53 protein-coding genes (2 of these 53 only partly in view) are annotated in these 56009 nt (G+C 63.3%); 17 read left to right on the plus strand and 36 right to left on the minus strand.

Annotation, left to right across the window (positions count from 1 at the left end):
- A protein-coding gene (locus tag KI612_RS04945; protein ID WP_226442717.1) for a bacteriohemerythrin crosses the window boundary here: on the plus strand, positions 1–63 show its end. It extends 324 nt beyond the left edge of the window; 63 of the gene's 387 nt are visible here — the last part of the coding sequence; the start codon falls outside the window, past its left edge; it ends in the stop codon at positions 61–63.
- Here KI612_RS04945 and KI612_RS04950 read toward each other — a convergent pair whose 3' ends face one another.
- On the minus strand, positions 64–495 hold the full coding sequence (locus tag KI612_RS04950) for a DUF6691 family protein (protein ID WP_226442718.1): 432 nt from the start codon (positions 493–495) through the stop codon (positions 64–66).
- Positions 492–959, minus strand: coding sequence for a YeeE/YedE family protein (locus KI612_RS04955; protein ID WP_226442719.1), 468 nt, complete (start codon positions 957–959; stop codon positions 492–494). The genes KI612_RS04950 and KI612_RS04955 overlap by 4 nt, the downstream gene beginning before the upstream one ends.
- Before the next feature lie 161 nt (positions 960–1120).
- Here KI612_RS04955 and KI612_RS04960 point away from each other — a divergent pair, with 161 nt between their 5' ends.
- A complete protein-coding gene (locus KI612_RS04960) occupies positions 1121–4093 on the plus strand; it encodes a bifunctional diguanylate cyclase/phosphodiesterase (RefSeq protein ID WP_226442720.1) in 2973 nt (990 codons plus the stop codon).
- Between the two features lie 4 nt (positions 4094–4097).
- On the opposite strand, the gene draG is transcribed toward KI612_RS04960, so the two are convergent.
- The 8 genes from draG to nifB form a co-directional block, all read right to left on the minus strand.
- Entirely contained in the window at positions 4098–5066 is a 969-nt protein-coding gene (draG, locus tag KI612_RS04965; RefSeq protein ID WP_226442721.1) for an ADP-ribosyl-[dinitrogen reductase] hydrolase, read from the minus strand.
- The gene (locus KI612_RS04970) at positions 5045–5617 is read right to left on the minus strand and encodes a nitrogen fixation protein NifQ (RefSeq protein ID WP_226442722.1); all 573 of its coding nucleotides are present in this window, start codon (positions 5615–5617) and stop codon (positions 5045–5047) included. The genes draG and KI612_RS04970 overlap by 22 nt, the downstream gene beginning before the upstream one ends.
- Positions 5618–5627: 10 nt before the next feature.
- Complete coding sequence (locus KI612_RS04975) at positions 5628–5990, minus strand: 2Fe-2S iron-sulfur cluster-binding protein (RefSeq protein ID WP_226442723.1); 363 nt, start codon at positions 5988–5990, stop codon at positions 5628–5630.
- Between the two features lie 183 nt (positions 5991–6173).
- A complete protein-coding gene (locus KI612_RS04980) occupies positions 6174–6461 on the minus strand; it encodes a 2Fe-2S iron-sulfur cluster-binding protein (protein ID WP_226442724.1) in 288 nt (95 codons plus the stop codon).
- Between the two features lie 16 nt (positions 6462–6477).
- Positions 6478–7764, minus strand: coding sequence for an FprA family A-type flavoprotein (locus KI612_RS04985; RefSeq protein WP_226442725.1), 1287 nt, complete (start codon positions 7762–7764; stop codon positions 6478–6480).
- 61 nt (positions 7765–7825) lie between these two features.
- The gene (locus KI612_RS04990) at positions 7826–8296 is read right to left on the minus strand and encodes a thioredoxin domain-containing protein (protein ID WP_226442726.1); all 471 of its coding nucleotides are present in this window, start codon (positions 8294–8296) and stop codon (positions 7826–7828) included.
- A 4-nt stretch (positions 8297–8300) separates the two neighbouring features.
- Positions 8301–8579 carry a 4Fe-4S binding protein gene (locus KI612_RS04995; protein WP_226442727.1) on the minus strand — a complete coding sequence of 93 codons (279 nt, stop codon included), beginning with the start codon at positions 8577–8579 and terminating at the stop codon, positions 8301–8303.
- Positions 8580–10088: a nitrogenase cofactor biosynthesis protein NifB gene (nifB, locus tag KI612_RS05000; RefSeq protein WP_226442728.1), complete on the minus strand. Its 1509-nt coding sequence runs from the start codon at positions 10086–10088 to the stop codon at positions 8580–8582. It abuts the gene before it with no gap.
- A 324-nt stretch (positions 10089–10412) separates the two neighbouring features.
- Here nifB and KI612_RS05005 point away from each other — a divergent pair, with 324 nt between their 5' ends.
- Entirely contained in the window at positions 10413–11564 is a 1152-nt protein-coding gene (locus tag KI612_RS05005; RefSeq protein ID WP_226442729.1) for an alpha/beta hydrolase, read from the plus strand.
- On the plus strand, positions 11561–12475 hold the full coding sequence (locus KI612_RS05010) for a hypothetical protein (protein WP_226442730.1): 915 nt from the start codon (positions 11561–11563) through the stop codon (positions 12473–12475). Before KI612_RS05005 ends, KI612_RS05010 begins: the two co-directional genes overlap by 4 nt.
- Before the next feature lie 103 nt (positions 12476–12578).
- On the opposite strand, the gene KI612_RS05015 is transcribed toward KI612_RS05010, so the two are convergent.
- Together KI612_RS05015 and KI612_RS05020 are read right to left on the minus strand one after the other, a co-directional pair.
- Positions 12579–14873, minus strand: a complete 2295-nt coding sequence (locus tag KI612_RS05015) for a hybrid sensor histidine kinase/response regulator (protein WP_226442731.1) — start codon at positions 14871–14873, stop codon at positions 12579–12581.
- Positions 14870–15985, minus strand: a complete 1116-nt coding sequence (locus KI612_RS05020) for an ABC transporter substrate-binding protein (protein ID WP_226442732.1) — start codon at positions 15983–15985, stop codon at positions 14870–14872. The genes KI612_RS05015 and KI612_RS05020 overlap by 4 nt, the downstream gene beginning before the upstream one ends.
- 302 nt (positions 15986–16287) lie before the next feature.
- Here KI612_RS05020 and KI612_RS05025 point away from each other — a divergent pair, with 302 nt between their 5' ends.
- Together KI612_RS05025 and KI612_RS05030 are read left to right on the plus strand one after the other, a co-directional pair.
- Entirely contained in the window at positions 16288–17628 is a 1341-nt protein-coding gene (locus KI612_RS05025; protein ID WP_226442733.1) for a (Fe-S)-binding protein, read from the plus strand.
- A gap of 243 nt (positions 17629–17871) precedes the next feature.
- On the plus strand, positions 17872–19083 hold the full coding sequence (locus KI612_RS05030; protein ID WP_226441412.1) for an ISL3 family transposase: 1212 nt from the start codon (positions 17872–17874) through the stop codon (positions 19081–19083).
- Between the two features lie 183 nt (positions 19084–19266).
- On the opposite strand, the gene KI612_RS05035 is transcribed toward KI612_RS05030, so the two are convergent.
- Complete coding sequence (locus tag KI612_RS05035; RefSeq protein WP_226442734.1) at positions 19267–19473, minus strand: hypothetical protein; 207 nt, start codon at positions 19471–19473, stop codon at positions 19267–19269.
- On the opposite strand from KI612_RS05035, the gene nirB reads away from it, so the two are divergent.
- Genes nirB through KI612_RS05055 form a run of 4 tightly spaced genes read left to right on the plus strand, consistent with a single transcriptional unit; the run spans position 19472 to position 24961 of the window.
- Entirely contained in the window at positions 19472–22003 is a 2532-nt protein-coding gene (nirB, locus tag KI612_RS05040; RefSeq protein ID WP_226442735.1) for a nitrite reductase large subunit NirB, read from the plus strand. The two genes, KI612_RS05035 and nirB, sit on opposite strands and share 2 nt — an antisense overlap.
- Before the next feature lie 18 nt (positions 22004–22021).
- Positions 22022–22360, plus strand: coding sequence for a nitrite reductase small subunit NirD (nirD, locus tag KI612_RS05045; protein ID WP_226442736.1), 339 nt, complete (start codon positions 22022–22024; stop codon positions 22358–22360).
- 28 nt (positions 22361–22388) lie between these two features.
- Positions 22389–23201, plus strand: a complete 813-nt coding sequence (locus KI612_RS05050) for a formate/nitrite transporter family protein (RefSeq protein WP_226442737.1) — start codon at positions 22389–22391, stop codon at positions 23199–23201.
- A gap of 23 nt (positions 23202–23224) precedes the next feature.
- The gene (locus KI612_RS05055) at positions 23225–24961 is read left to right on the plus strand and encodes a bifunctional protein-serine/threonine kinase/phosphatase (RefSeq protein ID WP_226442738.1); all 1737 of its coding nucleotides are present in this window, start codon (positions 23225–23227) and stop codon (positions 24959–24961) included.
- A 25-nt stretch (positions 24962–24986) separates the two neighbouring features.
- Here KI612_RS05055 and KI612_RS05060 read toward each other — a convergent pair whose 3' ends face one another.
- From KI612_RS05060 to KI612_RS05090, 7 genes are all read right to left on the minus strand, one after another.
- Positions 24987–25949: a hypothetical protein gene (locus KI612_RS05060; RefSeq protein ID WP_226442739.1), complete on the minus strand. Its 963-nt coding sequence runs from the start codon at positions 25947–25949 to the stop codon at positions 24987–24989.
- Between the two features lie 165 nt (positions 25950–26114).
- On the minus strand, positions 26115–27194 hold the full coding sequence (gene modC / locus KI612_RS05065; RefSeq protein WP_226442740.1) for a molybdenum ABC transporter ATP-binding protein: 1080 nt from the start codon (positions 27192–27194) through the stop codon (positions 26115–26117).
- Entirely contained in the window at positions 27191–27865 is a 675-nt protein-coding gene (gene modB / locus KI612_RS05070; protein WP_226442741.1) for a molybdate ABC transporter permease subunit, read from the minus strand. Before modB ends, modC begins: the two co-directional genes overlap by 4 nt.
- Positions 27866–27877: 12 nt before the next feature.
- The gene (locus KI612_RS05075) at positions 27878–28270 is read right to left on the minus strand and encodes a NifB/NifX family molybdenum-iron cluster-binding protein (RefSeq protein WP_226442742.1); all 393 of its coding nucleotides are present in this window, start codon (positions 28268–28270) and stop codon (positions 27878–27880) included.
- 143 nt (positions 28271–28413) lie between these two features.
- Positions 28414–29256, minus strand: a complete 843-nt coding sequence (gene modD, locus KI612_RS05080) for a ModD protein (RefSeq protein ID WP_226442743.1) — start codon at positions 29254–29256, stop codon at positions 28414–28416.
- A gap of 14 nt (positions 29257–29270) precedes the next feature.
- A complete protein-coding gene (gene modA, locus KI612_RS05085; RefSeq protein ID WP_226442744.1) occupies positions 29271–30017 on the minus strand; it encodes a molybdate ABC transporter substrate-binding protein in 747 nt (248 codons plus the stop codon).
- Positions 30018–30251: 234 nt separating this feature from the next.
- Positions 30252–31070 carry a TOBE domain-containing protein gene (locus KI612_RS05090; RefSeq protein ID WP_226442745.1) on the minus strand — a complete coding sequence of 273 codons (819 nt, stop codon included), beginning with the start codon at positions 31068–31070 and terminating at the stop codon, positions 30252–30254.
- Positions 31071–31261: 191 nt separating this feature from the next.
- On the opposite strand from KI612_RS05090, the gene KI612_RS05095 reads away from it, so the two are divergent.
- From KI612_RS05095 to KI612_RS05105, 3 genes are all read left to right on the plus strand, one after another.
- Positions 31262–31690, plus strand: a complete 429-nt coding sequence (locus KI612_RS05095) for a TOBE domain-containing protein (RefSeq protein ID WP_226442746.1) — start codon at positions 31262–31264, stop codon at positions 31688–31690.
- Between the two features lie 167 nt (positions 31691–31857).
- Positions 31858–32718 carry a phosphate/phosphite/phosphonate ABC transporter substrate-binding protein gene (locus KI612_RS05100; protein WP_226442747.1) on the plus strand — a complete coding sequence of 287 codons (861 nt, stop codon included), beginning with the start codon at positions 31858–31860 and terminating at the stop codon, positions 32716–32718.
- Between the two features lie 5 nt (positions 32719–32723).
- Positions 32724–35363, plus strand: a complete 2640-nt coding sequence (locus tag KI612_RS05105; RefSeq protein WP_226442748.1) for an ATP-binding protein — start codon at positions 32724–32726, stop codon at positions 35361–35363.
- A 34-nt stretch (positions 35364–35397) separates the two neighbouring features.
- On the opposite strand, the gene KI612_RS05110 is transcribed toward KI612_RS05105, so the two are convergent.
- The 10 genes from KI612_RS05110 to KI612_RS05155 form a co-directional block, all read right to left on the minus strand.
- Positions 35398–35664, minus strand: a complete 267-nt coding sequence (locus tag KI612_RS05110; protein WP_226442749.1) for a hypothetical protein — start codon at positions 35662–35664, stop codon at positions 35398–35400.
- A 17-nt stretch (positions 35665–35681) separates the two neighbouring features.
- Positions 35682–36272, minus strand: coding sequence for a globin domain-containing protein (locus tag KI612_RS05115; RefSeq protein WP_226442750.1), 591 nt, complete (start codon positions 36270–36272; stop codon positions 35682–35684).
- A 111-nt stretch (positions 36273–36383) separates the two neighbouring features.
- Positions 36384–37166: an ABC transporter ATP-binding protein gene (locus tag KI612_RS05120; RefSeq protein WP_226442751.1), complete on the minus strand. Its 783-nt coding sequence runs from the start codon at positions 37164–37166 to the stop codon at positions 36384–36386.
- On the minus strand, positions 37166–38194 hold the full coding sequence (locus KI612_RS05125; RefSeq protein WP_226442752.1) for a FecCD family ABC transporter permease: 1029 nt from the start codon (positions 38192–38194) through the stop codon (positions 37166–37168). Before KI612_RS05125 ends, KI612_RS05120 begins: the two co-directional genes overlap by 1 nt.
- A complete protein-coding gene (locus KI612_RS05130; protein ID WP_226442753.1) occupies positions 38194–39219 on the minus strand; it encodes an ABC transporter substrate-binding protein in 1026 nt (341 codons plus the stop codon). Before KI612_RS05130 ends, KI612_RS05125 begins: the two co-directional genes overlap by 1 nt.
- A 10-nt stretch (positions 39220–39229) precedes the next feature.
- Positions 39230–41467: a TonB-dependent receptor gene (locus KI612_RS05135; RefSeq protein ID WP_226442754.1), complete on the minus strand. Its 2238-nt coding sequence runs from the start codon at positions 41465–41467 to the stop codon at positions 39230–39232.
- Between the two features lie 20 nt (positions 41468–41487).
- Positions 41488–42831 (minus strand): di-heme oxidoreductase family protein, encoded by a 1344-nt coding sequence (locus KI612_RS05140; protein WP_226444151.1) that lies wholly within the window; start codon positions 42829–42831, stop codon positions 41488–41490.
- A gap of 2 nt (positions 42832–42833) precedes the next feature.
- Positions 42834–44156: an ABC transporter substrate-binding protein gene (locus tag KI612_RS05145; protein WP_226442755.1), complete on the minus strand. Its 1323-nt coding sequence runs from the start codon at positions 44154–44156 to the stop codon at positions 42834–42836.
- Positions 44157–44165: 9 nt separating this feature from the next.
- A complete protein-coding gene (locus tag KI612_RS05150; RefSeq protein ID WP_226442756.1) occupies positions 44166–46172 on the minus strand; it encodes a TonB-dependent receptor plug domain-containing protein in 2007 nt (668 codons plus the stop codon).
- A 34-nt stretch (positions 46173–46206) separates the two neighbouring features.
- Entirely contained in the window at positions 46207–46548 is a 342-nt protein-coding gene (locus KI612_RS05155; protein WP_226442757.1) for a hypothetical protein, read from the minus strand.
- 378 nt (positions 46549–46926) lie between these two features.
- On the opposite strand from KI612_RS05155, the gene KI612_RS05160 reads away from it, so the two are divergent.
- Both KI612_RS05160 and KI612_RS05165 read left to right on the plus strand, forming a co-directional pair.
- Complete coding sequence (locus KI612_RS05160; protein WP_226442758.1) at positions 46927–47766, plus strand: phosphate/phosphite/phosphonate ABC transporter substrate-binding protein; 840 nt, start codon at positions 46927–46929, stop codon at positions 47764–47766.
- A gap of 9 nt (positions 47767–47775) precedes the next feature.
- Positions 47776–49821, plus strand: a complete 2046-nt coding sequence (locus KI612_RS05165; RefSeq protein ID WP_226442759.1) for an ATP-binding protein — start codon at positions 47776–47778, stop codon at positions 49819–49821.
- A 27-nt stretch (positions 49822–49848) separates the two neighbouring features.
- On the opposite strand, the gene KI612_RS05170 is transcribed toward KI612_RS05165, so the two are convergent.
- The 5 genes from KI612_RS05170 to KI612_RS05190 all read right to left on the minus strand — a co-directional run bounded on the left by KI612_RS05170 (position 49849) and on the right by KI612_RS05190 (position 52097).
- Positions 49849–50154 (minus strand): hypothetical protein, encoded by a 306-nt coding sequence (locus KI612_RS05170; protein WP_226442760.1) that lies wholly within the window; start codon positions 50152–50154, stop codon positions 49849–49851.
- Complete coding sequence (locus tag KI612_RS05175) at positions 50151–50684, minus strand: flavodoxin (protein WP_226442761.1); 534 nt, start codon at positions 50682–50684, stop codon at positions 50151–50153. Before KI612_RS05175 ends, KI612_RS05170 begins: the two co-directional genes overlap by 4 nt.
- 6 nt (positions 50685–50690) lie before the next feature.
- Positions 50691–50960: a nitrogen fixation protein NifZ gene (locus KI612_RS05180; protein ID WP_226442762.1), complete on the minus strand. Its 270-nt coding sequence runs from the start codon at positions 50958–50960 to the stop codon at positions 50691–50693.
- A 4-nt stretch (positions 50961–50964) separates the two neighbouring features.
- Positions 50965–51297 carry a (2Fe-2S) ferredoxin domain-containing protein gene (locus KI612_RS05185; RefSeq protein ID WP_226442763.1) on the minus strand — a complete coding sequence of 111 codons (333 nt, stop codon included), beginning with the start codon at positions 51295–51297 and terminating at the stop codon, positions 50965–50967.
- A gap of 119 nt (positions 51298–51416) precedes the next feature.
- Positions 51417–52097: an alpha/beta hydrolase gene (locus tag KI612_RS05190; protein WP_226442764.1), complete on the minus strand. Its 681-nt coding sequence runs from the start codon at positions 52095–52097 to the stop codon at positions 51417–51419.
- A gap of 136 nt (positions 52098–52233) precedes the next feature.
- On the opposite strand from KI612_RS05190, the gene KI612_RS05195 reads away from it, so the two are divergent.
- Positions 52234–54213 (plus strand): response regulator, encoded by a 1980-nt coding sequence (locus KI612_RS05195; protein ID WP_226442765.1) that lies wholly within the window; start codon positions 52234–52236, stop codon positions 54211–54213.
- 21 nt (positions 54214–54234) lie between these two features.
- Positions 54235–55005, plus strand: coding sequence for an NAD-dependent deacylase (locus tag KI612_RS05200; RefSeq protein WP_226442766.1), 771 nt, complete (start codon positions 54235–54237; stop codon positions 55003–55005).
- Between the two features lie 17 nt (positions 55006–55022).
- Here KI612_RS05200 and KI612_RS05205 read toward each other — a convergent pair whose 3' ends face one another.
- On the minus strand, positions 55023–56009 hold the 3' portion of the coding sequence (locus KI612_RS05205) for a methyl-accepting chemotaxis protein (protein WP_226442767.1). The gene runs 492 nt beyond the window's last position; only the last 987 of its 1479 coding nucleotides appear in the window; the start codon falls outside the window, past its right edge; the stop codon is at positions 55023–55025.

A 56009-nucleotide genomic window follows, 5' to 3' on the forward strand; every position in this document is an offset into this window, starting at 1 on the left:
CACCTGGCGACGATGGATGCCGCCCTGGCCGGCTGTATCAAGCAGAAGGCGGCAACGCAGTAATCAGGGGGCTGGCGTGCCGCTGCGGCTGGCCCAAAGACCTTGCAGCCAGGCGCCGGCAAGAATGCCGGCCAGCGCGATCAGCAGATCGCCGTTGCCGGCGCCGAGTCCGGCCAGTGCCGGTCCCGGGCAGACGCCGCACAGGCCCCAGCCCAGTCCGAACAGGACGCCGCCGCTCAGGGTCTGGCGGTTCAGTGTGAATGGGCGTTGCTGGAAGGCGTCGCCGAGCAGGGCGCGTTGGCGCAGGCGCGGCGCGAGCTGGAAGACGAGCAGGTTGAGACCGACAGCGCTGCCGAGTACGAGGAGCAGGCCGAGGTCCTGGAAGTTGAGGAAGGCGAGTACCGACTCCGGCCGGATCATCGTCGACCAGGCGAGGCCGAAGCCGAACAGGGTGCCGCTGGCCAGGGTGACGATCTGGTTCAGGCGCTGCTTCATGGCGCAACTCCGAAGTGACTCAGGGTTTGCGCGGTGATGATGGCGGTGCCGAGGAAGGTGAGCACCATGAGCAGGGAACCGGCTGACAGTGAGGCCATGCCGCAGATACCGTGGCCGGAGGTGCAGCCGCCGCCCTGGCGGGCGCCGAAACCGATCAGCAGGCCGCCGACGGCGAATTTCCAGGCTGGCAGCTGGCTGGCAGCGAGCGGCAGGCCAAGTTCGGCGTAGAGGGCGCCGCCGAGCACCAGACCGAGCGCGTAGAGCAGGCGCCACTGGCGGCTGTCGCGCAGACTGGCTTGCTGGAAGAAGGGATGTCGACTGAACCAGGACCAGACGGCGCTGAAAAAGGTACTGACGCCGCCCTGGCGGCCGGTGCCGAGAAACAGCAGCGCGACGCCGCTACCGATCAGCAGGCCGCCGATCAGGTAAGGCGCCAGGCCGTTCGGGAAATAGTGTGCAATCATTAAGAGAAACTTGCGGTGGAAAAAGCGCGAAATTGTCGCACTAGTTGGCCTTGGCGGGTGGGCTTGCATACCGGTTTGCCGGTATTCCGCATGCTAAACTGTGACGAACAATTAAATTAAACAAATACAGATCAGGGGGTGGGGTGGCGGCGAAATGGTCTTTGCGTTTCGGTGCATTGCTGGTAACGGCCCTGTGCCTGGGCCTGTTCGGCTGGGTCGGTCTCGACCTGCAGCAATCGCGCGAGCGCGAGTTGCATGCAGCCGAGCATGTCGGCCACACCCTGACCAAGTTGCTCGAAAGCCATCTGCAGGGCACGGCTGGCAAGGTCGACCATCAACTCTCTGATTTCGTGCAGCGCTTTCAGTATGAGGTTGTGGAGCGTGTGCCGCGCGCACGCATCGAAGATGGAATGCGGGACTATCTGGCGCGTATCCCTGAAGTGCACAGTTTTCGCGTTGCCGATACCAACGGGAGTTATATCTACGATGCGAGCGGTGTGCTGAGTGGTATCAATATCGCTGACCGTCCCTATTTCATTCGCCTGCGTGACGATCCGGCGGCCAATCTGGTCATTTCGCCACCCCTGGTTTCCCGCAGTACGCATGATGTCGTGATCGTTTTTGCCCGGCGTCTGCAGGACCGGGCAGGCAATTTTGCTGGCGTCGTATTTGCAACCTTGCGTGCCGATTATTTCGAACATTATTACCGTGGGCTGGATGTCGGTCGGCATGGCGTCATCGCCTTGTGGAGTCGCGACATGACCTTGTTCGCCCGCGCCCCGAAACTGCCGGATCGACAGGGCGGAAAATTGACCGATAGTTCGATTCCGGCCGCCCTGCAGGCGGGTGAAACGAGCGGCAGTTTCCGGCGGGCCGGCGGCCTGGATGGCGTGCAACGTGTCTTTATCTTTCGGGCGGTCGAGGGCTTCCCGTTTGTGGTCACGGTTGGCCTCGCCGAAGCCGAGATTCTTGCCGAATGGAAGCGCCGGGCATTGATTTACGGCGTCCTCGCTATTGTGTTGCTCGGTGCTTTGCTCGCACTGGTGCGCTCCTGGGGCATGGGCTACCGTCAGGCCGAGGCGCTGGCGGAAAAGCTGGCAGCCGATTTTGCCGACAAGTCACGCGAGAGTCGCGCCCTGCTCGATTCGATTCCCGATCCGGCTTGGTTGCTCGACAACGATGGCCACTATCTGGCGGTCAACGAGGCTTTTTGCCGTTATTTGGGGCGGCCGATGGATGCGATCATCGGTCATACGGTCGATGAACTTTTCCCGGCAGAAGAGGCCAGGGTGCTGCGCGCCGGACAATTGGAGGTTTATCGTCAGGGCGGACCGGTCCGCCAGCTGCTCTGGTTGCATCTGTGCGGCAAACTGACCCCTTTCGAATTCCTGCGCGTACCGGTTTATCGCGACGATGGTCAGCCGCGCGGGCTGGCCGGTGTGGCCTGGGACATGAGTGAACGTTTTGAGGCTGAAGAGCGGCAGCGCCTGATCACCCACTTTTTCGACAACGCCAACGATGCCGTCCTGATTCTTGACGAGGAGCGACGCGTCCTGACCCTGAACAAGGCGGTGACAGCGATCAGCGGTTACACGCTGGAGGACCTGCAGGGCCGTTTGCCGCGCTTCATGGTGGAAGGTTGTCAGGACCCGGCGGCACTCGACGCTGTGGTGCAGGTGCTGGATGAACAGGGCTGCTGGCGCGGCGAAATGCAGGCGGTACGCAAGGATGGCAGCCAGTTGCCGATTCATTGCAATGTCAGTTCTATCCGCAATGATGAAGGACAGGTCGTCAACTGGGCGGTGTTTGTTACCGATCTGAGCGAACGCAAGGCGGCCGAGGCGCGCATCGAGTCGCTGACCCACGTCGATCAGCTGACCGAATTGCCGAACCGCCAGGCATTTGCCCGTGTCCTTGGCGAATGGCTGGCTGCGGCGCAGCGGGGCGTGTTGATCGTTATTGACCTGAATCAGCTCAGTCGCGTCAATGATGCATTTGGTCATGCCGCAGGTGACACCCTGTTGCGGCGGATGAGCGTGCGTTTGCGCAAGATGCTGCGCGAAGGTGATGTCGTCGGCCGACTGGGCGGCGACCAGTTTGGTGTGCTGCTTGCCGAGGGTACCCGCCCGGTGGCTGCCGAAATCGTCGCGCGGAAATTGCTTCAGGTGATCGGTCGACCGGTGACAATCGAAGGTAGTGATGTCGTAACCACGGCTTCGGCCGGTATTTGCCTGCTGCATGACGATGGCAGTGATGTTGCGACCCTGCTGCGCAATGCCGACAACGCTTTGCACCACGCCAAGGATTCCGGGCCGAACAGTTTCCGGTTTTTCTCGGCCGACATGAATGTACGGATGGAGGAACGCCTGCGTCTGGAAAGTGATCTGCGCTGGGCGCTGCCACGCGGCGAATTGCTGTTGCATTATCAGCCGCAAGTCGATATCCAGAGTGGCGCGGTGATCGGCTTCGAATGTCTGTTGCGCTGGCAGCACCCGGAACTCGGCATGGTCTCGCCGGTCCGTTTCATTCCGCTCGCCGAGGAAAGCCGCTTGATCCTGCCGATCGGTGCCTGGGTACTGGAAGAAGCCTGTCGCCAGAACAAGGCCTGGCAGGATGCCGGCATGCTGCCGCTGGTGGTTGCTGTCAATCTGTCGGCAGTGCAGTTTCATGGTGCCGATGTTGTCGCTGCCGTCGCGCAGGCCCTGCAGAAGACAGGGCTGGAGGCGCGTTATCTCGAACTGGAAATTACCGAAAGCGTCATCGTCGAGGATCCGGAGCGGGTGGTGCGCATCATGGAAGAACTCAAGGCGCTCGGGGTCAGCCTGTCGATCGACGATTTTGGTACCGGTTATTCCAGTTTGTCGTATCTGAAGCGCTTTCCGATCGACAAGATCAAGATCGACCGCTCCTTCGTGCGCGATCTCGAGCGTAATTCCAATGATGCGGCAATCGTGCGCATGGTGATCGGCATTGCGACGGAGCTTGAGCGCAAGGTGATCGCGGAAGGCGTTGAAACCATCGAGCAGCTTGAGTTCCTGCATCGTCACGGCTGTGACGAATACCAGGGCTTCTATTGCAGTCCGGGCATCCCGGCCGGGCAGATTCCGGCCTTGGTGAGCAAGCAGTCGATCTGAGCGATCAGGCCGCGGCCGGGATTTTTTCGTCGGCGAGCTTGATCAGCCCGGTCGCCTGCCGTTCGCAGGCTTCCCTGGTTTTGCCATCGAGCACCTTGAGCCAGCGTTTCGGAATGCCTTCCAGTCCATAGCGGGCGCCGGCCAGCATGCCGGCGATGGCACCGGTGGTGTCGGCATCGCCGCCACGATTGACGATGTCGATCAGGCAGTCCTCGAAATTGTCGGTGGCAAAGAAAGCCTGGAAGACGGCTTGCATGGTTTCCACGACATAGCCGCTCGGGTTCTCGCGCGGTTTGCCGTCGAAGGCGTAAAGCGGGTGCAGGCGGGCCAGGGCATCGGCCCGCGCGCGGACTTCGCTCGGCTCGCGGCCGGCGAGCAGATCCTGGACCATGAAGACCAGGGTTTCGCCGGCGGCATCGGAGAGTTCGTTGTTGTGCGTGACGTGCGCCTGGGCGCGGCAGGCAAAAATGGTGTTTTCCGGCGGTTGACCGCTACAGGCCAGCGCAACCGGCAGGACGCGCATGATTGCGCCGTTGCCGGCATCGTGTTCGCTGGCGACCGCTTCCGGCCGGCCCGTTTTCCTGAACTGGATCAGGTTGCGGCGCACCGTGTTGCCAATGTCCACCGGCTTGGCGCGCATCCAGGCATCGAAAGCCTGCGCCGCGGCAAGGGCATCGACGCCGCCGCTGGCCAGGATGGCTTCACCCAGCGCCAGCGCCATCGTCGTGTCGTCGGTGACCGTGCCGGGTTTGAGGCGCAGCCAGCCACCGCCGGTGATGTCACGGTGTACGCCGTGGGTGTGGCGAATTTCGTTGGGCGTCATGAATTCGACGCTGGCCCCCAGTGCGTCGCCAATCGCCAGGCCGAGATAGGCAGCGCTTGCCTTGTCGAGCCGGAGCGAGGCCCAGGGGGGCGGTGCGGCGCGCCGGCGAACCGGTGCGGTGCGGGCGATCAGTTCTCCGGTCCAAAACATTTGGCGTATTCCTGACATTGACCACAGGAGGGCGCGGGGCAGACGTAGATGCCTTCACGCGAGCAGAATTGCCGGTAGAGAAATTTCTTCCATTTCATGTCGCCGGTGTTGGCGGCGGCGAGGGCAGGGAAGTTCGCCCACATCAGTGTGCTCAGTTCGGCCCGGTTGAGCAGGCCGAGGTCCTGCCAGAGATGGTCGCGGCCGGCACAGGCGGTGGCGACGATATTGGCAAGCAGCAGTTCGGACGGGTGCCGGCGGGCGCGATGCTCAAGCAGCAGCTTTTGCAGGTCGCTCCATTCGGGAATCGCTTCAACCTGGCGGGTTTGGCCAGAAATGTCGGCACCGGGGAAGTACTCGCCAAGCAGATGGCGAAATACTTCTTCTCCCAGTCCGAGATCGGGCGGCAGGCAACCTTCGCCCATGCCCTGACCGGCCAGCATGCTGGCCAGCAATGAACGGTTCGGATCGCCGGCTGCCTTGCTGCTGCACGGGGCAAGCAGGAGTTCCGCGAAGACGACTTCGCGGGCGAGGCGGCGGTCCGGGCCGTTCATGATGGGTGACTCACTTGCTCGGGTATTCGATCAGCACGTCTTCGTCGCGCAGCACGACCTGGCAGGCCAGACGCCATTGGGTCGGGCAGAGGTCGTCGACGCGCATCTGGTCGATCTGGGCCTGGGTGATGTGACCCATTTCCTTGAGCACGCCGACTTCGTGATCGGTCAGCGGGGCGCCCATCGGCGAGCGCTTGGCATCGACCGAGGAAACCTTGACCAGGCAGGTGCCGCATTCGCCATCGCCGCAACCGAAGTCGATCGGAATGTGGTGTTCCTTGGCCAGTTCCAGAACGGTCTGGCGGTGGCTGCCGGCAACGGCATAGACCGTCTTGTCCTTGTGCATGTGACTGCTGAATGTAATGAGGGCCATCATATTTCTCCTGAGCGGTTTTAGAGGTTTCTCTGTTGCGGTTGGTTTTGTTTATTCTTTGCCTGAAGGCGCATTGCACCCAGGACGCGAAGACGAGCCGAAGATGACCAACGGAAATCCCCGTGGGACAGTGCAAATTGCACGGCAAGGCGAAGTCGACAAAGTCATGGGGGCAACGCGCCTTCAGGCCGGTTTGACGACGATGTCGCCGCCGATGATCTGCGCCTGGCAGGCCAGGCGGTGACCGCGCGGCGCGAGGTTGTCCTTGAGCACCTGGTCTTCGAGGATGCTCGGCGGCGCGAGGTTTTCACCGCCGGAGATGACCTTGGTCAGGCAGGTGCAGCATTCGCCCTCACGACAGCCGTAGACGATGCCGGCGCCGACTTTTTCCGAGACTTCGATGAGGCGGGTGCCGGCCGGAACGGTGACGGTGACGCCGATGTCTTCGAAGGTGACTTTTGCTTTTGGCATTGTTTTCTCCCCTGTTTTAAGCGAGCGACGCCATGTCGATCTCGCGGTGTTCGACCTGGCCGGTCAGGTGACGGGCCAGGCTTTCGCCCAGACTGCGGCAGTGTTCAAGTTCGTCGGCAGCCGGCACCAGCTTGACGCGCAGTCCATCCACCGGCAGGCGCAGCTTGAGGCCGCGCAGGCGGTCCTCGATCAGGCGCACGGCTTCGCCGCTCCAGCCGTAGGAGCCGAAGGCGGCGCCGAGCTTGCCCTTGATGTTGACGGTGGTCAGCGAGGAGAGCAGGTCCCAGATCGGGCGTACGGCGTCGCCGTTGATGGTCGGGCTGCCGATGGCGATGCCGTCGGCCTCCTCGATCAGGTCGGTAAAGATGCCGGATTCGCCGCCTTCGAGGTCGTACAGCGAGACACGTACGCCGTCTATGCGTTCGGCACCGGCGGCCAGCGCTTCGGCCATGCGCCGGGTGTTGCCGTAGGCCGAGATGTAGAAGACGACCAGGGTCTTTTCGCTGCGCGCTTCGTTGAACAGGCGGGGCGAGGCGAGTTCGCGGTAGCGCAGCACGTAGTCGCGCGGCTGGTGGCGCAGGATGGGGCCGTGCGCCGGCGCGATCAGTTGCAGGGCTAGCGGCTCGATCAGCGCCATCGCGTCGAGCACGTACTCGCGGAAGGGGCGCATGATGTGGGCGTAGTAGTACTCGAAGGAAAAGCGGAAATCGCCGACCCGGTCATTGAACAGCCGACCGTCGCAGAAATGGCAGCCGAAGACGTCGCCGGTAAACAGGATCGCGTCTTCCTCGAGATAGGTGCACTGCGTGTCCGGCCAGTGCAGGTAGGGCGTATGCAGGAAACGCAGCGTCCGGCCGCCGAGGTCGACGGTGTCGTCGGTGGTGACCGGAATGTATTCGGGCGGTTTTTCGCCGGAAGGCTTCAACAGTGCCTTCAGCATCATCTGGGCGCGGCTCGACAGGTAAACGCGGGCCTGGGGTGCGCGCTTCAGCAACTCGGGCAGGGCGCCGCTGTGGTCCGGCTCGAGGTGGTTGAGAACGATGGTGGTGATTTCGTCGTAACGGGCCACCGATTCGAGGCGGCGGAAGAAATCGTCGGCAAAGCTTTCCTTCACCGTATCGATCACCGCCACGCCCGTTTCGCCACGCACGACATAAGCGTTGTAGCTCGTGCCGTTGGCGGTTTTCAGGATGATGTCGAAAGTGCGCAGATGCGGGTCGAGGGCGCCCACCCAGTGGACGCCCGGCGCGATTTCTACTGCAAGATAAGGCTCCCCGGCCGAGCTGCCGGGCGCCTTGCTCACGCTCGTGGCCGGGCCTTCGGCCCGAGTCGGGACCATTGTCCCGCTGGCGCAGGACTCGTGGTCAGTGACCGCCGCAGCCGTCATGTTCAGCCTCGTCCTCATGTTCATGGCTGCCGCAGCTGCCGTGGCCTTCGGGACCATGCACGCAGGCTTCGATATTGCCTGCCGGCAATTCGACGTCATTCAGCCCGATCCAGGCGTCGACCGCTGCGACATCGAAACCGACCATGCGCTCCTCGCCGATTTCCATCAACGGGCGGCGAATCAGCAGCGGGTTTTCGAGCAGCAGATTGACGGCATGCTCGAAACCGAGGTTCTCCGGCACGATCTGCCCGGCCTTGATCGCCGGTGCCGCCGGGTTGAACCAGCTGCCGATCGGCAGCTTGCCGAGGAAGGCAAGCAAGCGCTCAGCGGTCCACGCCTCGGTTTTCAGGTTTTTCGCCTGCACGGTGTGGCCGGCTGCAGCAAGCAGGGTCTTCTGGCGAAGATTGCCCTTGCAACCGGGTTTTTCGTAAAACGTGACAACTGCCATAGGGTTATGCCGCTTCTTTCCAGAGGCCGAATTGCTTCAGCTTTTCAATCGGGATGCCGGTCAGCGAACCGGGCGGGTTCAGGAAAGCGCCCAGTTCATCGACGATGGCCATTTCAATCGGGCAGATCGCAGCGCATTGCGGCACGCTGTGATCGCCCAGACACTCGGTACATTTATCGTCGGCGATCAGGAAATGCGGCTTGTCTTCGTAGATCGCGTCGTTCGGACAGACATCGACGCAAGCCCAGCAATTGACGCAGGATTCGGTAATTTGGAGGGCCATTTACGCCACCTTCAGGGTTTCTGCGGACGGACTCAGCTTGCCGGTCGCTGCGATTTCCTTGTACACCGCCATCACCGCTTCCTCGATCGGCTCCATCGCGTGTTCACCATTCGGCACGATGCCGGCGGCTTCCAGCTTGCCCCAGGGCTCGTAGCCGATCTTGGAGCAGAGCACCACTTCGCAGCCTTCAAGAATGCGGATGTTGCGTTCGAGCAGCGATTCCGTGGCGCCGGCATCGACGACGTCGCCGTCACCGCAGGCATCCATGCCGCCGCAGTAGAGTTCGGTCTTGCGATGGCTCATGAAGCGCGCGCCAGCCGGCGAGGCTTCGTAGATCAGGAATTCGCGGGCGTGTCCGAAGTGCTCGGCAACGACGCCGTTCTTGCCGGCGACCGCCATCAGCACCGGCCGGGCATCGGCCGGAATGCCGAGTTCTTCGGCCTTGGGCTTGACGTTGCCGCGCTTGGCTTCAAGCTGTTCGATGATCGAGTCGTGCACTTCCTTGCGGCGGACCATGGCGGCTTCGTAATCGACCTCCATGACGTCGATCTTGTCCATGGTGAACTCGTCGCCGCGGTCCTCGCCGAGCAGGCCGACCGCATCGGCACGGCACTGGCGGCAATGGCGCATCATCGCCATGTCGCCGGCACAGGCGTCCTGCAGTTCCTGCAGTTGCTCGGGCGTCGGTTCCGGCTGTTCCATGATGCCGTAGTAGGTGCCGTGTTCCGGCTCGGCGATCAGCGGCATGACGTTGTGCAGGAAGGCGCCCTTGGCCTTGACGATCTTCGAGACTTCCTTGAGATGCTCGTCATTGACGCCGGGGATCAGCACCGAATTGACCTTGACCAGGATGCCGCGGTCGGTCAGCATCTGCAGACCCTTCTGCTGCTGCTCGATCAGGATGCGCGCGCCTTCGACGCCGAAAATGCGCTTGTTCTCCCAGAAGATCCACGGGTAGATCTTGGCACCGACTTCGGGATCGACACAGTTGATGGTGATCGTCACGTGGTCGATGTTGTGCTGGGCGATGCGGTCGACATACATCGGCAGGTTGAGGCCGTTGGTCGACACGCAGAGCTTGATGTCCGGGGCGCGCGCCGAAAGCTCTTCAAAAGTCTCGAAGGTGCGGGCCGGGTTGGCGAGAGGGTCACCGGGGCCGGCGATGCCGAGTACCGTCATTTGCGGGATTTCGGCCGCGACGGCGAGCACCTTGTTGATCGCCTGTTTCGGCGTCAGCACTTCGGAAACGACGCCCGGACGGGATTCGTTGGAACAGTCATACTTGCGGTTGCAGTAATTGCACTGGATGTTGCAGGCCGGGGCCACGGCAACGTGCATGCGGGCAAAGTAGTGGTGCGCTTCTTCGGAATAGCAGGGGTGATCCTGAACCTTGGCGCGGATGTGGTCGGGCAGGTGGGCCAGCGCGTCGGGCGCACTGCCGCAACCGCTGGAGGCGCAGCCGCCGCCTTCTGCGGCTGGCGGGGTATTGCTGATAACTGGAAGTTCCACGATGAAGGCTCCTCGAAATCGGTTCGCAGCCTATTCAGCAATCGCTGTGCCAGTCGTCTTATGTTATTTAAATCAATAACTTGTCTGTTTGTTGTTTGGCTTCTGTCGGGTGCCTTGTCAGAAACGCGACAGCCCGGCGCGGGCTTTCCGACTTTGCCGGCTGACAGCCCTCACTGGTTTTCGAAAATTTGCTGCTTCAAGACATTGGTGTATGTCATTTGATTGACTTCGCGCGGCGTGCTCCTACAATCATCAGGATTCCGGGGGCGGGGCGACGTAATCTGCCGCAGGCAGCCCGGACGCATTCACGGGGGGAGATGCAGCATGGCAAACCTGAAACTGTTTTATGCGACCAACCGGCACCATCTGGGCGATGCCTTGCATCCCGATGGCTACGGCACCAAGTTCAGCGACGACGGCATGGAAAACCTGCGTTTTGGCGTGTTGACCGTCAAGGCCGCCGATGCGCAGATCAAGAAGTGCCTCAAGGCCGATGTCGGCCCGCTCGGCAGGGGCAATGGCGAGAAACTCAGCGAGTACCTGGCAACTTGTGCGGCAACGGCAAGCATCGATGTCTATCCCGAGACGATCAGCAAGGATATTGCCGATGTCGCGCAGAAACATGCCAAGCTCGGCTCGCTCGCCATGTTCGAGGACCTGATGTGCCTGATGGAGGCGAGCAGCGACGTGCTGATCTACATCCACGGCTTCAACGTCAAGTGGAACGAGGCGGTGGGTGGCGCACTGGCCCTGCAACTGATGCTCGACAACAGCCCGCGGCGCGATCCGGCGCAGAACCTCTCGGTCGTCCTTTTCTCCTGGCCGTCGGACGGCGCGGCGCTGCCCTGGGTGTCCTACAAGTCGGACCGCACCGAGGCGGCCGGCTCGGGCGGTGCGGTCGGGCGCGCCTTCCTCAAGGTGCGCGATTTCCTGGTCGGCCTGCGTGACAAGGCACGCGCCGGCGGACGTGAACTGTGCGGCCAGGACATTCATCTGCTCTGCCATTCGATGGGCAATTTCCTGCTCGAAAATGCGCTCGCCCGGCTCTACGACTTCTCGCCGGGCAACGCCCTGCCGCGCCTGTTCGAGCATGTCTTCCTGTGTGCGCCCGATCTCGACGACGATGCGCTGGAAGAGGGCAAGGCGCTTGGCCGGATCAACCAGATCGCACGCCAGGTGACGCTCTATTACAACCGTCACGACAAGGCGATGTATGTCTCCGACTACACCAAGGGCAATCCGGAGCGCCTCGGCCATAACGGCGCCGCGCATCCGGCGCAGCTGCACAACAAGATCCATCAGGTTGATTGCACGCCGGTGGTCAGCGACTTCACCGGCCACAGCTATTACCTGAGCGGCAGCGTCAATGCCGACATCCGCCTGAGCATCGATGGTCGGGCGCAGGACGATGCGCTGCGCCAGCGTGCGCGCAACGCCAATCTCGACAATTGCTGGACGATGCAGGTGGCGCCATGATCAAGTTCTCCGGATTTTTGCCCTTTTTGCGGCGTGGACCGCTGAGCTGGCTGGCAATACTCCTGTTGTTGCTTGGACTCGGCGGCTGCGCCTCGTCAGCGGTCGACTCTTCGCCAGCGGCAGAAATGCCGGTTCGGGCCAGTGCCGTGGCGCCAATGCCAGTGCCTGCTCCGACGCTGCCGGCGCCACCGCCGGAAAATGCGCTACCGGGCGAGGCGCAGGCTGTTGCAGCGGCACCGGTTGCTGTCGCAACGAGCGCCCCGCATCGCGGCTCGGCCCGCCCGGTAAGAGCGCGCCGCGCGGCCAGCCAAACGCCGGAAGTCGCCTTCCTCGAAGCCGAAACGCCGCCGCCCGAACTGGTCGAGGCCAGTCTCGCCTACAGCGTGACGCGCGAGATGCACATCGGGCGCAGTTATCCGGTCGAACTCTGGCTCGATCAACAAGTCGGCGAGGCCGATCTCGGGCGCAATCTGGCCTTGAAGATCAAGCCGGCGGCGGGCGAGGTCGATACCGGGCGGCTGGTCGTCGAACTCGGCAACGAGGTGGTTGCCGAACTGCTGGTTTTCAACGGCGAGTTCGAGGTCAATCCGGCCGGCCCCATCGTCCAGCCGGTATTGCCCAAGGTTCCGCTGCGCTGGCAATGGCTGGTCAAGCCGCTGAAGACCGGCGAGCTGAAACTGCAGGTCCGGGTCGCGGCGCGCATCAGCGGCCGGGAGAGCGGCGTCAGCACGCCCTATCTTGGCAGCGTCATCGTCACTTCGTGGCCGCCGGCGACCTTCGAGGAATTCATCGAGTTGCTCAAAAGCTGGGTCAGGCAGGTAGACAGCCTGTTTGCCCTGCTCGGCACCAGCCTGGCGGCCATCGCCGCATTTTTCTTCAAGCGGGGTAACGGCGAAAAGACGGCCGAGTAGACGTGCCCCTGCGGCGGCAAGCGGGCAAAAATGCCGTTGCGGGCAGGTCGACCGTTGGGGATTCGTGTTGATGTGACACCAGGGCCGGTCGATCCGGCCCTGATTATTTCTGGCGCGCCGACAGTTTGTCGAGCAGCAGCTTGAAGAAGATATCCGGGTCAATCGGCTTGGTCGCAAAATCATCCATGCCGGCCGCCAGGCAGCGTGCCTTGTCTTCGGCAAAGGCATTCGCGGTCATCGCGATGATCAGCTGTTCCTTGCCGCCGGGCTGGCTGCGGATGCGGCGGGTCGCTTCCAGACCATCCATGCGCGGCATCTGCATGTCCATCAGGATCAGCGCGTAGTGCGGTTGTTGCTGGAACAGCGCGACGGCCTGTTCGCCATCTTCGGCGGTGTCGACGTGGAAGCCGATTTCTTCGAGCAGGATCTGGGCGATCTCGCGATTGATCGGTTCGTCTTCGACGAGCAGGACATGGCTGCCGGCAAAGCTCTGGCGCAGGGAGGCCTCGGCATCGAGTTCGTCAGCAATCTGGCTGACGGGGTGAGGTAGCGGCTTTTTCAGGCGGGCGGTGAACCAGAAGGTGCTGCCCTTGCCCGGTTCGCTTTCGACCCCCACTTCGCCGTTCATGGCATCGGCAATTTTCGCGGTAATCGCCAGCCCCAGCCCGGTGCCGCCATATTTGCGCGTCGTTGAGCCGTCCGCCTGTTCAAAGGCGGTAAACAAGCGGGGCAGGGCCTCCGGCGCAATGCCGATGCCGGTGTCGCTGACCTCGAAGCGCAGCAGCAGGCTGGCGGCATCCTCTTCGAGGATGACGGCGCGCAGGGTGACGCTGCCCTGTTCGGTGAATTTCACGGCATTGACGGCGTAATTGAGCAGCGCCTGTTGCAGTCGGGTCCGGTCGCCAAGGACCAGCGGCGGCAACTCGGGCAGGGTGTAGGACAGGTGCAGCTGCTTTTCCCTTGCCCGTTGCTGCAGCATCGAACTGACATTTTCAAACAGGCTGCCGACCGGGAAGCTGTTTTCTTCGAGTATCAGTTTGCCGGCTTCGATCTTGGAGAGGTCGAGCACCATGTTGATGACTTCAAGCAGGTGTTCACCGGCCGCTTCGAGCTTGCCCAGACGTTCGCCCTGCTCCGGACTGAGGCCGGCGCGCCGCATCAGCAGGGCCATGCCGCTGATGGCATTGAGTGGCGTGCGGATTTCGTGACTCATGTTGGCGAGGAAGGTGCTCTTCGAGCGGCTGGCCGCTTCGGCCGCTTCCTTGGCCTGGTAGAGGGCGGTGGTGCGCTCGCTGACCCGCGCTTCCAGGCTGGCGTTCATGTCGCGCAGTTCATGCTCGCGTTCGAGAATGGCGTTGGCCATCTTGCCGATATCGTCGGAAAGGTGATTGAACTCGGTAATCCGGCCGCGCGGCCAGGCGTCCACCGTTTCGCCTTGGGCGATCTGGTGCGCCTGGCGGACGATGCCGGCCAGCGGTCTGAGCAGCCGCGAAGCACCGTAAAGGGCAAGCAGGGAACCGATCAGCAAGGATGCCAGGAAGCCGCCACAGACGATGAGGACGGTCATGCGGATTTCCGGGTGGTCGAGGCCGGCCGGCAGGCGGGCAATGAAGGACCAGCCCAGGGCGGCCGAGCGGGCACCGCCGACGTAATAGCTGCGGCCGTTGAAAGCATATTGCGTGGGCAGGGTTTCGCCCTTGAGCACGGCATTGAGGATGGGCGAGTTGTAGAGATTGAGTTCGCCGACCCGTTTTGCCGATTCGGTATCGGCGAGCAGTTCGCCGCGCTGGTCGATGACCCAGATCGCTCTTTGTTTTTCCCCGGGGTTGCGATCGAGGATGTTGAGCAGGTAGCTGAGCGGAATTTCCGCCAGCAGCACCTGCTCGTTGCCGGCCGGTACGGCCAGTCCGACCGTCACGACGCCGCTCAGCGCCGACAGGTATTTGTCGCTCCAGACCGGCCCGCCGCGCAGTTTGACTTCACGAAAGAGCGGCGTGCCGGAGAGGTCGCTGCCGAGTACCTCGCGTTCGAGATGCCGGTAGTCCGGCGGCAAGCCGGCGGTGACCACCTCCCCGCGGGCCGAGAGCAGGTAGAGCGCCCGGAAAACCTTGCCACCGGCAACCGCCTGACTGATCAGCGCAGTCGGTGATGCACTGTTGTCCAGGGCGCTGGCGACCAGGGCCAGTTGTTCCTGCTGGGCCAGCATCTGCATTTCGATACGGAAAGCCAGTTCGCGGGCATCGCCTTCGGCGCGGGTGCGGATTTCCGATTCCAGCTGCGGAATGCGGGTGAGCAGGAAGATCGAGCCGACGATCAGGAAGGTCAGCACCGAGGTTACTGCGAGCAACACGCCGAGGTAAGCGTGCAGTCGCCATTCGCGCAAGGCGGGTGGGGTCATTTGAGCTGGTGCAGGCTGCCGTCGTGAATTTCGGTGAAAAAGACCCGGCGCGTCGCGTCGCCATTGGCATCGAAGCGGATTTCCTGCTGCACGCCCTGGTAGGGGCCGTATTTGAGCAGGGCTGCCTTCATGTCTTCATCCTTGTCGCGTTTCTGCAGCGCGGCAAAGACAACATTGGCCGTGTCGTAGGCAAGCAGCGAGAAGGAGCCGAACTCGCGCTGGAAGCGCTGTTTGAAGGCGCTGCGGAAATTCTGGTAGGCCACTCCCGGATCGTCCCGGTTGTAGGCGTGGGTCATCAGCATGCCTTCGACGGCGCTGCCGCCCATTTCACTGAGCGCTTCGCCGGAGGCCGCCCATTCCGATGAACTGAGCGGCAGGCCGGGGGCGAGACGGCGGGCCTGCTGCGCCAGGCGTGCCGTGTCGAGCGTGCTGGCGACAAAGATCAGCGCGTCCGGCCGGTCGGCCAGCAGGCGATTGATGACGTCGGAAAAACGGGTGCTCGCTGTCGATTCGAAACCGGCGGTGCCGCTGGTGACGCCGCCCAGTTTTTCGAACTCGGAAGAGAATCCCTTCACCCAGGTTTCGCCAAAGGGCAGGTTGGAGGCATCGAAGGCGAGGCCAACCCGGCGGCTGCCGCGCGCGTAGAGCACCCGGGCATGCTGGATGGCGGCCTCGCGGGTCGTGCAATTGACGCGGAAGAGGTTGTCATCCTTGCCGTAAAAGTCTGTCGATGCCACGGTCGGGCTGATGATGATCTGGCCGGCCTGATTCATCAGCGGCATGACCACGGCCGCCATCGAACTGGTGACCGGCCCGATGATGATGTCGGGGTGCTGCGCGATCAGTTCCTGGGCGGCCTGTCTGGCCTTTTCCTTGTCCTGGCCGTCGTCGCGCACGAGCAGTTCGATCTTGCGGCCATTGATGCCACCGGCCTGGTTCTGTTGCTCGACGGCAAGGATGACGCCATTGCGGACGCTTTCGCCAAAATCGGAGCCGCGGTCGGACAGCCCTGCCAGCAGGCCGATCCGGATCGGCTCGGGCGGCGTGCAGGCGGCCAGTGCGAGCAGCAGGCTGCACGCGCCGAACAGCCGCGAAGTTCCAGGCAAGATCATGGCATCTCCCTCCTCGATTCTTGTTGTCTTTTAGCCATCTCCGTGGCGAGGAGGTTTTTTACCACCCGGCCCCGGGAGGGTCAAGCGCAATGCCAGTAGCCATGCGGGATTCGGCCATTCCGGATGCTTAACCGGCGCCTTTCGCAGGCGGCCCGCAAAGCCTGCCGATGGCCCGGGGCCGGGCTTGTGGCGGCATGGCCTGGCCGAGCGTAATGTTTGTTGCATTGTCGACAAATGCACCTTGCCTATCTGCCTGATTCTGCGTGTTTTCCCGGTGGCGTTGCTCTTGCTTGGTGCTCTATATGAAAACCCATCTCGACTGGTTGGCCTACGATACCTATGGTGCCGGCGACGCTTATGCCGGCATTCCGGCGACCGGCGGCAACTACGCCAAGGCGGTTGCCGTGTGCATGAACAATCACCAGTGCCAGCGCGACGGCAAGGGCGTCATGTGCCCGAGCTACCGCATCACGCACGATCCGGCGCATTCGACCGGGGCGCGCGTCAAGGCCTTCAAGGCGGCGCTCAACGGTGAACTCGGCGCCGAGCCCTTTTTTCATCCCGACCTGGCGGCGGCGATGGATCTCTGCGTGTCGTGCAAGGGCTGCAAGAAGGAATGTCCGAGCGCCGTCGACATGACCCTGATCAAGACCGAATACCTGGCGCAGAAAAATGAGCGGCACGGGGTCTCGCGGCGCGCCCGCCTGTTCGGCGCGCTGCCGGCCTGGTTGCATCGCTGGCGGACGCCCCTGGCGCTGCTCGTGCGCTGGCGTAACGCCTCGCCCTGGCTGGCGGCGCTCGCCGAGCGCCGGCTGGGCATCGCGGCACAGCGGCCGATTCCGGAAATCGTCGGCGGCCCGCTTCCGGTCGAAGATGCGCCGGCCAGCGGTCAACGCGGCAAAGTGATCCTTTTTGTCGATACCTTCACGCATTACTACACGCCGGAAGTCGCCACGGCTGCGCGCGAAGTGCTGACGGCTGCCGGCTACGCCGTCGAGCTGCTGCTCCCAGCGGCCGATGACGGCGAGCCGGAAAGGCCGCTGTGCTGCGGCCGGACTTACCTGTCGCAAGGCATGGTCGATGCGGCCAAACTTGAAGGCAAACGGGTCATGGCGGCGCTGGCGCCGGCATTGGCAGCCGGAACGCCGATCATCGGGCTGGAACCCTCCTGCCTGCTCGCCCTGCGCGACGAGTTCTACAGCCTGTCGCTCGGCCCGGACGTGGCGCAAGTCGGCAAACAGGCCTTCCTGTTCGAGGAATTCCTGATGCGCGAGGCCAACAAGGGGATGAAGCTTGAACTGAAGCCGCTGACCGGTGCCAAGGCGCTGGTGCACGGGCATTGCCACCAGAAGGCCTTCGGCGCGATGAAGTCGGTCAGGAAGGTGCTCGCCTGGATCCCGGAATTCGAGTTCGAGATCATCGACGCCAGCTGCTGCGGCATGTCCGGCAGCTTCGGGCTGGAAGCCGAGCATTACGAGGCTTCGCTGGCGATGGGCGAACTGGCGCTGTTTCCGGCGGTGCGGGCCGCGGCGCCGGAAACGCTGATCGTCGCCGACGGCTTCTCCTGCCGCCACCAGATCGCCGACGGCAGCGGCCGGCAAGCCATTCATGTAGCGGTGCTGCTGCAGCGGGCATTGGACTAGGCGGCACTTGACGCATGTTGTTGGTCGGGCTCGGGTTGCTTGCTTGAGCTATCCCGATCAGGTTTGCTGCAGGGAAGTCGCGGTCGAGCTGTGTTTTTGTTTTTCCTGAAGAGGGCTTAAAAATGGTTCATCGCGCTTTACCGGGGAAGCGGGGCTTGACGGATTGAAGCGGAGATAGGAGGCAGGGGTTCGGCGTTGGTAGATTGATCGTCGCCAAACAAGTCAATCTTCCAAACCCCTGCCATGTCGAATGCTATGTTGGCCCTTCAATTCTGGGAAGGGCATGTTGTTGATTCGTGTTGCGAAGAGGCCGACGGCTCTCTGCTGATCAGTCTCTCCGAAGCACCAGAAATACTCGCCTGTTGCGGATCCTGCCAAGCCCCTTGCGTTCTGGTTCACGAACGGAATCGGCGACGCATCAGAGAGCGCGACTGGTTTGATCGTCGAGTCTGGTTGGATGTGCCGATTCGCCGGATGGACTGCCATCACTGTGGTGCTCGGGTGGTGGAGCAGATTGCCTGGCTGGACAAGCGCAGCCGAATCACCCACCGGGTCCGGGCCTGGGTGGAAGCCCTGGCGCAACTCCTGCCGATTGCTCATGTCGCCCAACTGACAGGGCTTCACTGGCACACGATCAAGGCCATTGACCATCAGCGCCTGGAGCGCCTGCACGGTGAATTCAACGCCAAGGGGAGCCGGCGCTTGGTCATGGACGAGTTTGCGTTGCACAAAGGGCATCGCTACGCCACCGTCGTCATGGACGCCCAGTGCATGCGGGTACTCTGGGTCGGAGAAGGCAATAGTCGGGAGGCCATTCGGCCTTTCTTTGAATTGCTCGGGGAGGAAGCTTGCCGACAGATCGAAGCCGTCGCGATGGACATGAATACCGCATTCGATTTGGAAGTGCGCAAACACTGCCCCAATGCCGAAGTCGTCTATGACCTCTTTCATGTGGTGGCGCGCTTTGGCCGTGATGTGGTCGATCGCGTTCGCGTCGATCAGGCCAACGCCCTGCGCGAGCAACCCGCGGCTCGAAAAGTGATCAAGCGCAGCCGTTGGCTCCTGCTGCGCAACCGGGATAACCTGCAAGAGGAGCAGGCCGTCAAACTCGAGGAGTTACTTGCCGCCAACGCACCGTTGGCAACTGTTTATCTCCTGAAAACCGAACTCAAGGAAATCTGGTTTGCCCCGTCCGTCCGAGAGGGGGCACAACGGTGGCGGCGCTGGTATCGCCTTGCCATCGAAAGCCAACTTGCTCCCGCCATCCAGTTCGCTAGGCGATTACGGAAGTATCTCCGTGGGATTCTCGCTTCCGCCATCTACCCAATGAATTCCTCCATCCTCGAGGGCGTCAATAATCGGATCAAGGTCATCAAGCGCATGGCCTACGGATTTCGTGACTCAGCCTACTTCTTCCTGAAGATCAAGGCCGCATTCCCCGGTAAAGCGCGATGAACCTTAAAAATGGTGCAGCGATGGTCAAGCGGTAGGGCCATTTTACCGGCCTGGTTTGTCGGTGAATAAATGCACCAATTTGGATTTTGTGGCACGTTTGTGGTGCGGACGGGGGCCGTTCCGGGGTGTGGGCTTGGCTTTTTCCGTGGAAAATTGCTGATTTTCTAATGGCACGACTCATGCTTATGCCTGTTCGCGCCAATTGCAGAGTTGCATTGTGCAGCAGCCTCCGCCAAAGACGGCGGAATCCGGATTGAGCAGTTTGTCTTTCCGGTAATTCCAAACCGACAATGTGCCGCGATTCGCGGAGGCTTTCATGCAGATCCCGGCAAACCCGGTGATCACGGTAATGCGCGAAGTCCCCGTTTGTGGCCGGGCAGAACCAAACATGAAGATAATCCTCGTTGGCCACGGTATGGTGGGCCATAAGTTCCTTGAGGAACTGCACCAACTCCAGCTTCCCGATGTCGAACTGACGGTCCTATGCGAAGAGCCGCGCATGGCCTATGACCGCGTTCATCTTTCCGAGTTTTTTTCCGGCAAGAGTGCAGCCGACCTCGCGCTCGCCGATGACGGCTTTTTCGCCGCAAGTGGCTTCCGTATCCGTCTGCAGAGTCGGGCCGTCGCGATTGATCGCCGACACAAGACTGTGATGACGCTGGACGGAGAAACCTTGGCTTACGATAAGCTGGTGCTCGCGACCGGCTCCTATCCCTACGTTCCTGAGATCAAGGGAAGGGAGCGCAAACACTGCTTTGTTTATCGCACCATCGAAGATCTCGAGGCGATGCAGGCCTCCGGCAAATTGTCGCGTAGTGGTGTCGTCATCGGTGGTGGCCTGCTGGGGCTGGAATGTGCAAAGGCCTTGCGCGATCTTGGTCTCGAAACCCACGTCGTCGAATTCGCGCCGCGGCTGATGGCGGTGCAGGTCGATGATGACGGCGGCCGCATCCTGCGCAGCAAGATCGAGGCGCTTGGCGTACGTGTCCATACCAGTCGTAGCACCCAGGAAATCCGCGACGGCGCGACGGCGCGCCATCGTCTGGTTTTTGACGATGGTTTTCACCTGGAAACGGACATGATTGTTTTTTCCGCCGGTATCCGGCCGCGTGACGATTTGGCCCGGCGCAATGCCTTGGCTGTAGGTTCGCGGGGTGGCATCGTGATTAACGATCATTGTCGTACCAGCGACCCAGATATCTACGCGATCGGCGAGTGTGCCGCGTGGCGTGACCAGATGTTCGGTCTGGTTGCCCCCGGCTACGAAATGGCCCGTGTCGTAGCCCGCCAGTTCGCCGGCGATAGTGGGGCCACCTTTGCCGGTGCCGACATGAGCACCAAGCTCAAGCTGATGGGTGTCGACGTCGCCAGCATCGGCGACGCCCAGGGCAAAACGCCGGGCTGCCGCAGCTTCCGCTACGCCGACGAGTGCAAGCAGGTGTACAAGAAGATCGTCGTCAGCGCCGACGGCAAGCGCCTGCTCGGCGCCGTGCTGGTCGGCAATGCCGACGAGTACGGCACGCTGCTGCAGATGACGCTGAACGGCATCGCGCTGCCTGCCGATCCCGAATTCCTGGTGCTCCCGGCCGGCGACGGCAAGGCCAAACCCGGCCTCGGCGTCGATGCCCTGCCCGACAGCGCGCAGATCTGCTCGTGCAACAACGTCAGCAAGGGCGACATCTGTCAGGCGGTCGCCGCCGGTGCCACGACCATCGGTGAAATCAAGGCCTGCACCAAGGCCGGCGCCACCTGCGGCGGCTGCGTGCCGCTGGTCACCCAGGTCATGAAGGCGGAGATGGCGCGCCTCGGTCTGACGGTCAACAACCATCTTTGCGAACATTTCCCGTACTCGCGCCAGGAGCTCTTCCACCTGATTCGGGTCGGCGAAATCCGCAGCTTCGACGATCTCCTCGCCCGTCACGGCAAGGGCCTCGGCTGCGACATCTGCAAGCCGACGGCAGCCTCGATCTTCGCCTCGTGCTGGAACGAGTTCGTGCTCAAGGGCGAACTCGCCAGCCTGCAGGACAGCAACGACTACTTCCTCGGCAACATCCAGAAGGACGGCACCTACTCGGTGGTGCCGCGCATGCCGGGTGGCGAGGTGACGCCGGACGGGCTGATCGCGGTCGGCCAGGTGGCCAAGAAATACGGCCTCTACACCAAGGTCACCGGCGGTCAGCGCGTCGACCTGTTCGGCGCCCGCGTCGAGCAATTGCCCCTGATTTGGGAAGAACTGATCGCCGCCGGCTTCGAATCCGGCCACGCCTACGGCAAGTCGCTGCGCACCGTGAAGAGCTGCGTCGGCAGCATCTGGTGCCGCTACGGCGTTGATGACTCGGTCGGTCTCGCAGTTGAGCTGGAAAACCGCTACAAGGGCCTGCGCGCGCCGCACAAGATCAAATTCGGCGTCTCCGGCTGTACCCGCGAATGCGCCGAGGCGCAGGGCAAGGATATCGGCATCATCGCCACCGAGCACGGCTGGAACCTCTATGTCTGCGGCAATGGCGGTATGAAGCCGCGCCACGCCGAACTGATCGCCAGCGACCTCGATAAGGCCGGGCTGATTCGCCTGATCGACCGCTTCCTGATGTTTTACGTGCGCACCGCCGACCGCCTGCAACGTACCAGCACCTGGCGCGAGAGCCTGGACGGTGGCCTCGACTACCTCAAGGAGGTGCTCATTGGCGACAGCCTGGGCATCGCCAGCGAACTTGAGGCACAGATGCAGCACGTGGTCGATACCTACCAGTGTGAATGGAAAACGGCGGTCAGCGACCCGGCGGTACGCCAGCGTTTCCGTTCCTTCGTCAACAGCGAGCAGCCCGACCAGCGCATCGTCTTCGTCCGCGAACGCGGCCAGATCCGGCCCGCTCGCGACGAAGAGCGGGCCTTCGCCGCTGCCGATCCGCTCACCGCCTGATCTTTACTGGAGTCCCGCATGGCCCCCGAAAACCTGCCCTGGACGGTCGTCTGCAAGACCTCCGAAATCCTTCCCGGTACCGGCGTCTGCGCGCTTGTCGCCGGCCGCCACGTCGCTGTCTTTAGGCTTGCCGGTGAGCGTTACCTCGCGCTCGACAACGTCGACCCGCGTTCCGGCGCCAGCGTGCTGTCGCGCGGCCTGGTCGGCAGTCTCGGCGAGCGCGTCGTTGTCGCCTCGCCACTTTACAAGAACCACTTTGACCTGAACACGGGCGAATGCCTGGAGGCACCGGAACACTCTGTCCGCGCCCACCCCGTGCAAGTTCGCGGCGACGACGTGCTCGTCGCCGTTTCCTGATTTTTTATTTTTCTCGATAGGAATCCTCATGGCCTACCTCGCCCCTGCCGAATTCGTCACCAAGATGGTTGACGCTGGTGAATCCAAACTGCTGATGTCTACTCGCGATACGCTGGTTCGTGCCTACATGGCCGGCGCCATTCTCGCGCTTGCCGCAGCCTTCGCCGTCTCGGTCTCGGTCAATACCGGCAACCCGCTGATCGGAGCTCTGCTGTTTCCGGTCGGTTTTTGCATGCTCTATCTGCTCGGTTTTGACCTGCTGACCGGTGTGTTCACGCTGGCACCGCTGGCTGTTTTCGACAAGCGTCCTGGTGCAAGCTGGGGAGGGGTGATGCGCAATTGGTCGCTGGTGTTTACCGGTAATTTTGCCGGTGCCCTGACTGTTGCGTTGTTCATGGCAATCATTTTTACCAACGGCTTTACCAGCGCGCCAAACGCGATTGGCCAGAAGATCGGTCACATTGGCGAAGGTCGTACGGTCGGTTATGCCGCGCTCGGTGCTGCCGGCATGCTGACCTTGTTCGTACGTGCGGTAATGTGCAACTGGATGGTGTCGACCGGTGTGGTCGCGGCGATGATGTCGACTAGCGTCTCCGGAAAGGTGATTGCGATGTGGATGCCAATCCTGGTCTTCTTTTACATGGGCTTCGAGCACAGCATCGTGAACATGTACCTCTTCCCCTCGGGCCTGATGCTCGGCGGTAATTTCACTTTCATGGACTACCTGATCTGGAACGAGATCCCTACTGTGCTCGGCAACCTGGTTGGCGGCCTGACCTTCGTCGGGGCGACCCTGTATTCGACGCACTACAAGACGGCGCCGAAGCGCAAAATTGCCTGATTTTCCCGGTCGACCGGACTGCCATGCGTAAATTACTCCGTGTCACCATCGGCCAGCATTCGCTGGCCGGCGCACACACACAGAACCAGGATTTTCATGGTGCACTGTTGCCCTCGGGGTATTTGTGTTCGAGCAAGGGTATCGTGCTGGCTCTGGCCGACGGGATCAGTTCCAGCGAGGTTAGCCACCTGGCCAGCGCTACCGCGGTTCGCTCTTTTCTCGACGATTATTATGCAAGCGCTGATGCCTGGACGGTACGCCGTTCGGCGCAGTGTGTGCTGGGGGCGACCAATGCCTGGCTGCATGGCCAGACCATGCGGAGTGCCGGTCGCTTCGATAAGGATCGCGGCTACGTCTGTACCTTCAGTGCCCTGGTCATCAAGGGGCGTCAGCTGCATTTGCTGCATGTCGGTGATTCGCGGATTTTTCGTCTTCACCCGCAAGCTCTGGAGCAGTTGAGCGAGGATCACCGGATCCGGTTCGGTGCCGCAGAGAGCTATCTGGCGCGTGCGCTCGGTACCGGGCCACACGTCGAAATTGATTATCGCAGTTGGGAAGCGACGGTGGGTGAGGTCTATATTCTGGCGACTGACGGCGCCTACGAGTATCTCGATGCGGCGCAGATCCACCGGGCGCTTGTCGCTCACGGCGACAATCTGGACGCAGCCGCCGAGGAACTGGTTGCCCTGGCTCGGGCAAATGGCAGTGAAGACGATGCTACGCTGCAAATGTTGCGTATCGACGATCTGCCAGAAGATGATACGCCACAGGCTCAATTGCGTCGCGAGGACCGTCTGTTGCCGCCTATCCTGGCACCGCGCAACTCCTTTGAGGGCTTTAGCGTTGTACGCGAATTGCAGATTACTTCGCGCAGTCATTTGCATCTGGCAATCGATGAGGCGAGCGGGCAGCAAGTGGTACTCAAGACGCCTTCGGTCGACCTGCGCGAAGATCCGGATTATCTCGACGGCTTCGTGCTCGAGGAGTGGGTCGCCCGCCGTGTCGATAGCCCGAACGTGGTCAAGGCCTGGGTTGGCGACCGGCCGCGTACGCATCTCTATGTCGCGCTCGAATATATCGAAGGACAGACCCTGGCGCAGTGGATGACTGACAACCCAAATCCTTCGCTTGATGCGGTGCGTGCAATCGTGCAACAGATCGCTAACGGCCTGCAGGCCTTGCATCGACGGGAAATGGTGCATCGCGACCTGCGTCCGGAAAACGTCATGATCGACCGTCACGGTACCGTCAAATTGATTGACTTGGCCAGCGTTCAAGTCGCCGGCTTGATCGAAGGAAGCGGCGGGCATGCGTCAGCATTACCGGCGGGGACACTGCAGTATCTTGCTCCGGAATGTCTGCTCGGCGACGCGGCAACACCGCAGTCGGATCTGTTCGCGCTGGCCGTGCTGACCTATCGGATGCTGAGCGGTCATTTACCTTACGGTTTGGATGCGGCCCGGGTACGCCAGATCCAGGATTTGCGCCGTTTGCGCTATGTTTCCTTGCGCCACCATCGGCCGGAGTTGCCGGCCTGGTTGGATGGCGTGCTCGCCAAGGCGCTGCATGTCACTGCAGCTAGGCGGCAGGAGGCTGTTTCCGAACTGGTTTTCGACCTGGAATCGCCGGGCGCACAATTTTGTCGTACCCGGCGGCAGCCATTGCTTGAGCGCGATCCGGTTCTTTTCTGGAAGTGCCTGAGTGCCTTGCTGGGCTTGGCTTTGATCGTTTCTTTGCTTTTGCGCAGCCGAGGATTTTGAGCTTGCCGCCTGTTCAGCGGCGCAATCAAACCGGCAGCGGCACCGGCATCAGCGGCACGCGGCCGGTGGCGAGGTAGGTCTCGCAGCGTTCGATGTGTTCGCGCGTGCTTTTTGGCATCGGCGTACGGGCGCGGGTGATGTAGAACACCAGGTCGCGGCCGTTGCGCAGCAGTTGCAGGCCGTCGGTGATGCTGTGCAGGGGCTTGTTGCCGTCGACCGGGGCGAGCGGTGTGAAGTTGGCCAGGCGCTCGCCGGCGGTGACCAGTTCCGACCAGACTTCGAAAATGTCGCCGTCGGTGCGCAGGATCTCGGTTTTCAGCCTGGCGGCTTTGGCAAAGTCGCGGATCGGCGCTTCGATGCCGGCAAACACCGGGATCTGGGCAAAGCAGGCAATCATCGCGTTGGCGATCTTGTCGATGTCGCGCAGGCTCTGGCCGATCTTGATGTAGCGGCTTTCGTAGAAATCCTCGAGCGGGATCGAGAAGGCGCGGAAGGGTTCGCCCCACAACTCGTCGATACCTTCGTCGCCGCTGCGGTGGCGCACGCAGTGGCCGAGTTCCATGGCGCTCAGCAGGCACTGGCCGCATTCGCGCATCAGGGCGTCGTCGCTGCGGATCTCGATGCCGCAGGATTGCAGTTCGACCAGTTTGCGGAAGATGTCGGTCGCCCGGTTGAACAGCGCGCCGGCCAGCATCGCCGCCTTGACCCGCTTCTTGGCCGGGTCGGTTTCCGCCTCGTGGCTGGCGCGGGCCTCGGCCAGGCGCGTGCCGGGGATGTTGAGGCCGTGTTCGGTGTGGTTGAAGAGGCGGCGGGTGAGCGCCTCGATCAGGCGCTTCTTGGCTTCCAGCGTGTCGGCCGGGACCTCGTAGGTCTTGATCCAGTAACCGTCGTAGAGCACGCGCTCTTCGCCGTCGATCAGGCGGCGCGTGCCCTCCGGCGGGTTTTCTTCGGGCGTCTGACTGTGTTGCAGATGATGCACGTTGTTCATGTTGGGTCGCTGTCGGTCAACGGATTAGCCATCAAGCAATAAACATGCGCCTCGGGATGAAACCCCAAGTTGCTGAATTTGATGGAAAAATCGGCGTTTGGAAAAAGCTTCCGGGGTGAAACTCGCCTCTTTTCGGTGCGTGGTGCCCCCGCTTCGGGCGACATTCTAACCGAGGAGTGCGACGGCTTTGATCTGGGCGCGCAGGTTTAGACCCGGCTGGATCGCCAGACGTTCCGCCGAACGTCGGGTAATGCGGGCGAGCAAGGGGGTGTTGCCGACATCGAGGCGGACCAGGACATGTCCCGGCGTCTCGGTGGGCGCCAGGTCGACGACGCTGGCCGCAACGCAGTTCAGGATGCTGCTTTGCACCTGCGGCAGCAGCGTCAGGCTGACGTCGCGGGCGTGGATGCGGCAGCGCAGCGGCGTGCCGACCGCTTCGCTGCGGCGCGAGACGTAGATTTCGCCGCCGGCGAATTCGAGGCGGGTCAGATCGTCGGCTTCGTGTTCGGCGACACGGGTCTGGATGACGACGCCGGCATCGTCAGCAAAAGCCTCCGGCAGGTCGAGGCGGGCCAGCACCTCGTTGAGCGGGCCGCTCGCCACCATCCGGCCCTGGTCGAGCAGGACGAGATGATCGGCCAGGCGGGCGACTTCGTCCGGCGCATGGCTGACATAGATCACCGGCAGCGCCAGTTCCTGATGCAGGCGTTCGAGATAGGGCAGGATTTCCTGCTTGCGCTTCAGGTCGAGCGCGGCGAGCGGCTCGTCCATCAGCAGGATTTTCGGTGCGGCGAGCAGGGCGCGGGCAATGGCGACGCGCTGGCGTTCGCCGCCGGAGAGCTGGCCGGGCATGCGTTCGAGCAGGTGGCCGATGCCGAGCAACTCGCTGACGGCGGGCAGGGCGAGGCCGTCCTGAGCGGTCGACGCGCGTTTTTGCCCGAATTCCATATTGCGGCGCACCGAGAGATGCGGGAACAGGCTGGCTTCCTGGAAGACGAAACCGAGGGCGCGCTGGTGCGGCGGCACGAAATGGCCGCGCGCTTCGTCCTGCCAGACCTCGTCGCCGATCGCGAAATAGCCCTGCGGCGCGCGTTCAAGGCCGGCCATGGCGCGCAGGCAGGTCGTCTTGCCCGAGCCGGAATGGCCGAACAGGGCGCTGACGCCGCTGCCCGGCAGGCGCAGATCGACGTCGAGCACGAAGTCCTGGCGGTCGACATGAAAACGGGCGGTGATTTCGCCGCTCACAGGGCTTTCCTCCGCGCCGGGTTGAAGGTGTACAGGCCGAGCAGGACCATGAAGCTGAACAGCACCATGCCGCCGGCCAGCCAGTGCGCCTGGGTATATTCCATCGCCTCGACGTGGTCGTAGATCTGGACCGAGACGACGCGGGTTTTATCGGGAATGTTGCCGCCTATCATCAGCACGATGCCGAATTCGCCGACCGTATGGGCAAAGCCGAGAATGGCGCCGGACAGGAAGCCGGGCCGGGCGAGCGGCACGGCGACCGACCAGAAGGCATCCCACGGGCTGGCGCGCAGCGTCGCGGCAACTTCGAGCGGGCGATCACCGATTGCCTCGAAGGCATTCTGGATCGGCTGTACGACAAAGGGCAGCGAATAGAAAACGGAGGCGATGACCAAGCCGGGAAAGGTGAAGGGCAGCAGGCCGAGGCCGAGCTGTTCGGTGAGTTGGCCGATCGGTCCGTGCGGCCCCATCACGACGAGCAGGTAGAAGCCGAGTACGGTGGGCGGCAGGACCAGCGGCAGGGCGACGACGGCGCCGACAATGCCCTTGAAGTTCGAGCGCGTGCGCGCCAGCCACCAGGCGATCGGCGTGCCGATCACCAGCAGCAGCGCGGTGACGACCGTTGCCAGTTTGAGGGTCAGCCAGACGGCGCCGAGATCGGAACTTTCCATGTTCAGTCAGGTTCAGTGTCGGGAAAACAGGTCGCGCACCTTGCACAGCGTCGTGGTGATGTCGAAGCGCGTATCGGGCAGGGCTTCGCCGGCCAGGATGCGGCTGATTGCCATGGTCGGGTCTTCTTCGCCGGTGAGCAGCACTTCGGTGCCGCGCAGCTTCATGTGGCGGATGAAACCGTCGCCGGCACTGGCGGCGACGACGATATCGACGCCGTCGAGCGGGTGCGGTTCCTTGTCCTCGAAAGTGTGCAGGATCTGCTCCTTGCTCAGGTCGACGAATTGCGGCGCCGGCAGCAACTGGTTGGAGCGATGTTCGGTCAGATCATAGAGCAGCCATTGCCGGGCTTGTCCGGCGTGACCGCTGACTTTGCTGAAATCCTTGGTGGCGATGGCGATTTTCATGGGGATAGCCTCGGCAGATCGGTTGGCGAGGTCGCTAGGCAGTGCGCAACAGCGACCGGAACATTCGCATGATAGCGAAGCTGCCGGGCGGCGTCCGGAAGGAAATGCGCTTGGGCTTGGCGCATGGGTGGGCGTCTCGCGCCTCAGGCGAGCGGCGTGATGCTCACCGCGACGTCGCGCGGCGCGGCGAAATAGGGCGCGCTGCTGACCAGGATCAGGGCGCCGGCCTGCACGTAGGCCGCGGCATTGCCGGCATTGACGCCGCCGGCCGCGGCCAGGCGGGTGGCGGGAATTTGCCGGTGCAGGCGGTCGACCGCTGCCGGCGACCATTTTTCCAGTTGCAGGATGTCGGCGCCGGCCGCGGCCCAGTTCAGCGCTTCGGCTTCGTCGGCCACCTCGACGACTAGGGCGCGTTCCGGCCATTGCCGGCGCAGGCGGGCGAGGCTCTCGGCCGGCGTTTCGGCGCCGAGAAAGGCGCGGTGTTCGGCGAAGACGAGCAGGGTTTCGGACAGGCTCAGGCGATGCGGACTGGCGCCGGCGCAGAGCACGGCCTTCATCGCCGCCTGCTTGGTGCCGGGGAAGTTCTTGCGCGTGCACACGACGCTGGCTGCCGGGTCGGCCTGGCGCGCGGCGGTGACGATGTCGGCAGCGCTGCTGGCGATACCTGAGAGGTATTCCATCAGCGTCTGCGCGGTTTTCCAGACGACGTGCAGGGCGGCGGCGTCACCTGTCAGCGTCAGGATTTCCGCCCCGGCCGGCAGGCGCGTGCCGCTCGCGACGACCCCGCCCACCACCTGCAGGCCGCGCAGCTCGCCCAGACGCTGCGCCTCTTCGCTGCCGCAGACGACCATCTCGTAACGGGCGCGAAAAACCATCTTTCCGGGCAGTTGACCGATGGCCAGGGCATGCGTGGTGGCATCGCCGCTGGGCGCATCGTCGTGCAGCAGTTGTTCGAGCTGGCTGTCGGGCAGGCGGAAGGGGGTCATGGGCGAGGTTTCTTTCAGCGCAGTTCGTAACCGAAGGACTTGATCACGGCCTTGGCCTTGTCGCCCTTGAGATAGTTCATCAGCGCAACGGCGGCCGGCTTGTCCTTGCCCTTGGCGAGGATCACCGCATCCTGGCGGATCGGGTCATAGAAGCTGCCCGGCACGATCCAGCCCGAACCGCTGCCGATCTGACCGTTCTTGATCACCTGCGAGTAGGCGACGAAGCCGAGTTCGGCGGCGCCGGTCGAAACGAACTGGTGCGTCTGCGAGATGTTTTCGCCCTGCACGAAGAGCGGCTTCAGTTTGTCCACGATGCCCAGCTTGCTCATGGTCTGCATGGCGGCAGCACCGTAGGGCGCGGCTTTCGGATTGGCGATGGAGAGGTGCTTGAAGCCGCCCTTTTTCAGGATCTCGCCCTTGTTGTCGACCAGCTTGGGGTCGGTCGACCACAGCACCAGCGTGCCGATGGCGTAGGTGAAGGGTGTGCCGGCGACGGCATTGCCTTCCTTGACCAGCCTGGCCGGGGTTTCGTCGTCGGCTGCGAGCAGCACTTCGAAGGGCGCGCCGTTGCTGATCTGGGCGTAGAACTTGCCGGTCGCGCCGAAGGCGAGGCTGGCCTTGTGGCCGGTATCGCGCTCGAAGAGCGCACTGATGACCTGCATCGGGCCGGTGAAGTTGGCGGCGACGGCGACCTGGATTTCATCGGCCTGGGCGGTCGACAGCGCAAAAAGGGTAAAAATCAGCGGCAGGGTGCGTTTCATGGAAGTTCTCCTGGGGTTGGACTGGCAATGAGAGATAGATGCGAGGGGCGTGTGCCGGAATCCGCCGTTTCGGCGGATGGGGCCGGCGCGACGCCTGGCGCCGGGCTGCTTTCGGCTGCTTGCGCCGGGCGGACGCGGTAACCGCCACCACAGCCGTGCGCCAGCGCAATGCCGGCGCCGGTGGGGAGTCGGAACGAAGGATCCGGATGCGGTTCGCGCATGGCTTTTTCCCGTTCAGGCGTATTTGCAGAGAATCACGGCGGAAGCCTTGAACACGGCGCAGGCCTGTTCGCCGACGGCGAGGCCGAGGCGCTCGACGCTGTCGTGGGTGACGACGGCGCAGACCGACTTGCCGCTCTTCATGGTCAGCGTGATTTCGGCATTGACCGGGCCGTCGTGGATGCGCGTGATTTCACCCCACAGGTGGTTGCGGGCGCTGGTCTTGACGCTCATGTCGTTGAGCAGCAGCACCGACGACGACTTGACCAGCGCGTTGAGCTCCATGCCGATCGAGAGGCCCATGGTTTCGGCCGATTCGCCGGTGATCACGGCGACGATTTCGTTTTCTTCGTCGAGCTTGAGGCGCACTTCGTAATCGACATCGCCCTCGCGCAGGCCGACGATATGGCCGGCAAACTGGTTGCGCGCGCTGGTCTTCATCGACATGCGCTTGAGCAGTTTGCTGAACTGCTTGAAGTCGCTGGCTTCGCCGTCGTTCATGCTTGCCGTCAGGCGGTCGAGCGCGGCCTGGTATTCGGCTTCGAGGGCGCGGTAGAGGGCGATCACCTTTTTGCCGTACTCGGTGAGCTGCGTGCCGCCGCCGTTCTTGCCGCCGGTCGAGCGCAGCACCAGCGGCTGGTCGGCCAGGTTGTTCATGGCGTCGATCGCATCCCAGGCCGCCTTGTAGGAAAGCGGCACGGCTTTTGCTGCCTGCGAGATCGAGCCGTGCCGGTCGACTGCCTCAAGCAGGCGAATTCGGGTATCGCCGAGAAAGGTGCCGAATTCGGTATCGACTTCCAGTTTGCCACGCAGGCGGTGCAGTATCGTATCCATGATTTCGCGATGTCGTTGTCTATATAGCGCTTACTATAACTCAAGTCCATTTACTGAAAATACCGGCTGCGCTATGGTTGTATTCGTGTAACGCTAGCGCCTACAGTGTCGATAACCCGACAATATTCGTTGAGTTGTTTTGTATATAGCGAAAATCGGGCCAGTCGGATCAACCAATTCAGGAGAGCAGCATGAGTGTCAGCGCCCGCAATGTATTCAAAGGAAAAATCACCGCCCTGGTCGATGGTGCGGTCAATGCCGAAGTCGAGTTGACGACAGATGGTGGCGACAAGATTGTCGCAATCGTGACGGAAGGCAGTGTCCAGTCGCTTGGCCTGGCGGTCGGCAAGGAAGTCGTCGCCTACGTCAAGGCGCCCTGGGTCATGCTGCTGGCCGGCGTCGAAAACGTGAAATTCTCGGCCCGCAACCAGTTGACCGGTACGGTCAGCGAGCTGCACAAGGGCGCTGTGAATACCGAAGTCGGCGTCAAACTGGCCGGCGGGAGCACGGTTTTTGCCGTCGTCACCAACGAAGCCGTGCTCGAACTGGGCCTCAAGGAAGGGGCTCCCGCTTCTGCCCTGATCAAGGCCAGCCACGTCATTCTCGGTGTGCCCGCCTGAAAATCGCCGGGTTTTCGCGCAAGGCGGCCACGGGCCGCCTTTTTTGTGCCGGTTTAAATGCTGGCCGGATTGCCCGGAGAATGCCAGAATCGCAGGCAAGAACACGCCGTCGAGTTTGGACGGAGCGCATCAGGCCGGGGGGACTGATGCCATATCCGGGAGTGATCATGATTGCAGTACTGGAACGAATGGGCCGCTGTGGCAGGGGACTCGGCCTGGCCCTCGCGTTATGCCTGCTGCCGGCCTGGGTGGCAGCGGCGGATAGCGGCAGGAGTTTTACCCTGGGTGTCGTTCCCCAGTTCGAGCAGCGCAAGGTTTTTGCGATCTGGAAGCCGATTGCCGATGAGCTGAGCCGGCGGACCGGCCTGGATATCCGTCTGGCCGTGACCCTGACCGTGCCGGAATTCGAAGCCGGCCTGGAGAAGGGCAGCTACGACTTCGTCTATGCCAATCCGTATCACATCCTGCGCAGCAGCGATGTCCAGGGCTACATCCCGCTGGTGCACGACCGTGAGCCCTTGCGCGGAATACTCGTCGTGCGCCGCGACAGCCCGGTGCAGAAGGTCGAGGATCTGGCCGGGCGGACGCTGGCCGTACCTTCGCCCAATGCGCTGGGGGCCAGTCTGCTGCTGCAGGCTGATCTGAACCGCCTGTTCAATACGACGATGAACGCCGTCAATGTGCAGACCCATAGTTCGGTTTATCTCAATGTGCTGAACGGCCTGACCGACGCCGGCGGCGGTGTCGAAAAGACGTTTTCCGAGCAGGATGCCGGGATTCGTAACGCCTTGCGCATCCTCTACACGACGCGTGCCATGCCTTCGCATCCGGTGGCGGCGCATCCGCGCATTCCGGCCGAAGTGCGCGAGCGGCTGCGCAAGGCCATTCTCGACATGGCGGCGACGCCGGCCGGCAAGGCCTTGTGGGAAGAGGTACCGATGCACGTACCGGTCACGACTTCACTTGATGATTTTCTCGTCATGCGCAAGTGGGGCCTTGAAACCTATTGGGTTCCGGCCCGGAAATAAACGCCATGTCGCTACGCTGGAGATTGTTGCTGCCGCTCGTGCTGGCCAGTCTGGCCACCTTGCTCTTCCTGCATCTGGTCTGGATTCCCGGCTATCTGGAAACGCAGAAGACAGAGTATCTCGAAGAGACCGATCATCACCTGGACAGCGTCATTGAAGGTCTGATCCCGCTGATGATGTCCAGCCAGCTCGACACGATCAATGCCAACCTGGATGAGCTGCGAAAGAAGAACCCGCAGTGGCAGCGCATCGTGCTGCGCAACGAGCGCGGGCAACAGTTGTATCCGCCGCGCACCGGTGTTGATCTGCCGCAAGCGGAGGCGCAGCAGGTGCAGACACTGGAAAAGGACATCGCTTACCTGGGGCGGCCGGTCGGACACCTGCATGTGCGGGTTGATCTGTCTCGCTGGCTGGAAAAACGTTACCAGCAACATCAGCGCCTCGCCATGCTGCTGGTCGGGACTGTCCTGCTGCTCGGCGTGATCTGGGTGATCATGGTCGAAACCGTGGTCGTGCGGCCGATGCAGCGCTTGTCCGGTGCCGCCAAGGCGCTTGCGCAGCGCCGCTTCGACGTGCCGCTGCCGGTCGGCAAGGGAGATGAAGTCGGCGACACCATCGAAAGCTTTTCGGCGATGCGGCGCGACCTGCAGGCTTATCACGATGAACTGCTCGGTGAAATCCGCGAGCGGCAGAAAGCCGAAAACGAATTGCGCGAACATCGCCAGCATCTCGAACTGCTGGTCGAGCAGCGTACCGCAGAGTTGCAGGGCGCCCGCGATATGGCGGTGGCAGCCAGCCAGGCGAAAAGCACCTTCGTCGCCAACATGAGTCATGAAATCCGCACGCCGATGAATGCCATCATCGGTCTGACCCACCTGCTGCGGGTCGGCGCCACGGCGGAGCAGGCATCGCGTCTGGCCAAGATCGGCAGCGCCGCCCGCCACCTGCTGTCGATCATCAACGACATTCTCGATCTCTCCAAGATCGAATCGGGCAAGCTGCAACTGATTGACGACGAGTTTTCCCCGGGAGCGGTGCTCGATCATGTCCGCTCCATGGTTTTTGAAGCGGCACAGGCCAAGGGGCTGCATCTCGAGATCGACTACGACCACCTGCCGAAATGGGTGCGTGGCGACCAGACGCGTTTGCGCCAGGCATTGCTCAACTACGCCGGCAATGCCGTCAAATTCACCGAGCAAGGGGTGGTCAGCCTGCGTGCGCAATTGCTGGAAGAGCAGGGTGACGACGTGTTGCTGCGTTTCGAGATTGTCGATACCGGCATCGGCATTGCGCCCGACAAGCTGGAAAAACTGTTTGTCGTCTTCGAACAGGCCGATGCCTCGACCACGCGCAAATATGGCGGTACCGGGCTCGGCCTGGCGATCACCCGGCGCCTGGCCGAACTGATGGGTGGTGAAGTCGGCGCCGAGAGCGAGCCGGGCAAGGGCAGTACCTTCTGGTTCACGGTACGCCTGCAGCGCGTCCAGACGCATGCCGTGGCCGAAGTCGCTGAAAGCGATGCCCGCAACCTCGAAGTCGAACTGCGCAAGCGGCATGCCGGCGCCCGGCTCCTGCTCGCCGAAGACAATGCGATCAACAGCGAGGTGGCTCTCGAGCTGCTGCACGGCGTCGGTCTGGTGGTCGATACCGCCGAGGACGGTCTGCTCGCCCTGGAGCGGGCCCGCAACAACGCCTACGACCTGATCCTGATGGACATCCAGATGCCCAACATGGACGGTCTGGAAGCGGCGCGCAGCATCCGTGCCCTGCCGACGTTCAATCGGGCGCCGATTCTGGCGATGACCGCCAATGCGTTCGACGAAGACCGCCGCGCTTGTGCGGCGGCAGGCATGAGCGACTTCATCGCCAAGCCGGTTGATCCGCAGACCCTGTACGAAGCCTTGCTGAAATGGCTGCCAACGCGGGCCGGGGGCGCCGAACCGGCCGCTGGCGTGATTCTGCCGGTGCTGCCGGATATCGGTGATGAGGCCGCCTTGCGCGCAGTGGCGCGACGCCTGCCGGATCTCGACATCGAGCGCGGCCTGAAGGTCGTGCGCGGCAAGACCGGGCGCTATCTCGACCTGCTCGGACGCTTTGTCGAAGGACACGTCAATGACATGGCCCTGGTCGCCGCCAGCCTGGCCGAAGGCGATCAGGTCAGCGCGCAGCGCCATGCGCATTCGCTGAAGGGCGCCGCTGCAACGCTGGGCGCCGATCATCTGGCGGCATGTGCACGCAGTCTGGAAGCCATGCTGCGTCCGGGCTGTGACATCGTCGCGCAACGCGACGAGATACACCGGGAAATGGAAGTCGTGCGCCGGCAGCTGGATATCCTGGCGGCGGGCCTGGGGCGCTCATCCGCGGCAGTGAAAGACAGCTTCCTCGTGTCGGAGCAGACGATTCCGCCGCGCGTCCTGCAGGAACTCGATGATTTGCTGATGGCGGGTGAAATGAGCTGCCTCGGCCTGCTCGACGCCTACGCGCTGCAATTGCGCCATGCGCTGGGGGCGCGCTACGACGCTTTCCTGCGCCAGATCAGGTTGTTCGACTTTGAAGGGGCGCAACAAACCCTGCGCGAACTTGGCCGGCACAGTGATGGCGCATCGCACGCCGCGCAATCGGCGGTGGAAGAGCCTGCCGATTGAGCCGGGCGGCCGCCGGCCGCTCTGTTTTCCGCAGTCAACGAAAACACCCTGGGGGCGCCGGCGGCCCGGCTGACGCTGACCAGCTCGGCCTGGCCGTTCCGGCCGAGCAGATATTCGGCCAGGCGGTGTGCCCGCTTGCGTCGTGCGCTGTCGGCCAGATGCCGGAGAGGACGAGTCCACCGACGACCGCGACGCGGACTTCAGCGCCCGGATGTGCCGCGGTTTTTGCCCCGGCGGCGGCGTCGACCGCTACGAGGCCGAGCAACAGGCTCAGCGCGCGGGAAAAGTGGCGTAAATGCATTGCCATTGTCCCCGGCCCTACAGCGTCGGCAAGCCGGCGTAGCGGGTCCGGGCCAGGGCGTAGGGCAGGTGCACCGGCTGCGCCTTGGTCGTGCGCCGATTGATCATGCGCACCGTGAACGGCTCCATCCAGGCCCAGTACTCCTCGCGCAGTTCTTCCGGAAAGCCGGTCTCGACGATCGCCTGGTAGAGCTTCTCCAGCCAGATCTCGCGGCCGCGCTCGTCGATGCTGAACGGGAAATGCCGGGTACGCATGCAGGTGTTGCCGTTGGCCGGCGAGAACAGCGCGGGGCCGCCGCAGATTTCGACGACGTAATCGGCGATGCGCTCGACCAGGGCCGCGAATTCGGCATCGTCGGCGGCAAACAGGTGGCCGATGGCGCTCTGCCGGAGCAGGCCGTGGTGGTGCCGGACCAGTTCGCGCAGGCGTTCGGCGCCGGCGACGGCGAGCACGCGCGGCGAGGGAAAGGGCACTTCCGGCATTTTCATTTCATGGCTGGCCGGCACCCGGCGGCCGACCTCCGGCGTGCTGTTGTGAGCATGGCCGCCACAGCCGCAAACGTGGGCGGGCGGGTTTTGCGGAACGACGGGTGTGGTTGACTGACACATGGTGGTTCTCCTGGCTGGACGGTCGACGGTTGAAAAAAGGCAAAAATGTGTTGGCGGCGTTGCGCTGCCTTGTCCGGGCGGGCAAGCCGGTGGCGTGCGCTGCCACCGTGTTCATGCGCCGCCCGCGGCCTGCGGCCGAAAGGCGATGCACTGGCCGGCGTGGTCGTGCAGCACGGCGACCGGCACGCCGTACAGGCTTTCGATGGCGGCGGCGGTGACCACCTGCTGCGGCGGGCCGTCGGCGGCGATGCGGCCGTCGCGCAGGAGCAGGACGCGGCTCGAGGCGATCAGCGCGTGTTCCGGGTGATGCGTGGTCATCAGGATGCCGTAGCCTTCGCCGGCCAGCTGGCCAAGCCGCTCGAGCAGGCGGAGCTGGTGGCCGTAGTCGAGGCCGGTCGCCGGCTCGTCCATGATCAGCAGGCGGGCGCCCTGGGCCAGCGCGCGGCCGATCAGGCAGAGCTGGCGTTCGCCGCCGGAGATTTCGGTATACGGCCGTTCGGCCAGATGCGCGATGGCCAGGCGTTCGAGCACGGCAGCGACGGCGGCATGGTCGGCTGCGTTCGGCGCGCGAAAAAGGCTGCCGCCGGGCAGTCGACCGAGCAGCACGATGTCGCGCACCGAATAGGGAAAAGGCGTGACATGCACCTGCGGCACATAGGCCAGGTGGCGGGCCAGCTCGCGCCGGCGCCAGGCGGTCAACGTCCGGTTTTCGAGCAAAACCGTGCCGCGTTCGGGCGGCAGCAAGCCGAGCAGCAGGCGCAGCAGCGTGCTCTTGCCGGCACCGTTGGCGCCGAGCAGGGAGATCACTTCGCCGGGCGCCAGGTCGAAGTCGATGCCGCGCAGCACCGGGCGCCGGCGGTAGGAAAAATGCAGGTTGCGGACGGCGAGCTGCATCAGCCGACCCAGCCGCGCCGGGCGCGATGCAAAACCAGCAGGAAGGCCGGGATGCCGAGCAGTTCGGTGACGATGCCGATCGGCACTTCGGTGCTGCCGAGATTGCGCGCAATGCCGTCGGCGAGCAGCAGGAAGATGCCGCCCAGGCAGGCGCTGGCCGGCAGCAGGCGGGCATTGCCGGGGCCACTCAGGAGGCGGGCGACATGCGGCACGAGCAGGCCGACCCAGCCGATCATCCCGGCCAGCGACACGGTCAGCGCCGAAATCATCGTCGCCGCGCCGATCACCGCATAGCGCACCGTCTTGACCGGGATGCCCAGGGTTTGCGCTTCCTCGTCGCCCATCGCCAGCGCATCGAGCGTCCGGCCGAGGCCGCCGAGCACGACGATGCCGACCAGCATGGCCGGGGCAAGGCGCGCGACATCCTTCAATTCGGCGCTGGCCAGGCTGCCCATCAGCCAATAGACGATGGCCGGCAACTGGTTGTAGGGATCGGCGACGTACTTGACCAGCGACAGGACGGCCGTAAACAGCGCGCCGCTGATGATGCCGCCGAGCACCAGCATGACCATGCTGCCGCCGAACAGCGCGCCGATGCCGACGCCGATGGCGACGGCGAGCACGCCCATGGCGAAGGCGGCGAGCTGCATCACCCACCAGTTGCCGGAAAAGACCAGACCGAGCGCCGCACCGCTTGCCGCCCCGGCCAGCACGCCGAGCAGGCCGGGCGAGACGAGCGGGTTGCGGAACACTGCCTGGAAGGCGGCGCCCGAGATCGCCAGCGCGGCACCGACCAGCACGGCAGCAAGCACGCGCGGCAGGCGGATATCGATGATCAGGTTATGCAACAAGGCCTGGCGTTCCGGCGCCAGTTCGCTGAGCCCGAGCCGGGCGAGAAAAAAGTCCGCCACCTCCAGCGGAGGCAGCGGATAACGCCCAAGCGCGAGGGAGAGAAGCATGGCCCCGGCCAGCAGCACGACCAGAAACGGCAGCAGCGCCAGGCGGGGCAGACGGTACGGAGCGGGCATCAGTGGCGGACGGGCGGGAGCAGGCTGTCGAGTTGGGCATCCGTCGGCTGGGTGCCGAGGAAGAGCTGGTAGAACTCGCGCGTCTCGCGGCGCAGGTCGAGCGGATAGGCCTTGGGATAGAACAAACTGGCCAGCCATTGCACGCCGAGCACGCGCATCATCGACGGCGGGCGGTCCACCCAGTTGTGCGGCCAGCGCGGCACGACGTAGATGCGGCCGGCCTTGACCGCCGGCACGCCCTGCCAGCGCGGCTCGCCAAGCACCGCCGCGGCAAAGCCCTTTTCCTGGGTGACGATGACTTCCGGCGCAAAGGCCAGCACCTGTTCCAGGCTGATTCGCTCCATGCCCATGTGGTCCTTGGGTTCGCAGCGATAGACGTTGTAGCCGCCGGCCAGTTCGATGGCTTCGGTATGGAAGGAGCGGTGGCAGTCGGTGGCCAGGCCGTCCGGGCCTTCGGCGTAATAGACCTTGACGCGCTTGTTTTCGGGAATGGCGGTGACGACCTTGCTGACCTTGGCCAGGCGTTGTTCGATGTATTGCGCCTGGGCTTCGGCATTTTTCGCGTGGCCGAGCAGTTGACCGGTGTAGCGCAGCGCAGCCGGCCAGTCGGCGAGGACGTCGAGCTGGATGAAAACGACCGGCACGCCGATCTTGGCAAAGGCGCCCTCGATCTTCGCCTGGTCGATGAAGGGGCTCTTCCAGGCGAGCGCGATGTCCGGCTTCAGGGCGAGGATGGTTTCGGCATTCATCTGCTGCCCCATGCCGAAAATGCCGCCGACCACCGGCAGCGTCTGCAGGCGCGGCGGGAAAAATGCCCGGTTTTCATCGTTGACCGGAAAGCTCAGGCCGAGCATGGTTTCCGGCGCCACGGCGTGGAGCAGCACGTTGAGCGGTGGCGCCGAGCCGAAGACGCGTTCGATCTTGTCCGGCACATTGACCTTGCGGCCGGCCATGTCGGTGATTTCGCGGGCGCCGGCGAATTGCGCGAGGCAGAGGCCGGCGAGAAGCAGGAGGATTTTTCGCATGCTGATTTCCTTAGAGACTCAGGCTGAGGGTGGCGACCAGGGTGCGCGGCGCGCCGGGGTAGTAGATGGCGCCGCTCGCCGAGGTATTGACTTCGCTGGTGCTGACCTGGCCGATGTACTTGCGGTCGAACAGGTTGAGCGCGGCGAGCGCAAGCTGCCAGCGGCCGGGGCCGGCCTTGGCGCCGTAGCTGACGGTGAGGTCGGTGGTGCTGTAGGCGTCGAGGCGCTGGTCATAGTTGCTGGTCGACCAGCGTGGGCCGACGTACTGGACGACCGGGGCGACGCTGAAGCCACCGTGCTGCCAGAGGGCGCCGACATTGCCCATCCATTTCGGTACGTCGGGCAGTTGCTTGCCATCGACCGGCAGGACGGCGCCGGCCGTGGTCAGCACGTTTTCACGGAAGGTCGAGCGGCTGAACGAGAGCGCCGCGAACAACTGCAGGCTGCTGTAGGGCTTCCAGCCGGCGGCGAGCTGGAAGCCGCTGCCCTGGGTTTTGCCCACATTTTGCGAGTAGACCGTGTTGGTCGCCGAACTGAAGACGCTGACCGCTTTGTTGTTCGAACGCGAGAAGTAGATGGTCGGATCGAGATAGATATCGGCGAAACGGATGCGTGCGCCGATATCGAGGCTGGTCGAGGTTTCCGGCTTGAGCTGGTCCCAGTACTGCTGGCTGCTCGTGATGCTGCCGGCGAGGTTCTGGTTGAAAGCATCGAAGGACGGCGCGCCGATGTTCTTGCCGAGGCTGGCGTGCACTTCGACGGCTTCGTTGAATTGGTAGGAGAGGCCGGCCTGCGGCAGCCAGCTCGCGAAATCGCGGCTCGCCACGCTGCGCGCCGGATTCTTGACGGCGCGCGCCAGGGCTTCCTCGGCGGAAACGTCCCAACTCGCCCCGGCCGTTGCGGCGCCGGCGTTGTAGGCATCGATGCCGGGCAGTTTCTGGTAGGCATGGCGCAAGCCGCCGCTGAGCTGCAGCTTGCCGAACTGGTGTTCGGCCGTCAGGTAGGTGTTGGCGAATTCATAGCGGTCCACCACCTTGGAGAGCAGAGCCCATTGCTGGAAGACCAGCTTGCCGACGACGACGCTGTATTGCTTGCGCGTGGTCGGCGGGCCGGGCGGCTCGGTCGACGTCCAGGAATAGCCCAATTTGAAGCGGGTATCGGCCAGCGTCGTGCGCAGCTCGTTGGCGATGCCGTAGGTCGTGTGGTCGATCAGCCATTTCTGGACCTGCGTCGCCGTCGTGCCGGCATAGAGGTAATAGCCTTCCTCCTTGGCATAGTAGGGCTTGATGCTGAGCGAGGTGGTCGGCGAAAAGTCGTAGCTGATTTCGGCCAGCGCCGCCTGGTTGGTGAAATCCTGGCGGTTGTAGTCGTAGTAGTCCGAGGTCGTCGACTTGCTGCCGTAGTCGTAGCGCCGGTAATTGCCGAGATCGGTCGCCTGGGCGTAGGTCAGCGCCTTGTAATTGTTCTGCGCCTGCTCGTTGTGGGCCAGGGCCAGCTTGATCTTCAAATCGCCGGCCGTCTGTTGCACGGCCAGTTCGACGTTTCTCCGGTTGGACGGCGCATCGCCTTCACCGCGCCACTTGTCGGCGGAGGTATCCGAGGCCGACAGGAAAAAGGACGTACCGGTTGCCAGCAGGCCGCTGTCGATACGGGCAAAGCTGCGCCGGAAATTGTTCGAGCCAGCGCTGTAGGAAACATCGGCCTGGGCCGTGGCGCGCGGCCACAGCAAATGGCTGTCGATCGCGCCATAGACGTTGTACAGGCCCGGCCGGTCGGGCGAAACGGCGCCCTGCGCGAAGGTGATGCGGGCAATGTTCTCCTTGTCGAACAGGAAGAGATAGCCAGGGCCGGGGCCCGGGCCACCGAGCGAGAGGCCTTCGAGCGTGCCGGCGACGCCGTGCGTGCTGACCTCGCCGCGCACGCGCAAGCCCTTCTGGCCGCCCTGCATGTTGTTGAGGCCGTAGGCATCGGCCGTTGTCACCTTGACGCCCGGCACTTCGGCCAGCGCCGTGTAGGGATTGGTGCCGCCCGGCGTGTCGAACAGGCGCATGTTCTCCTGGCTGACCTGATAGACCGTTGACGGCGTGCTGGCATCCGGCTGTCCGGGCGCGATTTCCGGCTTGTTTGCCGTCACCGTGACGGTGTCGAGCACGGCTTCCTCGGCACCGGCCTGGCCGGCGGCGAATGCCGTTGCCAGGGCAAGGGCGAGCTTGCCCAGTCGTCCGGCCTGGTTGTTGTTTTTCCCCATTGCTGTTTCCCCTGTGTTGTTCAAAGCGATTGCAGGAAGGCGAGCAAGGCCTCCCGTTGATTTTTCGGTGTCGCGGCATAGCGCTGGCGGGCAATCCTGGCTTCGCCGTCGTGCCAGAGAATGGCTTCCTGCAGGTTGCGGGCGCGCCCGTCGTGCAGGTACTGGCTGTGCTCGTTGATCAGCGGCACCAGGCCGATGCCCCACAGTGGCGGCGTGCGCCACTGGCGGCCATTGGCCTGGTAGTCGGGGCGACCGTCGGCGAGGCCCCGGCCCATGTCGTGCAGCAGCAGGTCGGTATAGGGCGCGATCGTCTGGTTGGCGGTAAGCGGGAAGCGCTCGTTCGGACCGGTTTGCAGGCTGGGGCGGTGACAGGCGGTACAGCCGGAGTCAGCGAATACCTTGGCGCCGAGCGCGACTTGCGGATCGGTGGCATGGCGCTGCGGCGGCGCGGCGAGATTGGCGAGGTAGAACTCGACGGCGTCGAGATCGGCGTCGCTCAATTCCGGGTGGCCGCCGGACGGTGCCCGGCGGCAGGCCTTTTGTGCCGGCGTGCAGTTCTCGGCGGGAAACAGCGAGGATGTCATGCCGAGATCGCCCAACATGGCGCCGGCGCTTTGCTGGCGCAGGTTGGGCATGTTGGCCTTGAAGCCGAAGCGCCCGACGACGCTGCGTTGCGCCGCGGCATCCCATACCTCGTTGACGCTGCCCTTGACGCCGTCCGGCTTGGCTTCCGCAGCCATCGCCAGCAGCGTCGCCGCCGGCACGCTTTCGAGCAGTCCGAGGCCGTATACCGGCTGACCAACGCGCAGCGAATAGAGCATCTTGCCCGGCTTGCCGTAGGCCATGTCGGTGAAGCTGACTTGCGGTTTGCGCAGCGCGACCTTCTCGCCGCCGGCCAGGGTCTGCGGCGCCAGCTCGCGCCAACTGATGGCGGCACGGCCTTCGGCCGGCACGCCGGGAATGCCCTCGTCGTTCAACTGGCCGCCGTAGACCGGATGCGGCTTGGGACCACCATCGCCGGCGCGGCCGGGTACCGAGAGGCGGACCAGCATCGACAGCATGCGTTCGTCCGGGCCGTCCGGCGAGCGGCCGCGCCCGTTCTTCTGGTGGCAGGAGATGCAGGACAGCCGGTTGTAGAGCGGCCCCAGCCCGGCCGCCCGGTCGTTGGCCGGGGCGACCACCCAGCTTTGCCGGAAGACGCTGCGGCCGCGCAGGAAGAGTTCGCGGTCAGTCTCGCCCAGGCCGGGCAGGGGCTGGGTGTAGGCTTCGCGCAGGGCGATCTCCGGCTCGCCGGCCTGTGCCGGGCCGAACTGGTGGGCGAGTCCGGCGCCAAGTAACACATAGAGCAGGAAGCGTTGCTGCATGTTCACGCTCCCATTTCCTGCAGCAGGCGACCGGCCGCTGTCCGGTTGGCCTGGCTGCGTTCATGCCAGACCAGTTCGCTGGCCCCGGCGCTGCCTGGGTCGCTGCCTTCGAGGCGATTACGGAACTGGCGTTGCAGGGCCGGGTCATCGGCTTCGGCGGCACTGATCAAAGGGCTTTCCAGCAACTGGCGCGCAGCGGCCACGTTCTTGCCGGCCGCTTCGGCCCGGTGCAGGCGTTGCCAGAGTTCGACCAGTTCGCCGTGGCTGTTGATCAGCATCTGCTCGAACAAGGCGCTGAGCAGGCCGAGACGGTTGCGGCCGAGCTCGCCGTCGTAATCGAAGGCACCCTTCTCGGCAGCGGCGAAGGGATTGAAATAAGCGTCCGGCAGTTCGCGATAGACGGCCGGGCGTACCGGCAGCTTGTGGATGTCGCTGTGGGTGAGGATCTTCTGGCCGGCGGCGGACAGCACGAAGCGGGCGAAGGCGCGGGCACCCTCGGGGTTGCCGGCGCTTTTGGTGATTGCGATATGGGCCGGATTGATGCCGCCATGTGCCGGGTAGGCGAAGCGCAGCGGCGCGCCATTGGCGATCGCCGCGACGGCGAAGAAGTCGATCGACAGGCCGAGCGCGCGCCGGCCGCTGCCGACTTCATCGGTGACGAAGGTCGAGCCGCGATCCATCAGCGTGCCGGCATTGCCGGCGATGGCGCTCCAGGTCGCCCAGCCTTTTTCCCAGCCGTAGGCCTGGAGCAGGATGTCGACCATGACTGGCGCAAAACCGACGCGCGAGGGAATGGGTATGACGATCTGGCCGGCGTAGGCGGGGGCGGTCAGGTCGCGCCAGTCCTTCGGTTCGGCGAGGCCGAGCCTGGCCAGTGCGCCGGGATTGACGATAAAGCCGTAACCGGCCATCTCGGTTGCCGTGTACAGCCCGTTGGCGTCGCTCAGGCGCGCCTTGCCGATATTCTCGGGCAGGCCGTCGCGGGCGATGCCGAGCGGTTGCCAGGCGCCGTCGGCGGCGAGGGTCGCGAAGGTGCGCGGCGAGGCGCTCCAGTAAACATCGGCGCCGCCCTGCGCCGGCTGGCGCAGGTAGGGCAGGGCATCGTGCGGCATGCGCCAGACCAGTTGCAGCTTGTAGCGCGGATTGGCCTTTTCGAAGGCCGCCTCGAAGCGCGAGAAGGTTTCGTCGTTGTAGCTGGTGACGACGACCACCGGCTGGCGCCCGGTCGTCCGGGCGCTGGCGGCGAGCGGCGCGGCGAGCAGGCTGCCGAGGCCGGCGGCAGTGGCGAGAAAGCGGCGACGGCGTGGGTTGAGCAGGCTTTTCATGCGACCTCCCTAGAACTGGTAATTGGCGTTGGCAAACCACATGCGGCCGGGGGCGGGGAAGCCGTCGGCCAGGGAATAGTTTTCGTCGGTCAGGTTGGTGACGCCGGCTTCGAGACTGATTCCCTTGAGCGGCCGATACACGGCTTTCAGATTCAGCGTCGTGTAGCCGGCGAGCTTCACGGTGTTCGACGCCCAGCGGCCGCTGTTCATTTCCACGAAAGGAATGAGGTCGACCGTACCGATTGGCTTGATGACCGCGTAGGCGGTGAATTTGCTGTCCGGCACGTCGGTGATCTTGGTGGCCGGGGCGCTGACATTCTTCATGTCGAGATAGGTGTAGTTGAAGCCGGCATCGAGCCAGCCGGCGAGCGGCGTACGCAGGCCGAGTTCGAGGCCGCTGGTATGCACCTCGCCGACATTGCGCATCTGGCACTTGGCGCTGCTCGAGCACTTCGAGGCGACCGTGCCGACGAAGACCGACTGGATTTTGTCGTCGATCTCGCTGTAGAAGACGGCCGCCTCGGCCTTGGCGCCGGCCCACGGGCTGCCCTGGTAGCCGATTTCGTAATTGAGCGACTCTTCCTGCTGCAGCGCCGGATTCGGGAGATAGGTGCCGAGCTTGCCCGAGTAGCGATCCTTCAAGGTCGGCAGCCGGGTCTTCTGGGCGATCGTCGCGTAAAAGCGGGTGTTCGGCGTGAAGTCGTGGAAAAGGCCGATCTGGCCGTTGTCGGCTCGTTGTTTGCCGGGTAGCGGATAGCTGCCGTCGCTCTTGTACATGCGCTCGGCGCTCAGTTCGTGGTGTGCGTAGCCAATGGAGAGCAGCCATTTTTCAGCAAGCTGGATGTTGTCCTCGGCCGCAATCGAGAACAGCGTGTCTTCGAAATCGGCATTGAGCTGCGCGTTGGCATCGGTTTCCCGGTGTTTGTCAGTCTTGTAATGTGTGACCAGGCGCAGCGTGTTGTTGGCGATGCGGGTCGATTCCAGTTCGATTGAGCCGCCCGTGGTTTCATCGTCGTAGAGGCTGCGCCCGGTGCTGACCGAGCCCGATCCGCTGGTGCGCGGTACGCTGTAGGTGCCGTCGGTGTAGCTGTCGACTTCGTTCTTGAACTTGTCGAGATAGAGCCGGGTTTTCAAGGTTTCATGCTGGCCGAACACCGTCTTCGACAGGAAGTAGAGGCTCTCCTTGTCCCAGTACGGCCATTTCCAGTAGCGGGCGTCGGCCGGAATGGTCGAGGGCGGCTGCCCCTTTTCGCCGTCCTGCTTGATGTAGCTGAGCGCGTATTCGTCGCTGGCGTTGGGGGTCAGGCCGACCTTGAAGGAAAGCTTGCTGTCCTTGCGGTAGGAGTTCTCCCGCTTGCCGCCATTTTCCGTTGCGGTCGCCTTGAAGTCCTTGGACAGCGGGTAATAGTCGGCGTCGGCGTAGGATGCGCCGGCCTGGAGATACCACATGCCCTGATTGGAGCCGACATTGACCGAGGTCTTCCTTTCGTTGCCGGAGCCGAAACCGATGCTGACATCGCCTTCGAACGGCGTGCGCGGCTTGCGCGAGACGAGATTGATCGCGCCGCCGATCGCGTTCGGGCCGTAGGCGACCGAACTGAAACCCTTGACGACCTGGATGGCGCCCAGGTCGGCCGTGCTGAACCGGTTGTAATCGACATAACCGTCGTAGGGCACATAGACTGGGATGCCGTCGATGAAGAGCGGTGCCTGACGGGCGTCGTAGCCGCGCAGGTAGATCATTTTCTCGTTGCGTGTGCCCACCGACAGCGTGACGCCGGAGAGCAGGTTGACCGCGTCGCCGACATTCTCGCGATTGAAGGTTTGCATGTCCTGGCGGGTGATCAGCGAAGCGACCTGTTCTTCGCCGACGTCGCCGACCTGTTCCCGCTTGGCGCTGACCTGGATGGTGCCGAGTTCGAAGGCCCCTTCAGCAATGGCCTGGCCGCCGAGCAGGCTGTTGGCGATCAGTGCGGCCAGCAGCTTGCGGCGGATTTTTAGTCTGTGGTTCGGCATGTTGTTCCCCTGGTTTGTGAATTGGTTTTTTGGCTCAACGCGGCATGTCACTGGCGAAGGCGTAGAAGCTGCGTGGCTCGTCTGTCTGGCTGGTGCTGTTGCGGCGGTAGATCAGCCAGCGACCATCGCGCATCCGCCAGGCCGACATTTCCTCGCAATAGGTGACAACTTCGTAGAACTCCTCGTCGTCGTCACTGGCCAGGCTGGTCAGCAGGTAGTAATGCGAGGTGAAGCAGGGGCGGTCGTCGGCGTCGTAGCCGACGCTGCGCCCGGCGCTGATTTCGTATTCGCTGTATTGCTCGAAATAGAGCGGCGATTCGACGGCATCCAGCCACTCATGCGGGAGGTGGCTGCGCCATGCCGGCTTGCCTTGCAAGGTTCTTTTTCCGCGGGGCTGGCGGTTCGGCTGCCAGGGCTTCCTGGTATCGGCTTGGGGCAGGGTTTTCATTTCAAAATATAGCTGTCTATATAGCGATGCTTGTGGCTTCGCAAAAGGCATGCCCGGATGAATAAGGTGATTAGCCGTATTTTCGCCGGTGCTTTTATCCGTTATGTCGTTAACTACACAACGAATGTTGTTAATCCGACAGCGCGTGTGCGGTTTGCTTCATTCCGCCCCCTGGTGCGAAAGCTCTGTTGCCGGTGCGTTGCGAGTGCGCCATGAAGAGGCCGCCGGCTGCAGGCGGGGAGGGCGTTTGGCTGGTAAATTGATGTACTCTGACGCTGTCTTTGTTTTCCTCTGATCGAGTCAAACATGCTGCGAATCCTGTGTGCCTTTTTGCCCTTCGTTCTGGCCTTTCCGGCCCCTGTCCTGGCGCAGGACAACGTCTACCGCTTCTCCCCGGTCAACCAGTGGGATATCAACAAGACGGCGGCCTACTGGAACCCGATCATCAAGTACGTCAGCGACAAGAGCGGGGTCAGGCTTGAACTCAAGATCGGTCGCACGTCGGCCGACACGACGGCCTACGTGCTGGCGCAGGAGGTCGAATTCGTCTTCTCGAATCACCTGTTCAGCCCGGCGCGGGAAAAGCTGGGCTGGAAAGTCTTCGGTCGGCGCTGGACGCCGCCGCTTTCCGGCCAGATCGCGGTCCCGGAAGACTCCCCGATTACCCGGCTGGAGGAACTGAAGGGGCAGGAAGTCGTATTCGCCGGACCGGAGGCATTTGTTGGTTACAAGGTTCCCTACGGCTATCTGCTGTCGAAGAACATTGATGTCAGAAGCGTCTTTGCCGGTAACCAGAATGCCGCCTTCGCCCAGTTGTTTGCCGGCAAGGCCAAGGCTGTCGGCAGCAATTCGGCCCTGATCGATGGCTATACGACGCGGGAGGGCAAGCGTTTCCGCGTGTTGTGGACTTCCGAGTCGTATCACGATCTGGCCCTGATGGCGGCGAGCAAGGTGCCGGAAAAGGACGTGAAGGCGGTTGCTTCCGCCTTTGTCGGCATGCACCGCGATCCGGTGGGCAAGGCCATCCTGCAGCGTTCGTCGGAAGAGGTCGGGCTCGATCCGAAAGCCTATTTCCTGCCGGCTTCAGCGGCTGACTATGCTTCTTATCGCCGGTTCTACGAAAGTGCACCTGCAGCGCTGCGCTGAGTGTCGGCTATGAGTGTTTTGCGTCGCGTTCTGCCGCAATCCCTGATTGGGCGGGTGTACGCCCTCTATTCGGCCACCCTGTTGCTGTTTGTCGGTGGCAGCCTGGTGTTGTTTTATCAATACCAGTACAACGAAACCATCGAGGAGGCGCAGCGTTCGGCAACGATGCTGATCGAGGTGGTGGCGCAAACCGTTTCCGACAGTGCGGTGATCGGCGATTACGACACCATTCAGCGCACCCTCGACAAGTCCATCCTGCGTTCGCAGTTCGAGTCGGCCAAATTCATCGATCTGGCTGGCGGTGTGCTCAAAAGTGAAAACCCGCAGATGGCGCGGACCAAGGCGCCGGATTGGTTGCGCCAGCGGGTGGCCGATCAGCTGTATGACGTCAACCGAAACGTGGGGGCGGGTGGTGTCGATTACGGGGTGCTGCGCCTGGTGTTTGCCGTCGACAGCATCGCTGAAGGACTCTGGCAACTGATCCGGGTCGGCGTCAGCCTGGCCTTGTCCAGCCTGTTCGGTGGCCTCCTGCTGATCTGGTTTCCGCTGCGGCACTGGTTGGGGGCGCTGGAGCGCGTGCAAACCTTCGAGCGGGATTTCCGTCTTGATGCGAATGCCGCCGATGCGGCCCTGGTCGATGATTTGCCGCTCGAGTTCAGACCGGCTTTTGAAGTGCTGCAGCGTACTGCCGAGAGCCTGCGCACCGAACTTGCCGCCCGGGATCAGGCGCTGCACTCATTGCGCGAGATCGTCGCCAGCATGCTGCCGGTCAGCGAACTCGGTGCCGAACAGAAGACCGACGATATTGCCGTCCTCTCGAAAGTCATTGCCCGCATGGTCGCCGAGCGTGAAGCCAGTCGCCTCGAGTTGCAGCAGGCGAAGGAGGCGGCCGAGGCGGCGAGCCGTGCGAAGAGCGAGTTTCTCGCCAACATGAGTCATGAAATCCGTACGCCGATGAATGGCATCATCGGCATGACCGATCTTGTCCTCGATTCGGACATCAACCCCGAGCAGCGCGAGTTTGTCGGCATCGTCAAGACGTCGGCCGAGTCCTTGTTGACCATCATCAACGACATTCTCGACTTTTCGAAAATCGAGGCGGGCATGCTCTCGATCGAACGCGTGCCTTGCGAGTTGCGAAAAGTCATCGAGGCGTCGTTACAGCCGATGGAGCTGCTCGCCGCAGAAAAACATCTGGTCCTGCGTTCCGAAATCGCGCCGGATTTGCCGGTGAGCGTGGTTTGCGATCCGGTGCGTCTGCTGCAGATCCTGACCAATCTGCTCGGCAATGCGCTCAAGTTCACCGAGTCCGGCGAAGTTGTGGTCAGCATTGCCTGGTTCAATGACGCTGCGAGTTCCCGGCTGCTGCATTTCACGGTGCGCGATAGCGGCATAGGCATTCCGCCGGAACGGCTGGATCAGGTTTTCGATGCCTTTACCCAGGCTGACAATTCGACGACGCGCAAATATGGCGGTACCGGGCTGGGTCTGACGATCTGCCGCCGTCTCGTCGAGCTGTTGGGCGGGCGTATCTGGGTTGAGAGTCAGGTCGGGGTGGGCTGCCGCTTTCACTTCACCTTGCTGGTCGAGGCCCTGCCGCAGGAACTGCCGGTTTCCAGCTCGCCGGAGGCTGCAACGGGCAAAGCCGAAGTCCCGGATGTTTCGCTTTTGCCGGCCCAGCAATTGCTGCTGGTCGAGGACAACCCGGTCAACCAGCGTTTGGCGAGGACTTTGCTCGAGCGGCGCGGCTATCGCGTGACCCTTGCCGAAAATGGCCAGGAAGCGATTTCCGCCCTGGCCGGCAATGCTTTTTCTGCGATCCTGATGGATATGCAGATGCCGGTCATGGACGGGCTGGAGGCGACGCGCCGCATTCGCGCCGACGAGGCAGCTTCGGGCACGGGTCATGTGCCGATCATCGCGATGACAGCCAATGCCATGCAGGGCGACCGCGAGTTGTGCCTGGAAGCCGGGATGGATGATTACGTTTCCAAACCGATCAATGCCAGGCAGCTGTTTGATTGTCTCGCCCGCTGGGTTGGGCCGCAGAACTGAGTCGGTCAGGCGCCGAGGTCGGGCAGTTCAGGCGTCGAAATGAATCGCCAGGCTTTCGAGCAGCCTGGAGAGCGGCAGGTTTTCTTCGCTTTCCATGATGCCGGGCACCGGGTGCGGGTATTCGAGGAAGATGCCGTAGGTGCCGGCACGTTGGCCGTGCAGGTAGATGTGGGCGCGCAGCTTGTCGAGTTCGGTGTGGCGCAGGATGACGATCTGCGGATCGTTACCGGCGTCGGGTACGACGTCGCAGGCGCTGGCCAGTTGCGGTGCGAGCGCGACGAGAACCTTGCGGATCTCGCGTGCCTTGGGGGCGACCCAGGGGTTGATGTTCATCGCAGCAACTCCGGGGTGATCCGGGCCAGCCAGCGTTCGACACGTTCTTCGGTGAGCAGCGGCTGGTTGATCTGGTCGATGGCGAGGCCGAGGAATTCGTCGCCGTCGAGCGCCTGCGAAATGTTGAATTCGTAGCCGTCGACCGGCCAGCGGCCGATGACTGTCGCGCCGGCGGCGACGACGACATCGTGGATGAGGCCGATCGCGTCGACGAATTCGTCGGGGTATTTTTTCTGGTCGCCGAGGCCGAAGATGGCGACGATTTTGCCGCGCATGTCGGCGCCGGCCAGTTGCGGCAGGAACTCTTCCCAGCTCGGCTGGTTGAGGCCGGTCGACAGGCCGGGCAATTCGCCGGCGCCCAGCGTCGGGCTGCCGAGAATCAGCCGGTCATGGGCAAGAAAGTCGGCCAGCGTCGTGCGCCCGATATTGACCGGCGCCGCGGCTGCATCGCCCAGCTTCTTGGCGATCTGCTTGGCGAGCAGCCTAGTGCGGCCGGTGTCGGTGCCGAAAAAAATGCCGATGCTGGGCATGCTGGGTCAGGCGGCGACCAGCTTTTCCTGGGTCAGCTCTTCCGGCAGGCAGCCGACCGGGGCGCCGAGTACGCCTTCCGGGCCGTTTTCAAACTGGACCAGGTAGACGTGCTGGGTTTCGTCGGCTTCGGCGCGGCCGAACTGGATGATCATGCCGCGCATGCCGGCCGGCGCGATCAGGCCTTCCTCGTCGTCGATGCCAGGCATGCCGCCATCGTTGAGGATGTCCACGGCGGCATAGACCAGCTCGCCGATGTCGTATTTGTAATCTTCCATGATCTCAGCTCCAGACGTCGGGCGTGGCCAGCAGGCGCTGTACCGGCTGGTCGAACATCAGGTGCTCGTCGATGATCACGGCGACGTCTTCCGGCTTGACGTTGGTGTACATGATGCCGTCCGGGTAGACCAGCACGCTGGGGCCGACATGGCAGGGGCCGAGGCAGCCGGTGTTGGTCAGCGCAAAGCCCGAAGCCCACAGGTTGCGGGCCGTGAATTCATCGGAAAAGGCTTGCCAGGTCTGGCCGCAGCCTTTTTCCTGGCAGGAACCGCGCGGGTGACCGGCGGGGCGGCCCTGGACGCAGACGAAGACGTGTTTTTTGGGTTTTCCAGACATGGTGCTCTCCTTGTTGATGCAGAAGGCAATGCAAGGGTAGTGCCAGGCTTTAAATCCAATGAATTCAGTTGCTTGCGACCAATTGTCGATGTCGCTTTTGCGACAAGAGGACGCGCTGTTCAGTCAGTTGCCGCAAAGCGCTTGTTCAGCCAGCGGCCGATGTCGGCAATTTCCTCGATGCAGACCGAGTGCGGCATCGGGTAGTCATGCCACTCGATCGGGTAGTTCATCGCCTGCAGGTGGGCAAATGCCTGGCGCCCGAGTTGCAAGGGCACAACGTCGTCGTCCGTGCCGTGGCCGGCGAAAACCGGCGTTTCGCGGTTGGCGCTCAGTGCCGCATCGGTGAGCAGGCCGGGCGCCGGAATATAGGCGGACAGGGCGATGATGCCGGCCAGTCTTTCCGGATGCGTCAGGCCGGCGCTGTAGGCCATTGCGCCGCCTTGCGAAAAGCCGGCCAGCACGATGTTGCGACAGGGGATGCCGAGCTCGTTCTGGCGGGCGATCAGATCGCGGATGCGCGCAGCGCTCTGGCGGACGCCATCTTCATCGACCCCGCGGTCGATGCCATCGATGTAGGTGATGTCGTACCAGGCCGGCATCACATAGCCGTTGTTGCAGGTCACCGCCAGTTCCGGTGCGTGCGGAAATACGAAGCGCACGCGCAGTCCGGCGGGCAGGTCGAGGTGGGGAATGATCGGTGCGAAATCGCCGCCATCGGCGCCCAGACCGTGCAGCCAGATGACGGCGAATTCCGGATTGGCTGCGGTTTCGATTTCGATGGCGGGGAGCAGGGTGGGCATGGGCTGGTCTTTCGGCGTACGGTGGAGCGAGGCCGCATATTAACTTGCGTTTGCGCTGCCCGGACGGCTGGTTGTGCGCAGACTTCAATGCTATCGTCGTATCCTGTCCGGTGGCGTACGGGAAACAGGAGGGGCAATGGCGGAAAAACTGATGCGGCGGCGCTTGTTCATCCTCGCCTTCCTGCTATGGACGCTGACGCTCGCTGCCTCGGCGATCTGGAACCTGCACAATGCCGAGGTCCAGGTCATGAACATGGCCTATGCCGAGGCGCGTGCCAATCTCAACAAGGATCTGACGCTGCGCCGCTGGGGAACGATGCATGGCGGCGTCTATGTGCCGATTACGGCGACCCAGAAATCGGTGCCCTTTCTGGCGCATGTGCCCGGGCGCGACGTGACGACCAGCGACGGGCAGCAGCTGACCCTGCTCAATCCGGCCAGCATGCTGCGCCAGATGATGGATCTGTATGCCGACAGCTACGGCATCCGCGGCCGCATCACCGGCCTCAAGTACCTCAATCCGGGCAATGCGCCGGATGCCTGGGAAAAACTGCAGCTCGAAGCCTTCGTGCGCGGCGAGCGCAAGGAAGTCTGGGCGATCAACCAGATCGACGGCCAGCCCTACCTGCGCTACCTGCGCGCCATGTACATGGAGGAAGGGTGCAGCAAATGCCACGCCATTCTCGGTTACAAGACCGGCGACATGCGCGGCGCGACCGGTCTCAACCTGCCGCTGGCGCCTTACCTGGCGCAGATCGCCGAGTCGCGCCTGACCCTGGGGGCGAGTCATCTACTGATCTGGCTGCTCGGCATGGCCGGGCTGGCCTGGGTCGCCAGGCTGGTCGGGCGCTGGGCCGACGAGCGGGAAAAAGCGCAGGGCGAATTGCTGCGCCACCAGGAACATCTCGAGGCGCAGGTCGCCGAGCGCACCCGGGCCCTGACCGCGGCCAGGGACGAGGCCGAGGCAGCCAACCGGGCGAAGAGCACCTTCCTCGCCAACATCAGCCACGAAATCCGCACGCCGCTCAATGCGATCACCGGCATGGTGCACCTGCTGCAGCGCGGCGGGGCAACGCCGCAGCAGGCCGACCAGTTGCAGAAGATCGACAATGCCGGGCGGCATCTGCTGGAAATCATCAATGCCGTGCTCGAACTCTCCAAGATCGATGCCGGCAAGTTCGTGCTCGAGGAAAGCGAATTGTCGATTCCCGCCCTCGTCGCCAATGTCGTCTCGATCCAGCAGGAACGTGTCCAGGCCCGGCATCTTCGCCTGCTCACCGAGTGTTCCGGGCTCGAGCAGCGCCTGCTGGGCGACCCGACCCGGCTGCAGCAGGCGCTGCTCAATTACCTCAACAACGCGATCAAGTTCACGGCGGCCGGCAGCATTACACTGCGCGCCCTGCACCTCGGCGAGGATGGCGATTTTGTCATGGTCCGCTTCGAGGTCGAGGATACCGGGATCGGCATTCCGCCGGAGGTGGTCGGCCGCCTGTTTACCGACTTCGAGCAGGCCGACAACTCGACGACGCGGCAATACGGCGGCACCGGCCTCGGCCTCAGCATCACCCGCAAGATCGCCGAACTGATGGGCGGTGCGGCCGGGGTCAGCAGCACGCCCGGCGTGGGCAGCAATTTCTGGTTCACCGTCCGCCTGCGCAAGGGCGGGGCGCAGGCGGAAGGCCTCGCGGCGCCATCCGCCGATGCCGCCGAGGAAGTCCTGGCCCGCGAGTTTCGCGGCCGGCGCATCCTGCTGGCCGAGGACGAACCGGTCAACCAGGAAATCGCGCGTCTTTTGCTCGAGGAGGTCGGGTTGGTCGTCGAAACGGCGGAAGACGGCCGACAGGCGGTCGACCTGGCGCGCGAACGGCATTTCGACCTGGTCCTGATGGACATGCAGATGCCCAATATGGACGGCCTGGCTGCGGCGCAGGCGATCCGGGCACTGCCCGGCGGCGCGAAGCTGCGTATCCTGGCGATGACGGCGAATGCCTTCGACGACGACCGGCAGCGCTGTTTCGCCGCCGGCATGAACGATTTCGTCAGCAAGCCGGTTGATCCGCCGGTACTGTTTGCCGCATTGCTGCGGAATTTGCGGGCGGTGGATGCGGCCGGCTAGGCGAAACGGTATCCTTGCCGGATGCTGATCGAAAACGCACTTGCCGACATCGCGCTGCGCCTGGCCCGGGCCGAACGCGTCCTGTTCATCACCGGGGCCGGTATTTCGGCCGATTCAGGCCTGCCCACCTACCGTGGCGTCGGCGGTCTCTACAATGGCGAACATACCGAGGACGGCCTGGCGATCGAGGATGCGCTGTCCGGCGAGGTGTTCGCACTGCGCCCCGATATCACCTGGAAATACCTCGCCCAGATCGAGGAAAACTGCCGTGGCGCCCTTCCCAATCCGGCGCACCTGGCGATCGCCGAACTTGAGCGGCGGTTGGATCGGGTCACCGTGTTCACCCAGAACGTCGACGGCCTGCACCGCAAGGCCGGCAGCAGCGACGTGATCGAGATCCATGGCAACCTGCAGGAATTGTTCTGTACCGCCTGCGACTTTGCCGAGACGGTCGACCACCTGGCCGGGCACGAAATGCCGCCACGCTGTCCGCGCTGCGGCAGCGTGCTGCGCCCGAATGTCGTGCTGTTCGGCGAGGCACTGCCGGAGGCGGCCATGGAGCGTTTTCTTGACGCCCTCGATGCCGGTTTCGACATGGTGTTCACGATCGGCACTTCCGGCGTCTTTCCCTACATTGCCGAGCCGGTGGCGTGGGCTGCACAGTCGGGCATTCCGACGGTCGAGATCAATCCCCTGCAGACCCGCCTCAGCCCGATTGTCGATTACCACCTGCCACTGGGAGCCGCCGTGGCGATGCAGGCGCTGATGCAGAGACTGGGCGCGCCGGCCTGAGTGCTGCCGGCGCCCGGTCAGCGTGCGGCGTGGGTGCCGTGCTTTTCCCGCACCATGTCGTCGAGTGCGATGATCACGCCGTCGCTGCCCCGTTCGACTTCCTCGAAGGAAGAGAACAGCTGTTTCTGGATCGCAAAGTCGGTTTCCCAGCCGCTGCCCATCAATTCGAGCGCATGGTGCATGTTCTGGTGCACCCCGCGGTGCGGCGCGGCGATCTGCTTGAAGGCGCCGAGCCGGCCGAAGATGGACTGGGTGGTGTCGTTGCCCAGCCACTTGCCGAGGCGGCAGCCGGTTTCGCTGACCTTGATCGCCTGCGCATTGTCCGACTCGATGCCGCGATTGATCGCCATGTAGCCATTCTGCTTGTAGATGAAATGGTCGACCTTGGCCAGCGAGGCGAAACTGACGTCGTGCACGAAGCGGATCTGCGCCAGCGCCGTTGCCGATGAGGTGGCAACGTCGGCGAAGCGGCGGTCGAAGTCGCCGATCGTGCCGCGGGATTCCGAGGCGATGCCGCGCATTTCGTCCGAATTGGTCAGCATTTTCTCGGCATCGACCTGCAGGGTCTGCATGATCGCGGAGATTTCCGAAGAGGAAGTCTTCGAATGTTCGGCCAGCTTGCGTACCTCGTCGGCGACGACGGCAAAGCCGCGCCCGTGTTCGCCGGCACGGGCCGCTTCGATGGCGGCGTTGAGGGCAAGCAGGTTGGTCTGATCAGCGATGTTGGCAATCAGCTGCACCGAGCGGGCGACCTGTTCGCGGTGGCTGTTGAACTCGTTGATCGCCTGGCCGGTGTCCTCGATTTTTTCGACTAGGCGGTTCATCGCACTGACGACCTGGGTAATCGCGGCACTGCTTTCCTCGGCGGCACTGGAGTTGGCCTCCGAGATCGCGGCCAGCTCATCGGTGGCGGCGACGATGCCGAGCATGTCCTGCTGGCTGGTCTTCATGTTCTTCAGCAGGTTCTCGGCATTCAATTGGCCGAGGCGGGAAAGCAGGTTGTT

Source organism: Quatrionicoccus australiensis (genome assembly GCF_020510525.1).
Classification (GTDB): Bacteria; Pseudomonadota; Gammaproteobacteria; order Burkholderiales; family Rhodocyclaceae; genus Azonexus; species Azonexus australiensis_B.

Bases quoted from the DNA above. Each gene is read 5' to 3' on its own strand.
- KI612_RS04950 (WP_226442718.1), bottom strand. From the start codon at position 495: ATGAAGCAGCGCCTGAACCAGATCGTCACCCTGGCCAGCGGCACCCTG.
- KI612_RS04955 (WP_226442719.1), bottom strand. From the start codon at position 959: ATGATTGCACACTATTTCCCGAACGGCCTGGCGCCTTACCTGATCGGC.
- draG (WP_226442721.1), bottom strand. From the start codon at position 5,066: ATGTTTTGGACCGGAGAACTGATCGCCCGCACCGCACCGGTTCGCCGG.
- KI612_RS04970 (WP_226442722.1), bottom strand. From the start codon at position 5,617: ATGAACGGCCCGGACCGCCGCCTCGCCCGCGAAGTCGTCTTCGCGGAA.
- KI612_RS04975 (WP_226442723.1), bottom strand. From the start codon at position 5,990: ATGGCCCTCATTACATTCAGCAGTCACATGCACAAGGACAAGACGGTC.
- KI612_RS04980 (WP_226442724.1), bottom strand. From the start codon at position 6,461: ATGCCAAAAGCAAAAGTCACCTTCGAAGACATCGGCGTCACCGTCACC.
- KI612_RS04990 (WP_226442726.1), bottom strand. From the start codon at position 8,296: ATGGCAGTTGTCACGTTTTACGAAAAACCCGGTTGCAAGGGCAATCTT.
- KI612_RS04995 (WP_226442727.1), bottom strand. From the start codon at position 8,579: ATGGCCCTCCAAATTACCGAATCCTGCGTCAATTGCTGGGCTTGCGTC.
- KI612_RS05005 (WP_226442729.1), top strand. From the start codon at position 10,413: ATGGCAAACCTGAAACTGTTTTATGCGACCAACCGGCACCATCTGGGC.
- KI612_RS05010 (WP_226442730.1), top strand. From the start codon at position 11,561: ATGATCAAGTTCTCCGGATTTTTGCCCTTTTTGCGGCGTGGACCGCTG.
- KI612_RS05015 (WP_226442731.1), bottom strand. From the start codon at position 14,873: ATGACCCCACCCGCCTTGCGCGAATGGCGACTGCACGCTTACCTCGGC.
- KI612_RS05020 (WP_226442732.1), bottom strand. From the start codon at position 15,985: ATGATCTTGCCTGGAACTTCGCGGCTGTTCGGCGCGTGCAGCCTGCTG.
- KI612_RS05025 (WP_226442733.1), top strand. From the start codon at position 16,288: ATGAAAACCCATCTCGACTGGTTGGCCTACGATACCTATGGTGCCGGC.
- KI612_RS05030 (WP_226441412.1), top strand. From the start codon at position 17,872: ATGTCGAATGCTATGTTGGCCCTTCAATTCTGGGAAGGGCATGTTGTT.
- nirB (WP_226442735.1), top strand. From the start codon at position 19,472: ATGAAGATAATCCTCGTTGGCCACGGTATGGTGGGCCATAAGTTCCTT.
- KI612_RS05035 (WP_226442734.1), bottom strand. From the start codon at position 19,473: ATGTTTGGTTCTGCCCGGCCACAAACGGGGACTTCGCGCATTACCGTG.
- nirD (WP_226442736.1), top strand. From the start codon at position 22,022: ATGGCCCCCGAAAACCTGCCCTGGACGGTCGTCTGCAAGACCTCCGAA.
- KI612_RS05050 (WP_226442737.1), top strand. From the start codon at position 22,389: ATGGCCTACCTCGCCCCTGCCGAATTCGTCACCAAGATGGTTGACGCT.
- KI612_RS05055 (WP_226442738.1), top strand. From the start codon at position 23,225: ATGCGTAAATTACTCCGTGTCACCATCGGCCAGCATTCGCTGGCCGGC.
- KI612_RS05060 (WP_226442739.1), bottom strand. From the start codon at position 25,949: ATGAACAACGTGCATCATCTGCAACACAGTCAGACGCCCGAAGAAAAC.
- modB (WP_226442741.1), bottom strand. From the start codon at position 27,865: ATGGAAAGTTCCGATCTCGGCGCCGTCTGGCTGACCCTCAAACTGGCA.
- KI612_RS05075 (WP_226442742.1), bottom strand. From the start codon at position 28,270: ATGAAAATCGCCATCGCCACCAAGGATTTCAGCAAAGTCAGCGGTCAC.
- modD (WP_226442743.1), bottom strand. From the start codon at position 29,256: ATGACCCCCTTCCGCCTGCCCGACAGCCAGCTCGAACAACTGCTGCAC.
- modA (WP_226442744.1), bottom strand. From the start codon at position 30,017: ATGAAACGCACCCTGCCGCTGATTTTTACCCTTTTTGCGCTGTCGACC.
- KI612_RS05090 (WP_226442745.1), bottom strand. From the start codon at position 31,070: ATGGATACGATACTGCACCGCCTGCGTGGCAAACTGGAAGTCGATACC.
- KI612_RS05095 (WP_226442746.1), top strand. From the start codon at position 31,262: ATGAGTGTCAGCGCCCGCAATGTATTCAAAGGAAAAATCACCGCCCTG.
- KI612_RS05100 (WP_226442747.1), top strand. From the start codon at position 31,858: ATGATTGCAGTACTGGAACGAATGGGCCGCTGTGGCAGGGGACTCGGC.
- KI612_RS05105 (WP_226442748.1), top strand. From the start codon at position 32,724: ATGTCGCTACGCTGGAGATTGTTGCTGCCGCTCGTGCTGGCCAGTCTG.
- KI612_RS05110 (WP_226442749.1), bottom strand. From the start codon at position 35,664: ATGCATTTACGCCACTTTTCCCGCGCGCTGAGCCTGTTGCTCGGCCTC.
- KI612_RS05115 (WP_226442750.1), bottom strand. From the start codon at position 36,272: ATGTGTCAGTCAACCACACCCGTCGTTCCGCAAAACCCGCCCGCCCAC.
- KI612_RS05120 (WP_226442751.1), bottom strand. From the start codon at position 37,166: ATGCAGCTCGCCGTCCGCAACCTGCATTTTTCCTACCGCCGGCGCCCG.
- KI612_RS05125 (WP_226442752.1), bottom strand. From the start codon at position 38,194: ATGCCCGCTCCGTACCGTCTGCCCCGCCTGGCGCTGCTGCCGTTTCTG.
- KI612_RS05130 (WP_226442753.1), bottom strand. From the start codon at position 39,219: ATGCGAAAAATCCTCCTGCTTCTCGCCGGCCTCTGCCTCGCGCAATTC.
- KI612_RS05135 (WP_226442754.1), bottom strand. From the start codon at position 41,467: ATGGGGAAAAACAACAACCAGGCCGGACGACTGGGCAAGCTCGCCCTT.
- KI612_RS05140 (WP_226444151.1), bottom strand. From the start codon at position 42,831: ATGCAGCAACGCTTCCTGCTCTATGTGTTACTTGGCGCCGGACTCGCC.
- KI612_RS05145 (WP_226442755.1), bottom strand. From the start codon at position 44,156: ATGAAAAGCCTGCTCAACCCACGCCGTCGCCGCTTTCTCGCCACTGCC.
- KI612_RS05150 (WP_226442756.1), bottom strand. From the start codon at position 46,172: ATGCCGAACCACAGACTAAAAATCCGCCGCAAGCTGCTGGCCGCACTG.
- KI612_RS05160 (WP_226442758.1), top strand. From the start codon at position 46,927: ATGCTGCGAATCCTGTGTGCCTTTTTGCCCTTCGTTCTGGCCTTTCCG.
- KI612_RS05165 (WP_226442759.1), top strand. From the start codon at position 47,776: ATGAGTGTTTTGCGTCGCGTTCTGCCGCAATCCCTGATTGGGCGGGTG.
- KI612_RS05170 (WP_226442760.1), bottom strand. From the start codon at position 50,154: ATGAACATCAACCCCTGGGTCGCCCCCAAGGCACGCGAGATCCGCAAG.
- KI612_RS05175 (WP_226442761.1), bottom strand. From the start codon at position 50,684: ATGCCCAGCATCGGCATTTTTTTCGGCACCGACACCGGCCGCACTAGG.
- KI612_RS05180 (WP_226442762.1), bottom strand. From the start codon at position 50,960: ATGGAAGATTACAAATACGACATCGGCGAGCTGGTCTATGCCGCCGTG.
- KI612_RS05185 (WP_226442763.1), bottom strand. From the start codon at position 51,297: ATGTCTGGAAAACCCAAAAAACACGTCTTCGTCTGCGTCCAGGGCCGC.
- KI612_RS05190 (WP_226442764.1), bottom strand. From the start codon at position 52,097: ATGCCCACCCTGCTCCCCGCCATCGAAATCGAAACCGCAGCCAATCCG.
- KI612_RS05195 (WP_226442765.1), top strand. From the start codon at position 52,234: ATGGCGGAAAAACTGATGCGGCGGCGCTTGTTCATCCTCGCCTTCCTG.
- KI612_RS05200 (WP_226442766.1), top strand. From the start codon at position 54,235: ATGCTGATCGAAAACGCACTTGCCGACATCGCGCTGCGCCTGGCCCGG.